This window comes from Stenotrophomonas chelatiphaga (genome assembly GCF_032054965.1).
Lineage (GTDB): Bacteria > Pseudomonadota > Gammaproteobacteria > Xanthomonadales > Xanthomonadaceae > Stenotrophomonas > Stenotrophomonas chelatiphaga.
In genome coordinates this window covers 1-55,771 of the sequence record NZ_DAMBRS010000011.1, presented here as the reverse complement: position 1 = coordinate 55,771, position 55,771 = coordinate 1, and the positions used below count along the sequence as shown (strand labels likewise).

The window sequence follows — 55,771 nt, the reverse complement described above, 5'->3', positions numbered from 1 at the left end:
ATGCCTCCGCCCCGGCCGTGTTCTATGGCCGCGTGGGCGTGTTCACCTGGAACCCGGAGACCGCTGACGCAGATGCAGTGATCGTCAGCAAGATCGATGAGATGACGCGTAAGGACGACTATCCGGTCGAGACGCTGGTTTGGGATGCCAAGGGCAACGCGTTGACCCAGCAGACCGTGCCGGCATTTGAAGCGCGGCCGGGCGCGGCGGTGCTTTACAAGCTGCGTTGAGGTGGGGAGAGTTGGGCGGCCGCCCTGAGTGGCATGGCTCAACGCGTTCAGCTCTATTCAAGGAGGAAGCATGCCGCTCGATTTCTAGTCACGCAGGGGCGCTGCCTACGACGCCGCCAGTGGCATCACCATTCCGGAACCGCGCACCCTTCCCATGACGATGCCCGATGGCAGCCCGGGAACGGAGTACCAGTACGCGTTCTATCAGAACGGTCGACGGATTGGCGGCTTGGGGGTATGGGGCCACAACACGACGATCAACATCGAAGGGCGAGATGTGACCCTGTTCGGTCTTGAGCTTCTAAACAGCCGGATCATCCACTCGATGATGGGCCTGAGAGATTCGATGGAGAATCCGGGGCATCACCTCAGATTCCTCTTTGGCATGGCGCGAGGGCTCGTGAAGGCCCACACCGGAAGGCCAAAACATGCATGCGATCTGCGCTATGTGGCGCTGACAACCGTCGATACTCTGATCCAGTCAGGGTTCGTAATTCCTAATCCCCAGGTACTCTCCCACAATGGCAATCTGGTCTTGGCTGAAGAAACAATTCTCTCCAGTGCCGGCCGAGACGGTTCGTACGGCCAACCTCACGTTCAGTGACTACGCGCGCGCGACGCTGGAAGGCGCGCATAACGTCAGTGATCAGAGCGCTTTGTCGAGCGAGCAGGTTGAGCGGACAATTCAGTACCTGACCTCGCCGGGCTCAGGGCCTGCTCCCGGTGCGAGCTTCGCCACGTACGTTCTGGAAAAGCTGAAGGAACATCCAGCCAAGCTTCCCTATGGCATGCAATGCATCAGCTTTTCCGGCATCGATGGCATGGGCATGAGCAACTATACGAACGCGCTGGCGTACGTGGAAGATGCACCCGAGGCTTACGGCACGATGTGTGACACGCCCTGGGGAATGTTCATCGAAGACCTGCGTATCAATGCAGACCAGCATCCTGATTTCCTGCTGATGGTGCAGGCTCTTGAAGCCTTCATGGGAGAGCAAGGCATCGCGCCCTTCCATGAGAAGTACGCCGGTGCGCTCCATGACATGATGTGGAACGCCGGGTGTGCGGAGTACATCACCAACGCCGTGGCTGCCGGGGGATCACTGCTGGCATTGGTTGAGAACGCGCCGCGTGATGGCAGCTTCAACAGGTTTGAGCTGGTGACGCTGCTGGAATATCCGCAGGGCGTGATCAATGGCTATCCTGTCAGCGCCATTGCGGCCGCCTCTCCTGGCTGATGGAGGCAATGACAGTACTCGCGGGTGAAGCGTCTTGGTGAACGGAGGAGGTTTGAAATTGCCTCAAGGTGCTCGCTAACAATAATGGAAAAAGGAAGCCGACATGCCCATCTTCTTTCAGGCGCTTTCAAACTCTTCATATGATCCAATCAGCAGGATATCAATACCTCGGCCACGCGTACTTCCTGCGGACCTCGAAGACGGTCGTCCGGGTAGGGAATACCAATACTCTCTCATTCGGGATGGAGGGTTTCTTGATGGGCTAGGTTGTTATGGCTCTGAGACGATGCTTGGGGAAGGTGTGAATCGCGAATGGGCATACACCATTGATCTGGGGCATGAGCGCCTGATCAGAACCATCGTCGGATTCAAAAAGCTGTTTGTCGATGCAGATGAGGATGACTACGTCTTCTTGTGTGAATTTGCGTGGGGATTGGTGCTCGCTTACGCCGGCCGAACAGACAACGACGAAGGCATGAAGTACTTCGCAACGACGACTGCGGAAGCGCTGGCAAACGCAGGCGTCCTTATTTCTGATCAAAAGGCGATAGCCGCCGATGGCGTGTTGATTCTTGCGGAAGTGTCCATTCCAGCGCACGTGCCTGAGGAATAAGCGCCATGAGCAGTCCGGGCTTCGACGATTACGTATTCACGACGTTAAGCGGCGCAAGCAACTCCGCGGATGGCAGTCCCCTGTCGCTGCAACAGAAGAGTGACGTGGCCGCTTACTTGAGGTCTCCCGGTTCGGGGCCAGACGCTGTCACCAGCTTCGAGCTCTACTTATCCAAGGCGATGCAAGCCTCGCCTCCTGAACTCCCCGTAGGCACTGAGTACTTGGGCTTTTCAGGCAAGGATAGCTCTGGGCAATCGAACTACCAGAACGCAACGCAGTATCGCGCTGAGGCAGGCGTGCGGACGGGGATTATTGGAGATACGCCATGGGGCGAGTTTATCGTGGACCTGGATGTCAATCCGGCTAGGCACCCAGAGTTCGGCGCCATGGCGGACGGTCTTCAGAGCTTCATGAAGTCACAGGGCATCGAGCCCTTTGATAAGAAGAATTATGCTGGCGCCCTTCATGACATCATGTGGAACGCGGGCAGCTCAAAGTATTTTGAAAACGCCATAGCCACCGGCAAGCCCCTACTGGCCTTCGTAGAAAACGCACCGCCCAACCGCGGATTCAGCAATTTTGAGCTCACCACCGCGCTCAAGCACCCGGACGTACGCATCAACGGTTACCCGGTCAGCGCCTTTGGCCCTGACCCGCTTGCCTTCGTGAGCGCGTCTGCTGCGGAATACCAAGCACTCGAACGGACCATCGCGCAGCAGGCCACCATCAATAGCGGCCACGCCGTCGACGTGGCCCAGATACGTCGGCACCTCACACCGATCCAAGGCTGGGATGCAGTCGACAAGACGCTCTTCAGCCGGCCCGTGGATGAGTTCCATGCCTTGAACCTGGCCGACATGACGCGCGTGCGCGCGGAGTGGGTCGCTGCGCGTCCGCAGTTTGGGTCAGGCCCACGCCTGTATGCCGATGTGCCGGAATTGACGCCCCACGCACCCGGGCAGCCCGGCGCGCCGCGTGGTCCACCGGGTGCCGCCGCGGTAGCTGAGATGGGCGGCGACGCTGCGCACGCTGCACGCGTCAGCCCGGGAATGAAGGCCGCGGGCGTGGCGGGTGTCGCGCTGCTGGCACACGACTTCGCCACGTCCGGCCACAAGTGGGTGGAGTTGAACGCGCAGGGCAATGCGGCAGGCGCCGATTCCACCGCTGCGCACTTCATGGGCCGCAACGTGGGCGGCGCGCTGGGCGGCTTCGTTGCAGGCGCCGGCGTCGGGCTCGCTACGGGCTCATGGACAGGGCCGGGGGCGCTGGCCACGGGCATCGGCGGCGGCGCGGTCGGCGCCTACCTTGGCGAGCGCTGGGCCGACCAGAAGGATATCGAACGCATCTACACCCAGGTCGATCCGATGGGCCGCACGTGGACGCGTGATCCGGCCGACGCCGAGGGCCGCTGGCTGCGCGGCGCGCACCAGCAACAGGTGCAGAGCAGTGATACCGGCAGCGGGATCGAGGTGCGGCCGGTGCAGGACGCGCAGGGGCAGGACGTTACCTTCCGCGCCGCCTACGTGGCATCGGGCACGCTGGGACGCCAGTTGAACTGGCAGGCCGCACGCGCCTCATACGAGCTGGGGCTGGCCAACCCGCCGACGCCACAGGACCCGTACCGGCTCAGTGCCAGCGGCGTGGACCAGCCGCCGCGCGCCCCGTTCGAGAGTGGCCGGGAGTTCGTCCGCGACCCGCAGTCTCGCGAATGGCAGCTTGAGATCAGGGAGACGCTGGATGGCCGCGTACCCGTGATTCGGCACGACGCGGTATCGCCCGAGCGGGCACTGGCGCTGGATGAGCAATCGCGGACGGTGATCGCCCAGAACGCTGCCAATACCCCCGCTGCGATGGCTGCGCGTTACATGGTGGCGCACGCGCAGGAGCGCTGGAGCGACTTCGGCGGACCGGACAACCCGTCCATTCCACAGGCGGTGCAACAGGCGCGGGACAACGCCAATACGCTCAGGGCCAGCGATGGCAATGACTACACGCGCCAGGCGGACGGCAGGTGGATCAGCGAAGGTCTGGTCTTCGACAGCATGGCCAATGGCAACATGGCCGAGCAGTTGGACGTCACTTGGCGTAGCCAGAATGCCGGTGTCGCGGAAATGACCGCGATGGCCGACGGTATCCGGTCAAGCCTGGAGCTGGCACCGGAGGGCATACGCGGGCAGGTGGCGGCGCTGTATCTGAAGCACGGCATTGAGCGCAGTGAGTCCGAGTTGGCCGCCACATCGGCGGCCGTGGAGCAGAGCCTGGCCAGCACCGGCCGGCCGCCCGACGTGGTGCTGGAACTGATGCCGGACCCGCGTACGCACGCGCCGGGTGCAGGCAGCGCGATTGCCGCCTTCAGCGATGCCGGCGGCAATCGGATGGTGCTTACCGCGACCACAACAGTTGAAGATGTTGCCCGGGTGCAGGCCAGCCAGCAGCAGGCATCCATCGCACCCGAGCGGGCGGACGAAGCCGTTCCCACGCTGGGCACGGTGAGCGTGCGCCCGGAGCAACAGGCGCCCGTACCGGACACCCCAGAGCTGCGCATCGAGGCGCTGTCTCCGAAGGAGCAGGACGCGCATCGCCAGGCGCTTCATGAAGCGAACCGCCAGGGTGCTGCGACGACCGATGCACAACAGGCGGCGTCCGTGGCGGCGCTGATGGCCAATGGTGCGCAGCCAGACCCAGTGCGCGCGTCTGCGGTGGAAACGGACGTGCCGCGCGATCGCGAGATGGGCCGCATGGCGGTGCCGCCGGTGCAGCAGCCTTCCATGGCCTCGACGCAGGCTGCGGAGATGGCGGCGGCCAGTGCAGCTGCGGCGTCAGTGCCGCCGGTGGACCCTGCGGCTGTGCCGAGGGAGGCTGAGCGGCCGGCAGAGCTTCAGCGGTCCGCGCCATCTTCAACCGAAGCAGAACGGGCGGAGCGTCAGCGCCAGGATGAGCTGCCTGCCCAGCGGCAGGAGGAGGCGGCCAGCGAGCGCGCGACTACGCAAGCTGTGGACGTGCCCGCCGCGGTTCCCGATACGTCGGCGCGGGCGAATCAGGCTGAGATCGAGCAGGCACGCGTAACGCGAACTGCGGAGGTGCCCGTGGCGGGCCCCCGCGACACCGCGCCGGCCCCTGCAGTGGCGCCGCCGGATGCTACTGCCCGCGTGCCGGTTGCCGCCGTGCAGGAAGGGCAGGGGCCGGAACGCTTGCGGCCGTCTGACGAGACCTTGCAGGTTGCTTCGGCGCCAAAGGAAGAGGTTGCTCAAGCCGCGGACGCCGGCGTGGTGGACAGTCACCGCCCACCGGTGCTCCCTGGTCAGGTGGCGGTTGCGCAGGAGCCTACTGCCTACGAGTCACGGATGGAGCATCACGCGGCGCCGCCTCAATCTCAGGACCCCACGCAGCGGGATCATCCCGACTTCGCGCTTTACCAGCAGGTTCGTCAGGGCGTGGCTACTCTGGACGAGAAGCATGGCCGCAGCTTCGACGAGGTAAGTGAACGCATGAGCGCCAGTCTGCTGGTGCTGGCCAAGGACAATGATCTTTCGCGGGTGGACCACGTGCTGCTGAGCAACGCGACCGAGCGTAACCCCGCCGGCCATATGCTGTATGTAGTCCAGGGCGAGCCGAATGACCCGGCGCACCTGCGCGCCAGCATGCCGACAGAGCAGGCCGCCATGACCGCAGTAGCTGATTCGATGCAGCAGTTCGCCGTGGCCAGCGAGCTCGCCGAACAGCGCGCCGTGGCGCAGCACCAGCAGCAGGCAGAGACCGAAAGGACGCAGCAGGAAACACAGGGCGCCTTGCAGCGCATGGGGTGAGCGAAGGAGCGGAATTCAGTCAGCTGGATTTCCTATCGACCGCCGACCCGCGCACAGCCATGCTGTCGCCGACGCACTTCGGCGATCAGCTTGGCTGCGTCTTCGACGGTAACCAGAAGGTCGAAGTCGCGGCGGGTCGGGATCAGGACACGGTTCCTGCTACCACTTACTGCAGCGAAAACCGGTCTCCCGTAGCGTGTGGTGAAGTGGCCAACGCACAACCCGGGCAGGCCTATTCCATTTTTTCGCCATTTCAGCCGGACCGCATCCCCATCGGCCACCTGGTGAGCTTGGTCTGAAAGCAGTTCGGAATAGGGAAGCGTCACGCGGTAGGGCAGCACGCCAATCCGGATCGTTGAATCAGTCAGTACTACACGGGCGCGGGCCACCGTCGATCCCAGCAGCCCGAGCAGGCCGGCCGACACAGCGCCGGCGAAGACAATTCCGCCCGTTGGAGAGGCTGCCATGAAAGAGGCGCCGAGCAGAATGCAGAGCACTGCAATGGAAGACATGGACTTCCAGTTCAGAAGCCCGATTGAAAAGACCTGCGTCCGAGCATTCATCCGCGCAGCGTCCATATTCAACGGCATCCTGATAACAGGCGATCAAGGTGGCCAGTGTCGCTGCAAGTGTCTTTCAGAAATCGCTCAATACTCCCTGAGTTCACGGGGGCGTCGTATGCGCCTGACCAACCCAATCCCGTGACGGTCATCACTTCCCGCTTATCCGCTTCCCTTATGCTCGGCATAACAAGGAAATCAGACCGCCCGTCAGTCCGTGCGGGTACGCCTCGAACAGGGATGCATCATGCTGAATCCGACATCAGGACGTCTCCGAAATGCCGCGTTGGCTGTGGCATTGGCAGCCCTCGCTGGCTGCAGCGGTCCTGCCCCTGCGCCGCCGGCCGTGGCGCCGCTTGATGCCGCGCAGGCCGCCGCACGCACGCAGGTGCCGCTGACGCGGCCCGTGGCGCTGGACGAACCGGGTGTGATCGCGGATCTGGAATTTGATCTGCCGCCGCCGGGGGAACTGGCGTGGTCGTCGCTGATTATCGGTGTGCGAATCGAGGGAACGGAGGTGAAATCCTTCATCGCCTACTCTGACCTGATCGTCCGCGGCGGTCTGCCGGCTCGGGTCCATCTGCAGCGTATCGAGGGTGAGCAGAGGAATGATGTTCCACTGCTGCGTATTGGGCCTGATCTGCGGGAGCGCATCGCCATTGGCGAAGACGGATTCACGCCCGGTGTCAGGACGGCGGGTCTGGACGGGACGATGCTGTACGAGGCGGGTTTGGAGCGCGAGGGGATGCTATCTGACGTCCTTTCGTTTGCCCGTGCTTCGGCGCCCGCACCCGGCAGGTATCACCTGCGCGTGGAACTTCTGGAGCCGAGACCCCTGTTGCAGGGGAAACCTGCCGAGTTGATCATCGGCTACAACGCAAGAGCGAAGTGAGTAATGGACCAGAGCGATCGCTACACCGTAACCATCTATGCTGCCGCGCCCGGTACGCCGCTGATTAATCCCGAGCGACCGGATGCGCCGCGCGAGACGTCGTTGACGGGCCACATGTACCTTGAGGTGTCCCACGGCGAAGAGGCTCGCAGCATGGGCTGGCAGCCGGGTCTCCGTACGCCGGACGGTTACCTCGGGAAGGTCTCTCCTGACGACGTGCCGAGCTACGCAGATCCCTATTACGCACGCACCATCGAGATCACGCAGGAGCAGTACGAGAAGCTTCAGGAGTTTGGCAGGGCGCCTACCCGCTTCGGCTTCGACCCGAAATACGACGCCTTCTCCAACGGCTGCACCGATTTCACCTGGGGTGCGTTGAACCATGCCGGACTGCACATGCAGGTCGGGCCGATCCCGATCGAGCGGCACGAGGGCGCACTGAAGCCCTTGAACAACATCCCCGCCATCGAAAGCATCAAGGCGCCGTTCCCGGAGAGCGATCTGAACAAGGTCGAGCGCAACCCGATGCCGGAACGCGACTGGAAGCAGTTCCTGCTGTCCGACAACGACCGCGCAATGATGGACCAGGTGAACCGCGGCGTGGCGTCTCTGGATGCTGCCCACGGGCGCACCCCCGACGAAACCAGTGAGCGCATGTGCGGCAGCCTGTTCTGCCTCGCAAAGGAGAATGGCTTGTCCCGCGTGGACCACGTGCTGCTCAGCCAAGCCAATGAGCAGGGCCACGCCGGCACCAATGTGTTCGTGGTTCAGGGCGATCCATCAGACCCTGCCCACCTGCGTGCCAGCATGCCCACCGCGGTCGCCGCGCAGACGCCGGTAACTGAATCGATGGAGCAGGCGCAGCAGATCAGCCAGTCGCAACAGCAGGTGGCCGTGCAGGAACAGAGCCAGGTGCAGGAACAGCAGGCGGTAGTGCAGCGGATGGGGTGAGCGGGCCACGCCTCTTTCAGCCGCCGCTACGCGTTCTAGCGCACCTCATACCGCCCGATCATGGCACGCACCCCATCTTCCATATGCTTCCAATCCTTGAGCCACGACTGCTGGTAGCTCATCTGGATGAACAGCTTGCGGCCTGGAACGATGAAATAGTGGATGCAGTTGGCGAGCTGGGCGCCATCGTTCGCTGCAGGATCGCCAGCGGTCTGTCCGCCGGATACTGGTAGGGCGGTATGCGGTCGGTCGCAGGAGATGAACGTGCCAACCCGACCATTGGCGGCACGCGCGATGTACCAATCGGACTCGAAGGCCGGGGAGCGCGGCAGCGCTTTTCCGTAGCGGGTAAGGTAGTCGCGCGCATAAGCGTCCATCAGCTGTTCATTGATGGTGGACGGTGAAAGCCCCCACTGTTCGGGCTGTTGCACCCGCAGCTCCAGGCGCTCGCGAGGATCACGTCGCTCCAGCGATCCGACCACACTGCGATCGTCATTGACCAGCTTGCGTTCCAGCATCGCATTCACCGTGATGCCCTCGGGTGATTCGATGGTGATGGGCACATCGTGCAGCATCGCCTGCATGCTTGGCCCGCCCCGCGTGCGAATGCCTTCGGAGCGCGGCGTCATCGAGGGTGCCAGCAGGCTCAACTCCACCGGTCCGCGTGGGGGCGGGCCGTCGGGTCCATCAAGCTCGATCAATGGCCAGCGGTAGACGAACCCGCCCAAGGTGACCTCGGCGGTGCCAGCCGGGCTTGCCGCGTAGGCCATGGGGCCCAGTCCGGCCAACAGGATCGGGGCGAGCAGCAGGCAGGAACTGACCGATGGTGTAGCCATGAAGAATCTCCGCTCAGATTGGGCGGTTGGACTATGGTCATCCCTGCATGGACGGGAACCTCACTGATCGCCTGGCGAGCCCGAAGCGGGTGGGGAGCGTCGCAGCCGCCATAGGCGTTGCGCGAGCGGCTGTGCGGATGCCGCGAGCAGGAAGCTGGGTTACCATGTCGTCCTCAGCCAGCCTGCCCACGCCGTCGTCGTGTGGCCGGCCGCTTCGGTGTTTCTGCACTGCATACGCGGCCGCGCGAGCCAAGGATCTCTCCTGACTCACACAAGGACGCTGGAATGAATTCGATCTTCTCCAAGAACCCGGGCATGGCCCGGCGCTGCACCGTCGCTGCGCTGGCCGTGGCGATTGCCATGGGCATGGCCGCACCCGCGGCCTACGCCGCCACGCCGACCGCCAGCAATGCCGCCGCCGTACAGCGCAATGCCGTGGCGCAGGGTCTTTACGAGCTGGCCTACAGCGCCAGGCAGAACGCGGTGTATGTGGCCTCCTCCGGTGGCTTCGGCGATGGCGCCGGCCCGGCCCAGGTGCTGAAGCTGGACCCGGCCACGCTGGCCGTGCAGGCCACCATCCCGCTCGAGCGCAAGGGCTTCGGCGTGGTGCTGGACGATGCCAACGACCGCCTGTATGTGGGCAACACCGTGGACACGTCGGTGACGGTGGTCGACACCGCGCAGGGCAAGGCGATCGGCATCGTGCAGCTGATGGAAAAGAAGGTCGGCAAGGACGGCAAGGCCAGCTACACCCATGACCTGCGCGAGCTCGTGGTGGACGGCGCCAACCATCGCCTGTACGTCACCGGGCACTCCGGCGAGGGCAGCGTGTTGTTCGTGGTGGATACGCAGTCGTTGAAGCTGCTGGATACCATTCCCGGCCTGGGCAATGCAAAGGCCCCGGGCCTGGCGCTGGACGCGGCCAGCAAGCGCGTTTACACCAGCAACCTGCTGGGCGAAGTGGTAGTGGTGGGCACCGATACCGGCAAGGTGGAAAAGCGCTACAAGGTCACCGCCGAGCAGCCGATGAACATCGCACTGGATCCATCCGGCCCGCGCCTTTTCATCACCGACCAGGGATCGGAGATGATCCGCAAGTACCAGGGCAGCAGCATCGAAGGCTTCGCGTCCACGCACCCCGGCAAGCGCGTGCTGGTACTGGACCGCAGCACCGGCAAGGAACTGGCCAGCATCCCGGCCGACGCCGGCACCCTGGGCATCCTGCTGGACGCACCGCGCAAGCGCCTGTACGTGACCAACCGCGAAGCCGGCACCGTGACCGGCTACGACAGCGACAGCTACCAGAAGATCGGCGAGTGGTCGGTGCCCACGCACCCGAACAGCCTGGCACTGGATGCCAGGAACAACGTGCTGTACGTAAGCATCAAGAACGGCGACAAGGAAGAAAAAGGCGCGCAGGAAAGCGTAGCGCGCATCGCCCTGTAACCCGGTATCAACGGCCACAAAGGGTGGGTGACGACCGTTGGTCGTCACTGATCCCTCCGGCGCCCGTTCAGCAGCTTCTACAGCTCACCCTGACCACAGAGGGGCACTCATTGATCCTTGCTGGATCAACTACGTGAGTCGCCGCATCTGATCTCTGAATAATTCGCGTGCAGGTAAGCGGCAACCGGCCAGCACAGGGAAACGAAAGCTGCCGATGAGAATGCGACGACAAGCCAGTCCTTCGCGACCATACCTAGAACTATCGGAACGCCTAAGACGGCAAATGCAATGTGGACGTAAACTATGAGTAAAACGTATCTCCCGTAGTACACCTCCGAAACAATTTTCTCGCCGCAGGCCGAGCAACTCGTGACCTGGGATCGATTGATCGCCGTCAATACGCCGAACCTCTGCTTAGGTGTTCCGCACGACGGGCAGGTGGTTGTGAAAAGCGAACTCATTGGCTGATATCCTCACCGACAACCACTGCAGGAGTAATTGCATCTGGCGGTGGGCTGGTGGCTAACGGTCATGCTGCGTGCACCGCTGGGCGCTGCACCATGGTGGTCTAGCCCCCACGCCTATTGAGAAAGTTAACCAGACACACAACGGAGAGAAGAAGGGAAAAGCAGCCCAGGTAGCCTAGTAAGTAGTGCCGGAAGAACAGTTCCTCTCCTTCCACAACCTTGACGGCCATCACTGCGGCGCATACGGCGAAGATTGCGAAAGTCACCATCGCGTTTATGAGATGAATGCTGTTCTTATTCACTGCTATCACCTTCACGTGCAGGCATACGCGGCGTGATGTTGACGGGGTCGATGCGGCCACCTACGAATAGACCTCTGGAGTCACCCGTCTTGCGCCGACGCTATGCGCGAATTGCGCTTCCAGGCCTATTGCTTCGATCAGCTCCTGGGCAGTCATCACTGGATGCCAAGTGGCAAAGAGATCGAGTAGGTTTCGTCGAGGTGCATCATAGATCATTGGTTGCCACTGCGGTCCTATCGTCAGCAAGTTGATGAGCCCGGTAGTGACGGCCGCTGGCCGTCAAGCTTGCGAGCGCGTGCAGGGATCACTTGGCCAAAAAGGTGCGGTAGATGGTAGTAGCCGCTACGAGCCCAAACAGGGCGACAGCAATGCCCATGGCGTCTTTGGCCACCAGAGGAACGTCGTAAGCCAATTTGTAAGCAAAGCTGAGAGCGACGTTGATGGGAAGTAAGCTCATTCCAACTATTGCCATCCAACATACAATTTTTAGAAAGCGTCTCCTGATCATATGGTAGGCATTGCTCTAAGGCTCCAATTAGATAGCGTTACGGCCGCTGGCAAGGCACGCAATCTCGGCTCCTGCCGATGCCTGAATCAGGATCACCGTCTTGGAATCTGCAAAAGTTGAATTATTTGAGCTGTCGATGTCAAGGAGCTGGCAGGCGCGCTGATACTCAAATGAAGTGCTCTTTTCATGGAAAATGGATGCGTCGAGGATGATGTTCTGTAGAGAGAAGCCGTCCACATACAGGTCGACAATGTTCACCAGCACGAGGTCAGCACCCCGCTGGCCTTCAGCGTCGGTCAGGCTCACTGTCAGCGTGTTACTTGATTCGTTCAAGTGCAGCCCCGTGATGCGGTGATCGTGCAAATCACGCATTGGTGTTCTCCAGTCCGGTCATTCATGTGCACTCCAGGTGCGCGCGTTCCATCGACTCGTAGGCGCGTATGTCGCGCTCCTTGGTCGTGCTTACGATCTCCACCGCCTTCAAGGGTTGGAGCCTGCATCGGTGTCGTAGAGCCTCAATCCTCAAGCCGAGTGATAGTGCAAAACCTGTAGATCATTTCCAAGGGCTTCCTGTCTCTTTCCACTTCTCGCTAAAGAGGTAGAGACATTGAAAGCCGTAGAGATCAACCAGCCTCATCCCTGCTATGAGTGCCGCAGTGGATAGCATCTCAGCGATATCGCCCCTGATGTCCGGAACGAACAAGTAGCCATACGCAAAAGGTAGCGCGCCACATAGAGTTGCGTATATCAATGCGTAGGAAATCAGTGCTCGCCGACTGGTCGTGTTGGCGACTGCGACGGACAGCGGGATAACAAACAGAAATGGAAAAATCATAATTATCAGAAAGTGCATCTTTAGTCGCTCTCGCAGCAAGAGAGGATCGAGGTCTGGCAAGATCGCTTCAGCCCGTTGCAGTCACTTGCCTTGATTCGACGCTATGCGCGAATTGGGCTGCCAGGCCTATCGCTTCGATCAACTCCTGGGCAGGCACCACTGGATGCCCATTGTGCGAAGAGATCGAGTAGGTTTCATCAGGGTGCATCAGAGATCCTTGGCTGCCGCTACGGGTAATGTGGTGACCCCGGCGGTGACGGCCGCCGGCCGCCAAACTTGCGAGTACGTGCAGAGTGATCCGGTTTCATACCTGTGAGCGGCTCGCCATCGGTATGTGCGCCACCCTACTCGAAGATATGCTTGTACCAATATCCCCGCCTGTCGCGAAGGAACTCGAACTGAGATCCATCTGAAAAGACGCTCAGCTGCTTCATATCCACCCCATACCTGTAGAACAGGGCGAGAAGTTCACGCAGGTCATACTCGTTCATGGCCGCCGGACTCATCACAATATCTAGGTATCTGCCGCTCCCACGTACCGAATGAACAAAGGTCATGGCTTTCAGCCAAGTGAAAAACGCTGACTCGTCGCCTGGAGAATAAAATACGGTTTCCTCAGCTGTCAGTGTGATCTTTTCGTCTTTCATCTAGTTCTTTCACCGGAAGGATAGGTGTCTGCGCTTGAGAGGCTCCAGCCCATTCGGGAGTTCCCGACCTGTGCCACCGCTCTTTCCTCAAGGTCCACAGCTTGCCCAGTTCGGTCAGGACTAGCGCCGCGACCATGATCTGGACGGAGCCTGTCGTGGACCCGAGGTAACCGAGGAGCGGCACCGAAGGAATGACCAGTGCAATCCGGAACGGTGCCTGTGCAATGGCCAGGTAGCGCCCTGCAGGTCGGTTGCATACAAGCAGATAGCCTGTTGCCAACAACGAAAGCACGATGACAGCGTGGATGCAGGAGACGACCAGCGGTAGGGAACTTCCGTACCGCTGGAATGTCGCCAGGGCGTCTGCAACGTCATCCCAGAGCGGAAACCTGCCGTTCACCACGCTGGCCATCATGAGCAGCACAACGGCGACGAGATCCAGTGCGCCCCACGCACGTGTCCAGAGTGTTGCTCGGTCACTGCGCTTCGTAGCGTCGATCACGTAAGACATCCTCAGACGCCGCCGCTTGTGAGGAGAACGATGAGCACGAGAAGCATCGACTGTAGCGCACAGGAGAGGATGGCAAGGATTATGGGAACCCGTCTCGGCGCAAAAGCGGATAGCAGGTTCAACCCGACAAAGAGACCCGGCGCTACGACGCGAAACTCAAAATCGGTCAGGTACGGATACGGGAAGCTCTTTGCGGCGTCTGGATAGCTGTGCTCGGGTACGATGAAGAAGCCGATGATTCCCAGGGTCAGCACCGCCAGCCATGCAAGCGTCAGCAGGGAGAATGTGAGCCTTCTACGCCCGCCCGCACTGAGACGAGGGGAATGTACGTCGACGCATTCCTCTTTCCAGTTCCATTTCTTCAACTTCAACAGAAGTCCGGGAGCATCTGCCGAAAGGAGGAGCAGCAGGAACCCAGACATCATCCAGTACAGATCTGCGTCAATGGACCCGGGCAAGGTGGCGCAACTCGATACCACCTCCCCTGATCCGGCCAGTTCGTAGCACTGCCGCGATAGACGATAGTTCGCCGCCGCGGACAGCTTCCCGTGGATGAGCATGCCGACGCCACAGGCAGACAACGTGCGTATCAGGGCCGGCCGCATTGCGTATCCTTGCAGAATGAGTGGCACGAGGCAGATGGTGTGCCCCAGCAGAAGCTACCAAGCTTCGATTGCTCGTTCGCCGCGCCCCTGCAATGCAAGCCGATAAGTTCCATTCGTCTCGTCCCCCGAGTGATACGCCTGACGCGCACTGCCTTCCACGCTACAGAAGGCGTCAATCCAAACCTGCTTCGGCGCGCCTCCAATGGGTGCTCACGGTGGCAGGGGATGCTGCCGTTCAATTAGTCGAGATACAGCAGGTAGGCGCTCGTCCTGCTCGCGCCTTTTGTCGGGCTGTAAGCATGGGTGATTCCAACTCAAGCGCCATCCACGGGTCGGTCGATCGTAGTCTGATGGTGTGGAGAATGATCAACTTCTTGCGAGCCAGGATCTAACGGAGCGAGCGCAAACTTTTAAGTTGACTTGACCTAGAAAAACCAGGAAGAACCCAAACATAATCATTCTAAGTTCGCCGTCTATAGATGCGTCTAATTGCTTGCACACTTCGGCTAATGATTCTCTGCTTGCCTTCTCGACGCATGTTCTCAGGTGCGTGTAGCTTCTTGAGGCGGCGCTGCATGAGCCCAGTGCACAGGCCAGCCCAAGTGCGCGAGCTAGAAATTGAAAATTCTTGGCAAATTTTGTATTCATCATAAAATGCTTATTCGCATTTTTGAATGGAGTCTTCAGCGATGATGTCTCCATCAAAGTCTCTCAATGTGTAATCGACAGAGTGCCCGCCCTGCGATAGGACTTCGCTCCCACAAGGAAAACGTCGCCGCGATTCAGTCGAAATCCGTTCGTTGTCGCTCTTGCGCCGTCGGTATTCCTCCGCCATTTCCGTCAAGCTGTTAGCGCGTTCGAATTCCCTTTGCAGCATCCATATCCGGCGATGCGCCCAAGGCTTGGCATGCCAATGACAACATTGGTCCTGGCACGGCCGCGCGCGCGGACATCCACGCTCTCTTTCCAGACTCCATTCGTCTCGTACCACGAGTGATACGCATGGCGCGTACTGCGCCTTCCTTGCGCTGTTGATTGCCTGAATATTATGTGAACTTCTGGCGAAATCCAACCCCGTGTCAGTTTGTCTAGCTTTGAAGGTCGTGAGCAGCGTCAAAAGCGACACATGGAACGGTCGCGCTTGCGTATGAGTGAAATCTGCCAACACTTCCGCCTCTGATCTAAGGCTTCAGTTGTCCACTTACTACCGGAAGGAGCTATCAGGTTGCGTAGAGCCGACTTCAGGTCGGCTCGGCTGGGAACGTGCGAACCCGCAGCCGCTCCTGTCCCGCATGACGGCCAGCGGCCGTCACTACCGTTCCCGGGTGACGTGCTGCTACGCCATCACCCGCGGCTTGTGCTCGCACCGCGGATACCCCGAGCACGAATGGAAGTCACCGTACTTTCCGGTCTTCTTCACGATGACGCCCGTCCCGCACGCCGGGCACCGGCGCTCTTTTACCGGCTGTCCATCCAGCGTGGTGACCTGCACCGCGCCGTCCCGCTCCAGCTCATCCAGGAACGCCGAGCGCTTTCCGGAAACAGTGAACATCGCCACCGACCGCCGGGCACGGGTGAGTGCCACATAGAACAGTCGGCGCTCTTCTCCCAGCGGATAGGTATCGCCATCGGGCATCGCCAGCGACAGCACGTCATCGTCCGCGCGCAGGTTGGGGAAGGCGCGGTCCAGCAGCGCCGGCATGATCACCACGTCCGCTTCCATGCCCTTGCTGCGGTGGGCGGTAAGGAAGCTGACCTCCAGCGTCGCGCCGAAGCGTGCGCGCCAGTTGCCGGGCAGGTAGGCGCGGTCGGCGTTGTAGCGGCCCAGCACGAATACGCTCAGCTTGCCGTTCCGGCCCGCCGGCATCGCGCCGCACAGGCTCGCTTCGTGCAGCTGCTGCAGGTACTGGCTTACGGCATCGGTGAGCTGATCACGCGCGGCGACCTGGAACGCCTGCAGCACCGGCCCATGGCTCGGGGTGCTGGACCATACGCGCTTGCGGATCTGCGCCGGGTTGGCGCTGATGAAGCGGCTGGAGACGTCGCACAGGGCCTGCGGGCAGCGGAAGGTCTGCTCCAGTCGCAGCACCTGTCCATGTCCAAACCATTCGTTGAAGCGGGTCATCACCGAGACGTCGGCACCGGCGAAGCGATTGATCGACTGCCAGTCGTCACCCACCGCGAAGAAGTACGTGCCCGGCTGCTGCACCAGCGCACGGCACAGTCGTGCCCGTGCCCGTGAAGCGTCCTGGAACTCATCCGCCATCACCAGCGTGTAAGGCGCTGCATGGCGGCCTTGTTCCAGATGCTCGGCGGCCTGGTTGAGCATGTCCTCGAAGTCGATGGCGTGCTCGGCATCCAGTGCATCGTCCCAGGCCTGCAGCACCGGTCCGGCGATCTCCAGGAAGCGACGGTAGCGCTCCTTGAACTGATCCTCGGGCAGCTCGCGCAGCCGCGTGGCCATGTCATCCAAGCCCAGGCAGTTGCTCTTGGCATGGCTGATGAAGGTGCGCATCAGGCTGATCAGCTCGGCGTCGGGCATCGGCTTCTGGCCGTCGTCCGGGATGTCGCGGTCCGGATTGGGATCCACCGCCACTCCACCGGCGGCGAGCGCCTGCTCGAGGTCGTCGAACGCCCAGCCCATGCGCAGGTCGTGCGAGCTGGTGTCCAGATGGCGGCCGTCCCTGCCCGGCAGCGGATCGGTGTCCGCACCGCCATGCCGATGATGCAGTCCGGCATCGGGGTAATGGAACTGCGTGGACTGTGCGTGGAAGGCGTCCTCGCCGGCGTCGAATGTCTGGCTGCGGTCGTACGCATAGCGCACGCCGTTGTAGAACAGCCAGTCGGCCAGGATGCAGTCTTCCACGCTGCGCACGCGCTCGCCCTGCAGGGTGCGCACGTAGCCGCTGCCATCCTTGTCCCAGCCGTCGGCATCCATCGCGCCGCCCTGCGCCGGCAGGTCGCGGCCGAACACCAGCCGGAACATGTCCCAGCGCGTACGGAAGGCGTACGAGCGGTCCTTCAGCTGGTCGATGAGGTCGGCCAGCCGATGCAGGCCGAGCGTGGCATCCACCGCCCAGTCGGGCACTTGCGGACGGCGTCCGGTGACGCTGGCGATGATCGCCAGGCCCAGCGCGTGGAAGGTGCGCGCCTGCACCACGCCCTCGCCCATGCCGAGGCGGGCGAACGCGCGATCGGTGCGCTGCTGCAGTTCGCCGGCCGCTTCCTTGTTGAAGGCCAGCATGACGATCTGGCGGGGCTCAGCGTAACCGCGCTGGATGGCATAGGCGGCCTTGGCCACCATCGTGGAGGTCTTGCCGGAGCCGGCGGCGGCCACGACCTGCACGCGGTTGTCGAAGCAGATCACCGCGTGCGCCTGTTCGTCGGTGAGCGGGCGGCTTTCCACGCGGTCCAGCAGGGCGCGCGATGCGCTGCGTTCGGCCGTGAGTATCTGCGCGTTGACGGCGTCGCAGGCGGCGCTCCAGTCCTGTTCCCACAGCTCCAGTTCGATCAGCGCCGATTCGCGTTCGTCTTCATCCAGCGGCAGGCCGGTGTCATGGAACAGGGCGTGCAGCGCAGTGGACGCCATGTCCAGCGCGGGGCGCGCATCCAGCAGCGCCTGCAGCTCGTCGTGGCTGATCCAGCGCCGTTGCGCGCGGCGTTCAGTCAGCAGTTCCTCGGCATCGCCATTCCATTGGCGCATCAGGTCAAGGACATGCAGGAAGGCGGGGCCGCGCTCGCGCTGGTCCTGCGCCTGTTCGGCCGTGTGCAGGGCCTTGGCGAGGGTGCTGGCGTCGGCGTGGGACAGGCCGTCCAAGGTGATGGTCGGGCCTTCGCGGCGCTGTACCACCACGCTGGCCCACAGCAGGCCGCGCTTCACGGTCAATCGCGCATCGAAGCCGAGGGTGAGCCGGTGGATGGCGTCGCCGAGGTGGATCACCATGTCCTCGCCGTCCAGGTGCAGTTCCCATGCGGCAGAGCGGGGCAGGGCGAGGGCCAGGCGCGAAGGTGTCCAGTGCTGCGTCATGCGTACTGCGGTCCTGCGGGATCGGTGTTTCAACGGTGTCGTCATGATAGGGCAGCATGGGGGCATGCGCGCGGTGCGGGCGATCAGGTGCGCCGGTCCGCGCCGTGCAGGCCATGTCACGACGGCGCCGCTATCTTTCACGACGGACCAAGCCCCGGCCGCTTAGCGTTGACCCTCCTTCCCTTCCATGGAGTTGCCATGACTGCGTCCCGCGTCCGTCTGCACGTTGAAGATTCCGGTGGCACTGGCCGCCCGGTTGTCCTGATCCACGGCTGGCCGTTGTCGGCTGAATCCTGGCAGGCCCAGGTGCCGGTGCTGCGTGATGCCGGCTACCGGGTGATCGCCTATGACCGTCGCGGCTTCGGCCGTTCGGACAAGCCGGCGGACGGCTACGAGTACGACACGTTGGCCGCTGACCTGGCCGGTGTCATCGAAGACCTGGACCTGAAGGATGTCTCGCTGGTCGGCTTTTCGATGGGCGGTGGCGAGGTGGCGCGTTACATCGCCAACCACGGTGAAGAGCGCCTGCACAGTGTGGTGTTCGCCGTTGCAGTGCCGCCGTACCTGCTGAAAACCAGTGACAATCCCGACGGCCCGCTGACCCAGGAAGCCGCCGATGAGATGGCCGGCGCCTTGGCCAAGGACCGTGAAGCCTTCTTCGATGACTTCACCAGGAAGTTCTTCAGTGCCAACGGCAAGCTGAAGGTCACCGAGGCACAGCGGCTGGAAGCGGTGGCGCTGGCCCACCAGTCCGACCAGACCGCCGCACTGGGCTGCCAGAAGGCCTTCGGTACCACCGACTTCCGCGAGGACCTGAAGAAGGTCACCGTGCCGACCCTGGTGCTGCACGGTGACAGCGATGGCACGGTGCCGTTCGAAGGCTCCGGCAAGCGCACCCACGAGGCGATCGCGGGCAGCGAAGTAGTGGTGCTGAAGGATGCGCCGCACGGCTGCAATGTCAGCCATGCCGATGATTTCAACCTGGCCCTGTTGAAATTCCTCAAGAAGTAAGCTGCGCCAGTTGCCTGCAACGACGCCCGGCTGCCCTGCCGGGCGTTGTTGCGTCCACGCTACGGGACTCTTTCATGCGCAAGTCGACCACGCCGCCCTGGAAAAAGCCCAATCCGAAGGTGCAGGCATCGCGCCCGCTGACCGACGCGCAGAAGGCAGCCGCGCGGCAGCGGGCGGAGGAGAACGGGCGACCGTATCCGAACCTGGTGGACAACATGTGGGCGGCCAAACAGCGGTAGAGTCACGGGCTGCTCGACTACCCGTGCGCCGTGGCCCCGATGACCTTGATGACCTCACGTTTCTTTGCGTTGCTGTTGCTTGCCATCACCGGTGTCGGCCATGCGGCCGGGATCGACCGCCGTATCGCGGTCACCATCGATGACCTGCCATGGGCGCGACTGGACGAGATCCAGCCGGCGGACCTGCAGGCGCGCCATCAGGCGTTGCTGGGCCAGTTGAAGCAGGCGAACGTGCCGGTGGTCGGCTTCGTCAACGAGAACAAGCTGGAAGTGGACGGCGTGGTGCAGCCGCAGCGGGTGCAGATGCTGCGCGACTGGCTGGATGCGGGCTATGCGCTGGGCAACCACACATGGTCACACATGGATCTGAATGCCGAGGGCGTGGAGGCGTTCCAGCAGGATTTCCTGCGCGGTGAGCGGGTGCTGCGCCCGCTGCTGGCCGAGCGCGGGCAGGTGCCGACGTGGATGCGCCACCCGTACCTGCGCGCCGGCCGCACGGCGGAAGATCGTGCGCGCATGGACGTATTCTTCGCCGAACATGGCTACCGCATCGCGCCGGTCACGGTGGACAACGGAGAGTGGGTATGGGCCTTCGCCTATGCCAACGTGCTCAACGAGCAGGCCGACACGCCGGCGCGCGAGGCCGTGCTGCGGCAGCTGCGCCGCGGCTACGTACCGTACATGTTGAACAAGCTGGATTACTACGAGGCGCAGTCGGTGGCGCTGCTGGGCTATGCACTGCCGCAGGTGTGGCTGATGCATGCCAACGAGCTCAACGCGGCGACCTTCGCCGAGCTGGTGGCGGCGACGCAGCGGCGTGGTTATCGCTTCGTCAGCCTGGACGAGGCGATGCAGGATGCTGCGTACGTACGCGGTACCACCGGGTATGACGGTCGCTATGGGCCGAGCTGGCTGCACCGCTGGGCGATGGCCGAGAAGCAGCCGAAGACCTTCTATGCGGGTGAGCCGGAAGTGCCAGCATGGGTGAAGACGTTGGCGAAGGTAGATTACGAATAACTGCCGCGTCGGCCAGCGTGGCATGGGTAGCGCCGTGCCATGCTCGGCGAGCGCGCAGCGCGGCATGTGTCAGGCATCGCGTTGACGGCACGAAGAGCCGCCGCGCATGGCGCGGCGCTACCGGGATGCAGCATCAGGACGCCGCCACGCTGTCCTTCGCCGCGCTCAGCGCCTTGTCCGCGCGCAGGAACACCGCCGACGTAGGCTCGCCGCTGTCGGTACCCGCGCTGCCCATCAGCAGCGATGCGCCCAGCGTATGGCGCAGGTCCTGGGCCACCTTCTGCAGCGCTGCCAGCGTATCGGCGTCCTGCTCCACGCCCAGCACCGCGATGAACTCGCCACTGCCGGTGACCCGGTTGATGCTGTCACCGCGTGCGGGCTGCAGGCACTGCTCCAGCTGCTGGTCCAACTGCTGCAGCTGGCGTTCCAGTGCGCGTTCGCCCAGCCGCGCCGACAGCGCATCCAGGTCCTGCAGCTCCAGGATCACCACCGAATACCGGCCCGCCGCTTCCGGTGCCGAGCCCGCTTCGATCTCCAGGCCCTGGTTGAGGATTTCCGCCACTGCCTGTTCGCGTTCGCGGCTGCGCGCTTCCATCAGCGCCATCGTCAGCCGCGCCAGCGCCTTCAACGCCTCGCGCTGGGTTTCGTTGAGCTCGCGCGGGTTCAGGTCGACCACGCACACGCTGCCCACCGCGGCGCCGTCGTCGGTGACCAGCGGCATGCCCGCGTAGAACCGTGCTCCCATCTCCTTGAGCACGGGGTTGTCGGCGAAGCGCGCGTCCTGCTGCAGGTCGCCGATTTCCATCAGGTGTTCGGGCTGGCGGATGGCATGGTCGCAGACGGCGACGTTGCGCTCGGTCTGGTGGCCCTCTACGCCGGTGCGCGCCTTGAACCACTGGCGGTCGCGATCGATCAGGGTAACCAGCGCCATCGGCGTGCCGCACACCGCCGCCGCGACCTTGACGATGTCTTCGTAGGCCGGTTCGGGCAGGCTGCCGACGATGTGCAGCGCGTCCAGCGCGCGCTGGCGTTCGGCTTCATCGGCGGGCTGGGCATGGACGTCGGTCATGGCGTGCTCTGTAGCGATGGTGTCCTGCCAAGATTACGGCAGGATCCGACAGCGAGGTTAACGCGGCCCAAGCGGGATGCGGCGCAAGCGCGTTCGTGATCGGCCACAGGGACCGCGGAAGCCTTGATGGACAGCGACGCCGGCTGACGCGGGTGGCACGCGCTGATCGGTTTTCGGCGTGCAGGCGCACCGCGATCCTAGAGTAGGCGGCTGTAGGCGCACGACGGTGGAGTCGGGATGCTGTACCGGACGCTGTGGCGATCCATCGTGAAGGGCGACTGGGTGCTGCTGGCGCTGGCCTGGCCGGTGCTGGCCGGCGCGGCGGATCCATCCGCCTGCAGCGGACTTTCCACGAACCGCATGTTGCCGGATGCGCGGCTGTGCCGCAGCCGCCTGTTGCCTGCTGCCAGCGGCGCGCCAGCGGAGGGCGTGGCGGCATTGCTGGCAAGCGCCGGCGAGGCGATGCAGGGCGCGCGCGATGCGGATGCAGAGCGGCTGCTGGACTGTGCCGACGCGGTCGTAGACGACGCCGGGAGCGGCGCGGAGGTCTTGCGTGCAGCGGTGTCCCGCCAGCGCGGTGTGCTGGACTATCGTCGCGAGCGGTTGCCCCAGGCGATGCGTCGGTTCGAATGTGCCGCCGCGTGGTCGCGTGCGGCCAATGATGCGGAAGGAACGGCCCGCGCACTCAACAACCTGGGCTCGGCGCAGCGTCGCATCGGTGACTTCCGTGGGGCGCTGGGCAGCCTGACCGAAAGCCTTGCCCTGCGGCGTGCGCAGGGGGGCGCGACCAGCGCGGTGCTCAACAACATCGCCGATGTGTACCGGGCGCTGGGTGAAAGCGAGACCGCGCTGGGCTACTACCAGCAGGCGTTGCAGGCAAGCCGCGCGACCGGCGACGGCGTCGAAGCAGCGCACGTGCTGGAATCGATGGCGGAGGTGACGCTGGACGCCGGGCATCCCGTGCAGGCCGCGGCCTGGCTGCGCCAAGCGCTGCAGGAGTACCAGCAGGCGGGCAACCGGGTGTATGCACTGCGCGTGCACGATGGGCTGATCCGGGTGGCCCTGGCGCAGGGGGATGTAGGTGCCGCCCGCGGTTGGCAGGAAGCGGCGCTGGCGCTGGCCCATTCCTGGTCGCTGCCACTGCCGGCGACCCTGCAGTTGCAGGTGGCCCGCGTGCAGCGGGCAGACGGTCGGCTTGCGCAGGCCAGGATGCAGCTGGAATCGGCATTGGCGGCGCTGGCTGACCGCGACCCGGTGGAAGTGGATCTGCTCAGGGAGCTGGCTGCGGTGCAGGGCGCCAGCGGCGAGGTAACGGCGGCGAACGCGACGTTGGAGCGTGCCAACGAACGTGCGCTGGCGCAGGCGCGTGCCCAGCACGACCAACGACTGGACTGGATGCGCGTGCGCTTCGAAGCGGAAGAGGAGCGTCGGCTGCAGGCAGGTGCGCCGCCCTCGCAAGGGCGCGCGGTTGGACCCGTTGCTGCGCTGCTGGCGATGATGCTGGCGGTGATGGTTGCGTTCGCGCTGCGGCGTCGCCGGCGTGCGTCAACGTGTCCGACGCCGGTGGAACCGCCGCTGCCAGCTGCGCCGCGGCCGGCGGCCGCACCGCCGCCACCACCCGAAGCGCCTGTGGGCGTGCCAAGGCAGGCCGATCCGCAGGCGTTCCGCAGTGAGCTGGTGGCGTTGATGCTGGCATCGGTGGAGGCCTGGGAGCGTTGTACCGGCAGCAGCCGGCTGGAGCTGGCAGAGCGCAGCCGGCTGTGGCGGGTGAACGTGGATGACGGGCGCCTGCGCGCGCGCGCGCTGGAACGCTACCTGTCCGTGGCGCGGCTGCCGCGGCAGCCGCGATGGCGCAGCGTGGTGCGCACGGCCTACTACGTGCTGGCGCAGTGTCCGGCCCTGGACGCGGCCAGCCGGCAGCAGCTGCAGGCTGGCGTGGACGGGGTGCTGGCCCATGCGCACAGTACGGCGCTGCAGGCGGAAGCCGATGCGTGATCAGCGCGACGGGCGCACGCAGACCGCGCAGATGCCCATGATGCCGTCGTCGATGCGGTAGCGCGCATGGTGGTCCTTGTCGATGAAGCTGGACGGCCCTGAAATAAAGGGCATGGCGTCCTGGCGCGGCGCCACGATCCTGCACCATTCGCCCATAGCGTTGGCGACGGTGTGGAAGTGGTCCTCGCCTTCGAGGATGCCGCACTTGGCCATGACATCGCGGATCTGGCCGCCATCGAACTTGAACGAGGCGACGCGTTCGGGCTTTGCGTTTTCATCCACGCACCAGTCCGCGGGGACGATGTCGTGGGCGACGGCAGTGCGGGCGCAGGCGGTGAGGGCAAGGCACAGCAGGAAGCAGCGGATGGGTGACATGGCAGGAACCTGCGGGGATGGGATGGACGTCCATGCTGACGCTGGTGGCCGCAGCAGGACAGGACGCGGCCGGGAACAAACCGGGAACGAATCGCGCCAACCCGTTGATTCTTCGAAGCTGGCCCGTGCCAGGCTGAGTCCGTTGCAGCGCCGGGCGCTGCGCCGCAGGAGCCTGCAGGCAACGCCTGCGAAAGCGCCCCGGCGTGGCCCGGTTCGATCCTTGAGCGGCGGCAGGGCGCTGCCTAGCGTGGAAACGGTGCAGCGGACATGGCGTGGCAGCCAAGGCCCGCCGTGGTTCCTGCACCTTCCAACCACTGACTGAAGGATCCACCATGCGTTACAAGACCCTGATCGCTTCCGCCCTGCTGCTGGCCGCTGGCTGCGGCGGCAGTGCATTCGCCGCCGGCAACCCGCAGGACCGCGTCGGCGTGCAGCACAACATGTACCTGGACTGCCTGCGCAGCAACCGCGTACCGATCGAAGACATGCTGGACTACCTGGTCGGCCAGTGCGGCTACAAGCCGGAGATGTCGATGGAGCAGTTCCGCAAGACCTTCGAATGGACCTACGACCTGGATCCGACGCTGCCGCTGGCCAAGCACATGGACCCGTACCGCACGCAGTTCAGCGAACGCGAGTACCGCTTCTTCCAGCGCATCGACGAAGTGAACGCCAAGGCCGGCAGCCTGGAGAACGCGGCGGCGCTGTACGAGCGGCTGGAGCAGGAAGCGGTGGCCACCCTCGACCCGCGTTCGAGGGGCGCGGCCAACGTGCTGGCCAGCCTGAGCGTGGGCCGCCATTCGCTGGCCTATTGGACCAAGGCGGAAGGCGAGAGTCGCGCTGCCGGCAATGGCCTGGTGACCACCGCACGCTGGGGCTGGGGCAAGGTGCTGGCGGTGGTGGGGGCCGATATCGCCGGCGCGGCGATCACCACCGGGATGGGGCTGGCACCGGCAGCCGGTGCGGTGGCGGCCGGCGCATCCAATGCGGTGTCGCACGCGATGTAAGGCCATGCGGCCAGGTGTCGGCCAAGCGCCGGCACCTGTGCCGTGGCATCAACCGGCTCAGCCGCGATAGGTCGCCAGCACGCCGTCCAGGGCGAGTTCGGCCTTGAACCCGGCTTTTTCCAGCCGCTTGGCGACTTCGCGCGGCACATCGCGGCCGCTGGTCAGCTTGTTCGGCGCGCCGGTGTAATGGAACAGCTTGCCGCCGCTGCGGATCACCCGTGCAAGCTGGTCGTAGAACACCTGCGAATACAGTTCGCCGGCGATGCCGAAGCGCGGCGGGTCGTGCAGGATGGCGTCCACGCTGTTGCCCGGCAGCGCAGCGATTTCTTCGGACACGTCGCCCTGCGCCAACTGCAGCCGGCCACCGGCACTGGCCGCATCCGGATCCGGTGACCACGGGTTGAGCGTGCGCAGCCACAGCACGTCCGGGTTCTTTTCGAACGAGCGGATCTGTGCCACGCCGGCGTCCAGGCAGCAGGCAGCGAAGTAGCCCAGTCCGCCGCAGGTATCGAGCACGGTCTTGCCCGCCGGGGCGATCAGGTCCACCTTGCGGCGCGCATCGTCGAACGGCGACAGCTTGGCGCTGGGCAGCATCTTGATGCCGTCGATTTCGAAGGTCGGCGCGCCCCATTCGGTGGGCACCAGCTTGATCAGTGATGCGCTGAAGCGCGAGATCGGCAGGAACTCCTCGCCATCCCAGTAGTACAACGTGCGGTCCTTGACCTTGCCCGGCCACGGGTAGGACTGGCCGCGGAAGACGAAGCCATCCGTAGACAGGCCGACGGCTTCTTCGCTGCGTCCCAGGTCCAGCGAACCGGTCCAGCTGGATGCGCCGGCAGCTGCCGCGCGCTGCAGGGCAGTGGCGGATTCGCGGGTCAACAGGGGGCCGGAATAATGGGGCACGGGTGCGGTCGCGTGGCAATCAGGGGCCGCTAGTGTAGGACGCAGCGGCGGAACGCGTTACCGGTGCGCGGCTCAGTGCAGGATCATCGACACCAGGAACAGCGCCAGCGGCACTGCGGAAAAGGCTGCACCGGCCAGTGCCAGCCATGGCCAGCGCTCATCGCGCACGCGCGAGGCCAGCACCGCGCAGAATCCACACATGGCCGCGGCCAGCACGCCAACGGCGGTTGCGCTGTTGCCGCTGGCACCCAGCGCGCGGGCCGCCTGTTCGACCACCACGCCGACCACCATGCCCAGCCAGCTGCACAGCCCGAACCAGGGCACCACGCCGCGTTTGATCGCACGTCCTCTTGCTGACATTGCCTGCGCTCCGTTGCCTGCACGGCCAGACGGCCGTCGCCTACAGTAACCGCTTGCTCAGCACTGGCGGTGACGACGGCGCGCGTTCCACAGGTGGGTGGCCGCCAGCAGCAGGCTGCCGACCACCGTGACCACCGTTTCGCTGTCGTGGCTGGGGAACTCCAGCGCGCCCGCCAGCAGCAGCGCCAATCCGGCTGCAGCGGCCAGCCAGGCCCGCGCCGGCAGCGGGTGCTGGCGGTGGGCGCGCCACAGCGCGAAGCCGGTGATCGGCAGGGCGATGGCCACGAATACGGCGTGCACCCACTCCGCTTCGGCCCAGGCGCCGAACAGCGGAAGCGCAGCGGCCAGCAGCGGCAGGGCCAGGCAATGCAGCAGGCACAGGCTGGACAGGGCGACGGCGCTGGCGTCGAGCAGGGCGGCTTGGCTGGATTTCATCGGATGCGGATCAGGAACGGGGTGTTACATAGTAACACTTCGCAGGTGGGCGTCCTTTCACCACGCCCGCAGCGTCCAGTCGGTTTCGTTCATCAGCAGCACGTGGGTGGGCTGCATGGCCTGCAGCAGTGCCGGATCATGGCTGGCCATGACCAGCGTGCCGGTGAACTGGCCGAGCAGGGTTTCCAGTGCATGCAGCGCGTCCAGGTCCAGCGCGTTGCCGGGTTCGTCCAGCAGCAGCAGGCCCGGGGCGGGGTCGGCATACAGGGTGCACGCCAGCGTTGCCTTCAGTCGTTCGCCGGCGCTCAACGTGGCGCTGGGCCGTTCGATGCGCGCGGCATCCAGGCCCAGCAGGGCCAGCCGGGTGCGCAGGTCGGCCACCGGCGTGGCCGGGCAGGCCGCCTGCAGCGTCGCCAGCGCGCTGCTGCCCGCGTGCAGCGTGGCCAGCGCCTGGTCCAGCAGGGCGGCCGGTACGCCGATGTCACAGCTGCCGGCACGCGGCGCCAGCTGACCGGCCAGCACCCGCAGCAGGGTCGATTTGCCGCTGCCGTTGTCGCCCACCACGGCCAGCCGCTGGCCGCGCTGCAGGATGAGGTCCAGTGGTGCACGGCAGCCGTGCGGCAGCCGCAGGCCCTGCAGCCGCACGACCCGCTGGCTGGCGTGCGGGCTGGGTGGTGCGAAGGCCACCAGCTGGGCGCTGGCGGCGACGCCGGCGCTGGCATCGCGCAGGCGGCCCGCACTGTCGGCAAGGCGCTGCGCCTGCAGCTGCGCAGTGCGACCGGCGCTGGCTTGTGCGCGCTGCTTCTGCAGTCCCAGCAGGATCGGTGCCTGGTTGGCATCGCGTGCGCTGCGGGCACCGCGCGACTGCCGTTGCTGGGCGCGTTCGTGCAGTTCGCGTGCGTGTCGTTGCTGCTGCCGGTGCTGCTGCCGCGCATGGTCCAGCTGCGCCTGCGCGGCGGCTTCGTGCACCGCCTTGGCGTGGACGTACTCCGTGTAGCCGCCGCCGAAGCGCTGCAGCCCCTGCGCGTCCAGTTCCACGATACAGGCCATCTGGCCCAGCAGCTCGCGGTCATGGCTGATCACCAGCAGCCCGCCGCGCCAGCGCTGCAGTGCGTCGCGCAGCTGGGCACGCCGTCGTGCGTCCAGGTGGTTGCTCGGTTCGTCCAGGATCAGCCAGTCCGCGCCACTGGCCCACGCGCCGGACAACGCCACCTGCATCGCCTGCCCGCCACTCAGGCGCGCGGCCGGATCTTCCGGTTGCAGGTCGGCGGGCAGTCCGCTGCGCTGCCACTGCAGGCGCAACTGTTCGCGCAGGTCCCAGCGCTCCCCGACGCAGTTGAAATCCTCGCCGTGGACCTGCCCTGCGGCAATCCGGTCCAGCGCATCCAGCACCTCGCCGACGCCGGCCAGGTCGGCCACGCGGCCCCGTGGCAGGCCACTCAACGCGGGCAGCAGGAACACCCGTCCGCCGCCGTGGCAGCGCCCGGACGTGGGCGGCAGCGTGCCGGCCAGCAGCCGCGCGAGCACGCTCTTGCCGATCCCGTTGGCGCCCACCAGTCCGGTGGCGATGGGGTCGAAGGTGAAGGACAGATCGGAAAACAGCGCGCGCCCATCGGGCAGGCGGAAGGTCACGCGTTCAAGCGTGAGCGGATGCGTGGTCATGCAGACCTCCAACAGATGCCATCGACTCCCCCTGCGTGCAGGGGCGGGAGAAGAATCAGGCCGTCGACGAAGACGGCGGCATCAGTGGCGCATTGGCGTAAGCCTCCAGGTGGATGCGCCCAGTATAAGCGGGCCGCATGAACCGCACGACGACGATCAATGGCCCGCCTGCCGCCGCGTATTCTGCATGTCTTCGCGCGCTGCGCCGTACAGTTCCTGGCGGCGCCGATGGAAGGCGATGAATTCTTCGCGTGGCAGCGCCTTGGCGAACAGCCAGCCCTGGCCGAACTCCACGTGGCGGCTGTGCAGGTAAGCCAGCTGGTCTTCGGTTTCCACGCCTTCGGCCACCACGAACAGCCCCAGGGTCTTGGCCATGTCGATGATGTGGCCGGTAACCGGGCTGGTGGCGCTGTCGGTGCCGATCGCATCGATGAACGACTTGTCGATCTTCAGCGCATCCAGCGGCAGCTGCTGCAGGTACTGCAGGTTGGAATACCCCACGCCGAAATCATCGATGGCCACCGCGTGCCCGGAATGCCGCGCGGCCGAGATCACGGCGCGGGCCTTTTCGATGTCCATGAAGCCGCGTTCGGTGGCTTCCAGCCAGATCTGCTGGTTGGCGATGCCGGTGCCGGCCAGCTTGGCGGCGATCACCTTCAGCGCGCGGCCGCTGATCATGTCTTCCGGTGCAAGGTTGATGGCGATATGCGCGCTGCGGTCGCCGACCAGCAGGTCGCGCATGTCCACGATCACCCGTTCGATCACTTCATCGGTGATCGCCCCGATCAGTCCGCTGGCTTCGGCCAGGGGGATGAACAGGTCCGGCCGCACCTCGCTGCCATCGGCGCGACGCCAGCGCACCAGCGCTTCGGCACCCACGCAGATCCCGGTTTCCAGTTCGATGATCGGCTGGTAGACCACGTACAGTTCGTTGCGGCGGATCGCATGGCTCAGTTCGCCCTTCAGCGAATAACGCCGCCGCGACAGCGCCAGGGTGCCGGCCATCGCGGCCGCGCCCAGCAGCAGGCTGACCGGCACCAGCACCCAGGCCTGCTGCAGGAATATCCCGCTGATGCTGGTGCGTGGCGTGGTCACCACCGCAAGCCACGCTTCGCTGCGTGCGCTGGCGAACAGCAGCGTGCCGTCATCACCGGTGCGGGGGTCGCGCAGCAGCGATTGCAGCAGCGCCTGGTCGGGCAGTGACTGCTGGGCGATCAGCCGGCCATCCGGGGTCGCGATGGCGATGCGGATGTCACGCGCGCCGATCAGGTCGACGAAGTGGTACGGGTCCATCAACGCTTCGTAATCGTCCAGCCGCAGGGACAACATGCATCGCCCGTACGGTGCGCGCGGTGCGAGGTCCAGCTGCAGGATGGCGCCATCGGCGGTGGTGTGGTCGGGCTGGCTGGGCGCGGGCACGTCGACCGGACGGCCCCACGAGGTGCAGCGCACGCGGCCCTGCTGGAAGTAGCTGATCTGGTCGACCGACGAGGTGGTGACCACCCGGGTCTGCATCAGCTGGATGTGCTCGGGGCTGCAGGGCGCCAGCAGGCTGTGCTGCATGGCCTGTAGGGCGGACAACGCCTGCTGGTAGGAGCGGTCGGCGCGCTCCAGGGCGCGTTCTGCGGTCTCGCGCAGCTGGGCCTGGGCGGTGTTGGCGGCGTGGTGCCAGCTGAGCCAGGTCATCATCGCCAACGGCAACGCAGCGGCGAGCAGGCCCACCAGGGCCATCAGCAGCTGCATGCGGATGCGATTCATCGACGGCTCCGTGTCCGGGGGCAAGGCGTTCGGCCGCGCGCTGCCTGCCGGCGTGCCTTGCCCAACAGCGTAGCTGAACGCTGTGCTGGATGGGGACGCAGCCGGCGCGGGCGCCCCACGCGTGGACTGCATGCTACGCAGGGCAGCGGCCCAGGCGGCCAGAAACGTCAGCTGGCGTCTTCACCGGGGATTCCGCGCCCGCGGCACACCATGCCGCCGACCCCCTGCCGATGCTCCTGCCGATGCGCGTGCCCGCCTGCTTCTGTGTGCTGTTGCTGGCCGTGGCCTGGGGGTCGGCGCAGGCGCGTACGGTGTACCGCTGCGTGCAGGGCAACACGGTCAGCATGGCGACCGCGCCGGAGCCGGGATCGCGCTGCACGGCAAAGGAAATCGATGACAGCGCGGTGCAGGCGCCCAACCTGTGGGGGAACATGGGGGTGTTCAGCGGCACCCTGTACGAACGCGAGCAGGACGGCAGGCTGGTCTATTCCACCCGCAACCTGCCCGGATCGCGGGTGTACCTGAAGTTCACCGTGGCCACCCCGCCGGGGGAGCCGGCGCATGCCGGGCTGGGCCGCGTCGGCGCCGCGCAGCTGGCACCGCATGCGAAACAGTTCAAGGCGGCGGCCAAGGCCACCGGGGTGGAAGATGCCTGGCTGCGCGCGATCGCCCATGCAGAGAGCGGCTTCGATGCGGCCGCGGTGTCGCCGAAGGGCGCGCAGGGGGTGATGCAGCTGATGCCCGATACCGCCAGCGACTACGGCGTGCAGGACCCGCTGTCGGCCGCGCAGTCCATCGACGGCGGCGCCCGCCACATGCGCGCCCTGCTGCGGCGCTACAAGGGCGACCACGTGCTGGCGGCAGCCGCCTACAACGCGGGCATCGGCGCGGTGAGCCGCTACAACGGCGTGCCGCCGTATGCCGAAACGCTGGCTTACGTGGAGAAAGTGATGGCGTTGTACGCGCGTTACCGCGAGGCAATGGGCATCCGCAGCGAAGTGCCCGCGCGCTGAGCCTGCCGCGTCGGCCTGCCTTGGCGCGCGTTGCGGCAACGGCTATCGTCCTCGCTGCGAAAAGAACGAAGGGATGCAGATGGTGCGTGTGCGATGGATCATCGGGGTGGCCGTGGCAACGGCGTTGGCGGTGGCAGCGACCTTCCTGCCACGAACGGTCACCGAGGCCGTACCTGCAGGACCGGCACCGACCACGCTGGGTTGGACCGCGCAGCTGCAGCCGCTGGCCGGCGATGGCGTGCCGGGCCTGCGTGATGGTGCCGCAGCGCAGGCGCGTTTTTCCGATCCGTACGCCCTGCTTGCGCTGGACGATGGCAGCCTGCTGGTGGCCGACGCCGGGGACAACAACCGCATCCGCCGCGTGGCCGCCGATGGCAGTGTTTCCACGCTGGCCGGCAGCGCTGAAGGACTGGCCGATGGGCCGGCGCTGCAGGCCCGCTTCCATACGCCTTCCGGGTTGGCGCGCGATGCGGCCGGGGTGGTGTACGTGGCCGACACCGGCAACCATGCGATCCGCCGCATAGGGTTGGACGGCCAGGTCACCACGCTGGCTGGCGGCACCCGCGGCTTCGCCGATGGACCTGCCGCGCAGGCGCGCTTCGACGGACCGATGGGCGTGGCGGTGGATGCGCAGGGCCGTGTCTACGTGGCCGATACCTGGAACGACCGGATCCGGGTGATCAGCCCGGATGGCACGGTGCGCACCTTGGCCGGCGGCGGCGAGCCGGCGCACATCGATGGTTTCGCCGGCGTGGCCCGCTTCGATACCCCGGTGGCGCTGGCGTGGGACGGCGATGGCGCATTGCTGGTGGCGGACTTCCATAACAATGCGATCCGCCGGGTGGGCATGGACGGGCAGGTGGATACGCCGGTGCCGTCTTCCAACGTGATCAACGGTCCGCTGTCGCTGGCGGGCAGCCATGACGGCGTGCTGTACGTGGGCGACCGCAGCGGGCGCATCGTGCAGGTGTCCGCGCAGGGCCACCAGATCGCCCTGGTTGGCACCGGGCAGGTACCGCGGCTTGCCCGCCCCAGCGCCGTGGCGGTGGCCGCTGATGGCAGCCTGCGCGTGGCCGATGCCGCGGCGTGGCGCCTGCACCGGGTGGTTGCGCTGGATCCGGGCCAGGCACCGGCACCGGCGCTGGTGGGACCGGCCGTGGATGCGCCGTTGCCGCGCACGGAAGGCCGCTGGCCGCTGGCGCCGCAGTTGGGCTGGCACGAGGTGGTGGGCACGCTGGGCGAGGTGCGCGGCAACTTCAAGGGCGAGAGTCGGCACCACCTGCACGATGGGTTCGACGTGCGCGGCGATGTCGGCCAGACCGTGCTGGCGATCGCCGATGGCAAGATCGACAGCCCGTTGTCCAGTTGGACCGTGGGCGGACAGGCCGAAGGGCTGGAGGTCGGGCCGCTGCGTTACCTGCACATGCGGGTGGGCCGCGATGCGCGCGGGGTGGCCTTCGACGAACGCTGGCAACAGCTCTTCGATGCGGATGGCAAGCTGGAGCGCATCCGCCTGCGCCGCGGAACGCGGATCCAGGCCGGCGACCGGCTGGGCAGCATCAACAGCCAGGCGCACGTGCACCTGAGCGTGGGCAGCAGCGGCTTCCAGCGCAACGCCGCGCTGCTTGGGTTCAACGGTTTCGTGGATACCGTGGCTCCGCGCATCACCGATGTGGCGCTGCTGGATGATGCCGACCAGCCACTGCGCGCCGATGCCCAGGGGCGCGTGCCGGTATCACGCAGTGGCCGCGGCGTGCAGATCGTGGTGGAGGCCTGGGACCAGGTGGACGGCAACCTGCCGCGGCGCCGGCTGGGGCTGTACCAGGTGGGTTACCAGATACAGGATGCGGCCGGGCAGCCGCTGGCCGGCTACGAGCAGCCGCGCTGGAACATCGTGTTCAACCGCATGCCTCCACAGCAGCAGGCGGTGCGCGTGGCGTATGCGCCGGACAGTGGCATCACCGTGCACGGCAGCGCGGTCACCCGCTTCCGTTACCTGGCGACCAACACCGTGCGCGATGGACTGATGGCGGTGGGGCGCTGGCAGCCCGCCGCCTTGCCCCCGGGGGAGTACGTGATCCGTGCGCACGCGCGCGACCACAGTGGCAATGAAGCCTTGGGCGTGCGCGACCTGCGCGTGCTGCTGGTCGACTGAGCCGCTGCAGGCGGCAGGTGCGTGGTGCCGGTTCAGGCGCCGACGCGCAGGCGCTCGGCATCCAGGTCTTCCAGGGGCCGCACTTCGATGCTGCCGAAGCGTGCCCAGGGGAAGCCGCGGGCGATGCGCAGGGCGCTGTCATGGTCGGGTGCCTGGATCAGGTTGAACCCGGCCAGCAGTTCGCGGGTTTCAGCAAAGGGACCGTCCAATACGCGCTCCTGGCCACTGCGTACCCGCAAGGTGCGGGCCTGTTCGATCGGCTGCAGTTTCTGCGATGCCAGCAGGGTGCCTTCGGCCTGCAGGGCATCGGCATGCTGCAGGCACGCGCGCATCAGCGCATCGAACTCCGCGCCGGGCAGCGCGCCGAGCAGGGCGGGGTCGATATAGATCAGCAGGGCGTACTGCGGCATGGGAGTGTCCGTTGGCGGCAGGTGCCCATGATGGCGCAGCGCGGCGCTGGGGCGTGCTGCGGCGCCGCATCAGGCGGTCCTGCGCGGTGCCTGCCAGTGACCGGATGGCCGGTGATTCCCCGTTTGCACACGATGTCGATTTCCCTGCCCGTGGTTCGTCGACATCATGAAGGCCGGGCAGGACCGGCCGCTTTGGGAGCGCAGACATGAAGGTGATGGTTTTCGTCAAATCCAACGCAAGGATCGAGGCGGGCACCCTGCCCAGCACCGATGACATCATCGCGATGGGCAACTTCAACGAAGCACTGGTGCGGGCCGGGATCCTGCTGGCGGGCGAGGGGCTGCATGCCAGTGCCCGCGGCAAACGCGTGCACTTCGGCGAGGCCACGCCGCCGCAGGTCGAAGCCGGTCCGTTTGCCGATCCCGGATCGCTGGTGGCCGGTTTCTGGCTGTGGCAGGTGCGCTCGCTGGACGAGGCGCTGGAGTGGGCGCAGCGCGCCCCGTTCGCACCGGGCGATGTGCTGGAACTGCGCCCGCTGATGGCCGAAGAAGATTTCGGCGAGGCCTTCACCGCCGAACTGCGCGAGAAGGAACAGCGCCTGCGCGAGCAGACCGCCGCGCGCTGATGGGGTCAGAGTCCGGGGTCAGAGTCCGGGGTCAGAGTCCTGACTCTGACCCCGGACTCTGACCCCGGACTCTGACCCCTCCTTGCTGGTCGTTCGTAACCACCTCTGCACGGGAGTACCGAAGATGAAACTGATTCCATTCCTTGGCTTCAAGGGCCAGGCACACGACGCGATGGCGTTCTACGCCCAGGCGCTGGGCGGCAAGGTGACTGCGGAAATGCGGTACCGCGACATGCCGCCGCCCGACGGCTCGCCCGGCTGCAACGAGATGCCGCCGGAGACCCTGGACCACGTGGCGCATTCGCAGCTGGAAGTGGGCACGGCGGTGCTGATGGCCGCCGATGGCCCGGGCGAGGACGGCGGGGGCAGCACCACCATCAACGTGGACGTGGACACGCCGGAGGAAGCCGAACGGGTGTTCGCCGCACTGGCCGAAGGCGGCGTGGTGCACATGCCGATCGGCGAGACCTTCTGGGCGCATCGCTGGGGCATGCTGCAGGACCGCTATGGCAAGCCGTGGATGGTCAACTGCATGAAGTCGCCCTGAGCATGCAGGAGCGGCTGCATGCATTGTGGCGGATGGAGTCGCCGGGATTGATCGCGCGCCTGGCACGGATGCTGGGCGGTGATGTCGGCCGTGCCGAGGAGCTGGTGCAGGACTGCTGGGTGGCCGCGCTGGAGCGCTGGCCGCTGGAGGGCATGCCGGACAATCCAGGAGCCTGGCTGATGACCGCTGCGCGCAACCGTGCCATCGATGTGCTGCGCCAGCGCCAGCGCGTTGCCGGGCAGCATGCGCAATGGGGCGAGGCGCTGCATCCGGCCGTGCCTGCGCCGCCGGACGACAGCGAGGCACTGGGCGATGACATCGGCGATGACCTGCTGCGGTTGGTGTTCGTGGCCTGCCATCCGGTGCTGCCGGCCGATGCGCGGGTAGCGTTGACCCTGCGCCTGCTGGGCGGGCTGACCACGCAGGAAATCGCCCGTGCGTTCCTGCAGCCCGAGCCGACCATCGCCCAGCGCATCGTGCGTGCCAAACGCACCTTGGAGCGCAGCAACGTGGCGTTCGAGGTGCCGCGCAGCGCCGAGCTGCCGGCGCGGCTGCAGTCGGTGCTGGAAGTGGTTTACCTGGTGTTCAACGAAGGCTACGCGGCCAGCCATGGCGAAGACTGGATGCGCCCGGCGCTGTGCGAAGAAGCGTTGCGGCTGGGGCGGATACTGGCGGTGCGGTTGCCCGCGCATGCCGCCGTGCACGGGCTGCTGGCCTTGATGGAACTGCAGGCGTCGCGCGGTGCGGCGCGCACCGGGACAGGCGGGCGTGCGGTTCTGCTGGAGCAGCAGGATCGCGCGCGCTGGGACTGGCTGCAGATAGAGCGCGGACTGGCCGCACTGCAGCGTGCGAAGGAACTGCGCGGCGACGACGACCGTTATGTGCTGCAGGCCGGTATCGCCGCCTGCCATGCTCGAGCGCGCGTTGCTACGGACACCGACTGGGCCGCGATCGCGGCGCTGTACGATCGCCTGCTGCGGGTGCAGCCGGGTCCGGTGGTGGCCTTGAACCGGGTGGTGGCGGTGCTGCGCGCGGAAGGCGCGCTGGTGGCGTGGGGACAGCTGCAACCGCTGTTGATTGAACCGCGGCTGCAGGCGCACGCGCCGCTGTGGGTGGTGAAGGGGGAGGTGCTGGCGCGGCTGGGGCGCACAGCGGATGCGCGCGCTGCTTTCGTGCACGCCGCTGGGTTGAGTGGAAACGCGCGCGAACGCGAGGCGTTGCTGGCGCGGGCGGATGCGTTGCGGTGACGCGATGATTGACGGCCAGCGGCCGTCACTACCGGGGCATGCAGCGGCTACACTCGACGTCTTGTCGCAGTCCCTGCTGGAGAGAGCAATGAAGCGAGTGGTAATGAGCGTGCTGGCCCTGTCGGTGTCCACCGCGGTGATGGCGGCAACGCCGAAGTTCGATGGCGCGCGGATCTCCGCCGACGTCAAGGAACTGGCCTCCGATGCCTACGAAGGCCGTTCCCCGGCCACCGCCGGCGAAGCAAAGACCATCGCCTTCCTGAGCCAGCAGTTCGCTGCCGCCGGCCTGCAGCCCGGGGGTGATGTGCAGGATGGCAAGCGCCTGTGGACCCAGGCCGTGCCGCTGCTGAAGGGCGACATCGTCGGCATCCCGCAGTTGGCGCTGCAGCAGGGCGGCACGTCGCTGCCGCTGGAACAGGGCAAGCAGATCGCGGTGCGCGCGGCGATGAACGGCGCCGACCATGTCGACATCAGCAAGGCACCGCTGGTGTTCCTCGGCTACGGAGTGAAGGCACCGGAAAAGAACTGGGACGACTTCAAGGGCGTGGACCTGAAGGGCAAGATCGCCGTGGTGCTGATCAACGACCCGGACTTCGAAACCGGCCAGGGCGACTTCGATGGCAAGGGCATGACCTACTACGGGCGCTGGACCTACAAGTACGAAGAAGGCGCACGCCAGGGGGCGCTCGGTGTGCTGATCGTGCACGAGACGGCACCGGCGTCGTATGGCTGGGCCACCGTGGCCGGGTCCAATACCAACACCATGTTCGACGTGGTGCGTGACAGGCCGGCCGACAGCCACCCGTTGCTGGAAGGCTGGATCCAGCGCGACCTGGCGGTGGACCTGTTCCGCTCGGCGGGCCTGGATTTCGAGGCGCTGAAGCGCCAGGCGCAGCAGCGCGATTTCAAGCCGGTGCCGCTGACCGGCGCCAGCCTGGATGCGAAGTACGCGGTGAAGACCGAGGTGATCACCTCGCACAACGTGGCCGCGCGCCTGGAAGGCAGCACGCACGCTGATGAGACGGTGGTGTACAGCGCGCACTGGGACCACATCGGCGTGGGTGAGCCGGATGCGCGCGGTGACCGCATCTTCAACGGGGCGCTGGACAACGCCAGCGGCACGGCGTCGCTGGTGGAACTGGCGCGTGGCTTCGCCAAGGCGCCGAAGCCGCAGCGCTCGCTGCTGTTCCTGGCCGTGACTGCCGAAGAGAAGGGCCTGCTGGGTTCGGAGTACTACGCTACCCACCCGCTGTATCCGCTGGAAAAGACCGTGGCGGTGATCAACATGGATGGCATGGCGCCGTTCAGTCCGTCGCGCGATTTCGGCATCTACGGCACTGCACGCTTCGAGCTGCTGGACCAGCTGAAGGCCGTGGCGCAGCGTTGGGACATCCGCTACACGCCGGATCCGAAGCCGGAGGCGGGCCTGTTCTTCCGCTCCGACCACTTCCCGTTTGCCAAGCGCGGCGTGCCGGCGTTGTCCTGGTCGGCCGGGCAGGATTGGGTGGACGGTGGCATCGCGGCGGGCAAGAAGGCATCGGACGATTACACCGCCAAGCGCTATCACCAGCAGGGCGACGAGTGGCAGCCGGACTGGAAGTTCGCCGGCGCCGCGCGTGACCTGGAGGTGCTGTACACCTTGGGCAGCGAGCTGGCGAACTCCCGTGCGTGGCCGAACTGGAACGCGGAAGAAGCGTTTCGTGCGGTGCGCGACCAGAGCGCTGCGGAGCGTCGCTGAGGCGGGGGCGTGACGACCAACGGTCGTCACCCACCGGGGCTGGGCTGACGGCCAGCGGCCGTCACTACCGGGGCTGGGTTGACGGGCGGCGGTCGTCACTGCCGGGGCGGGGTTGGTCGGCGGATTCAGGGCTTTCGTCGCCCGGTGCTTGCGGTGGTGGGCTGGCGCACTATGCTCGGCCCATCCTTTCGTGAAGGCGGTTCCCGTGTTTCCCAGCGTCTCCCTGATCTTCCGACACCTGTTGGCCTGGACGGCGGCGCTGATCGTGGCCGGCATGGTCTGGAGCGGGCTCTTCAGCGGCATGAACGATGGCCCGGGCTGGGTGTTCGGGCTGCTGGCGATGTTCCTGATGCTGTCGGCGCTGGGCAGTGCGATCACCCATGTGCGGCGGGTGTGGCTGGTGGCCGGCAAGCTGGACGGCAGCACGCTGTCCAGCCGCCAGCGGCGGCAGATCGAGCTGCCGATGGACGCCGGCCCGGCGTTCGCGCTGCTGGAATCGGCAATCGCCGAACTGCCGCGGGTGGAGGATATCGAGAGCGCATCGGGCAGCCTGCAGGTGCGTGCCTACGTGCGCCGGGTGGATCCCTGGAATGGCCGCCAGCCTTCGCGCTGGAACCTGCCGGCGCGGCTGGCGATCAAGCGCAACAGCATCCTGGCCACGATCACCCCGGGGCAGGGCACCAGCACGGTGACCCTGTTGTTCGAACCCGATGCCGGCTGGTGGGCCGACCTGCTGGCGCTGGACGAGGGCAGCAACTACGAGAATGCCGAGGCGGTGACCCGTGCCGTCAGCCGCCGCGTGGCCGACCAGCGTCGCGACGAACAGGCCGCCGCCGAACAGACCCACGTGGAAAAGGAGCTGTCGGTCGCGCGCTTGAACCTGCTGCACGCGCAGGTCGAACCGCACTTCCTGTACAACACGCTGGCCAATGCGCAGGTGCTGACGCGCACCGATCCCGCGCGTGCCGACGTGATGCTGGGCCACCTGATCCAGTACCTGCGCAGCTCGCTGCCGAGCATGGACGAGTCGGTGTCCACGCTGGGCGTGGAGCTGGAGCGCACCCGTGCCTACCTGGAAATCCTGCGCATCCGCATGGGTGCCCGGCTGGGCGTGGAAGTGCAGGTGCCCGATGCACTCCATGGCGTGCGGCTGCCTTCGATGGCGCTGCAGACGCTGGTGGAAAACGCGGTCAAGCATGGCCTGGAACCCAAGCCCGGTGGCGGCACGATCTGGATCATCGCGCGGGCCTTCGATGACCACGTCACGGTGACCGTGGCCGATGACGGCTTGGGCTTCGGCCACGGCACCAGCGGCACCGGCATCGGCCTGAAGAACCTGCGGGAACGTCTGCGCCTGACCTGCGGTGAGCAGGCCGGCGTGGCGATCGTGGCCAATTTCCCCAGCGGCGTGGCCGCCACCATGACCCTGCCGCAGGCCGCCAAGGAGCCCCGACATGCCGCTTGATGCCTTGATCGCCGAAGACGAAGAGCTGCTGCGCAGCGCGTTGGTGGAGCAGCTGCGCCGGCTGTGGCCGGAGCTGCGCATCGTGGCCGAGTGCGAGGACGGCGCCAGCGCGCTGGAGCAGCTGGCCGAGAAACAACCGGACATCGCCTTCCTGGACATCCGCATGCCCGGCATCAGCGGCATCCAGGTGGCACGCGCGCTGGGCGAGCTGAGCCCACGCACGCAGGTGGTGTTCGTCACTGCCTACGACCAGTACGCCATCGATGCCTTCGAACAGGGTGCCATGGACTACCTGCTGAAGCCGGTCAGCGACGAGCGCCTGCTGGCCACGCGCGAGCGCCTGCTGGCGCGCCTGCCGGCGGCGCGCAACGACGATGCGGTGCTGGAGCGCCTGCTGCAGCGGCTGGGCACCGGGCAACCGCGTGCCGACACCCCGCCACTGGCCTGGATCACCGCAAGCAATGGACGCGATACCGTGCTGATCATGCTCGAAGACGTGGTGTATTTCCGCGCGGACAACAAGTACACCACGGTGGTGACGGCGGCCGGCGAAAGCCTGTTGCGCACGCCGTTGCGCGAGCTGCTGGAGGCGCTGGATGCGCGCCAGTTCCGGCAGGTGCATCGCTCCACCATCGTCAACATGAAGGCCGTGGCGGCGGTCAGCCGCGATGACACCGGACGCGGCGTACTGCGCCTGCGCGACCGGCCTGAAACGCTCTCCGTCAGTCAACCGTTCATGAGCCTGTTCCGCGGCATGTAACACCGCGCCGGGCCAACCAGGAAGGACCGTGCCATGCGTTATCTCACCACCGTGCTGAGCTGCCTGCTGTCGTTGTTCGGTTGCCAGGACAAGGTCACCAGCACCTCGATCACCCGTATCAGTGAACAGGGCATCGACCAGCTGTTCAGCCGCACCTCGGTGCGTGCGGAAAGCGCGTCGTTCGAATGCGTGCGCAGTGCCAGCGGGCGCTGCTATTACCAGGTCTTCAAGGAGACCTGCGACGGCCAGCACCACTGCGAACGCGGCATGCTGCAGGCGTTCGACATCCGCGCCGGCCACAGCCAGAAACGCGCAGGCCTGCCCACCGGCTTCAAGACCTGCGTCAGCAACAGCACCACCGCGCCCTGCCAGTAACCGTGAGGAAGGGACGGAGGGGATCCGTCCCGTTCCTGATCAGAAGGCGGGCTGCAGGGTGAGGTCGCGGTGACTGCTGGTTTCGCCGACATGGTTGAGGCGACCGACCAGTTCGCTGTGCTGCCGCATGCGCCCGATCTCGGTCATGATGCGGATGTCTTCGTGGCGCAGTTCGCGCTTTTCGGTGACGGCCTGCTTGTAATCCAGCACTTCCGGATAGTGTTCGGCCATGCCCAGCGCATCGGCCACGCATTCCACGCTGTCGGCGCTGGAGGTGATGCGCGCGCGGCTGTTGAAGGCTTTCATCCAGCGTTCGAAGCCGGCCTGCTGGTCGAACATGTTGGCCATGAACCAGATCACGAACAGGATCGAAACCCACGAGCCGATGATGATCACCACGCGGGTAAAGGTGATATGGAAGTCGTCGCGCCAGAGGTAGTTGGCGATCAGCCCCAGGATCAGCAGCGAGGCGGCCTGCCAGCCGACGATGGACGCCATCAGCCATTGGCACTTCGCCTGCGCCAGTACAGCCACCTCGTCGCGGATCTGCTGCTCGCTCATGCCGCGCCAATGGGCCACCTGTTTTTCGAACGGGCTGTGGTACAGCTCGTTGTCGCGCAACAACAATCCTAGACCTTTGAACAAAGCAATCATGGCGGGCTCCCTGTTGGAACGTGCGGCGATGCGTTGGACCGGTGAGGCGGATTCAGTTCTAGCACTTCCAGCGGGCGGCGCAATAAGGGCGGTGCGAAGACCGCGTGTGCGCCCGGGCTGAATACGCCGGGGGTGGAATGGTGTGATGCGACGCAGCATCAGCTGGACGCCCTGCGACAAGATGTCGCAGTGTGAATCGTGCTGCGGCCGCACATCCGCGATCGCGGTGAAGCACGTGAGGTGCCCGGTCATCGCCGATGACCCACAATGGGCCGGAAACGCGCAATCTGCGCCAATCAGGAATCCAGGTCCGCCGCATGTCTTCACCGTTGAATCCACTGACCGCCCCGATCCGGCGCTGGGTGCTGGACGCCTTTCCGCGCGGCCAGAGTGGCATCGACTATGACCACCCGGCCGGCGACCCCGGCTGGTTCGGACCGGACAGCATGACCTGGCGGGTGCATGCGGAACTGCCATCGATGCTGGCCGGCGGGCTGTGTGCGTTGATGCTGCAGCTGCTGCATCCGCGTGCGCTGGCCGGGGTGTATGACCATTCCAACTTCCGCGAGGACCTGGTCGGCCGGCTGCGCCGCACCACCGCCTTCGTGGCCGGCACCACCTATGCGCCCACGGCCGAGGTGGAAAAGCTGGTGGCGCGGGTGCGGCGCATCCATGCCAGCGTGCGCGGCAGCGTGGATGGGGTGGCCTATGCGGCGGATGATCCGGAGCTGCTGACGTGGGTGCACGTGACCGAGGCCTACGGGTTCCTGCAGGGTTTCCGCCGTTACGGGCGTGCGGTGCCCGGGCCGCTGGCCGACCGTTACTACGATGAATACCGGCGCGTGGCCGAGGCGCTGGGCGCGACCGGCGTGCCACGCAGCGAGGCGGAAGTGGATGCGTGGTTTGCCCGGCAGCAGCCACAGCTGCGCCTGGACGGGCGGGCCCGCGAGGTGCTGCAGGTCCTGCAGTCGGTGCGGCTGCCGGTACCGGTGCCGGGCGTGTCGCGCGACGTGTTCCTGGGCGCGGCGGCGGCACTGCTGCCGCCGTGGGCAGGGGAGATGCTGGAGCAGGGCACGCGGCAACGGCTGCAGGCACGCGCGTCGATGCGGCTGCTGCAGGGTGCAGCGCCGCTGTTCCGGCGTGCGCTGCCGGATGGCCTGGCCAGCCGCGCGTGTGCGCGGATGGGGGTTGGGGTGGGGGTGTTGAAAGCGTGGCCGAAGGGCAGTGACGACTGACAGTCGTCATCGACCTGGGCCCGCTTGTTACCAGACCTTGACGCGCTTTTCCGGTGCCAGGTACAGCTTCTGGCCTTCCTTGACATCGAAGGCCGGGTACCACGCATCGAGGTTGCGCACGGTCAGCGCACGGAACTGGCCGGGTGCGTGCACGTCGGTCAGCAGCGAATTACGCAGCGCCTGCTCGCGGCTCTTGCTGCGCCACGCCTGCGCGAAGCCGAGGAAGAAGCGCTGGTCCGGCGTGAAGCCTTCCAGCGTCTGGCCGGGCTTGCCCTGCAGCGACAGCTGGTAGGCATCGTAGGCGGTGCCGAGGCCGGCCACGTCGGCGATGTTCTCGCCCAGCGACAGGCGTCCATTGACGTGCACGCCGGGGAACGGCTCGTAGCTGCTGAACTGCGCCGCCAGCGCGTCACCGGCCGCGTTGAACTTCTCCAGGTCCTGCGGCGTCCACCAGTTGTGCAGGCGGCCGGTGTCATCGAACAGGGCGCCGGCGTTGTCGAAGCCATGGCTGATTTCATGGCCGATCACCGCGCCGATGGCACCGTAGTTCACCGCATCGTCGGCCGCACCGTCGAAGAACGGCGGCTGCAGGATGGCGGCCGGGAACACCAGGCGGTTTTCCAGCGGCACGTTCATCGCATTGATGGTCTGCGGCAGCATCGCCCACTCACCATGGTCCGGCGCCTTGCCCAGCTTGGCCAGGTTGCGCTGGTACTCGAACTGTTCGGCGCGTTGTGCATTGCCCAGCGGGTCGTCGCGCTTGATCTCCAGGCCGCTGTAGTCGCGCCAGCTGTCCGGGTAACCCATGCCGACCTTCAGTCCGGCGACCTTGGCCTTGGCGCTGGCCTTGGTCTGCGGCGACATCCAGTCCAGCGCATCGATGCGCTTGCCGAACGCGGCGATGATGTTCTTCGCCATCTCGTCGGCGCGCTCCTTCGTCCTGGCGTCGAAGTGCTTTTCCACGTAACGCTTGCCGATGGCCTCGCCGATGGCATGGTTGGCATCGTCCACCGCGCGCTTCCAGCGATCACTCTGCTGCGGGGTGCCGCTCAGCGTGGTGCCGTGGAAGGCGAAGCGCGCATCGGCGAACTTCTTCGGCAGGTAGGGCGCGGCGCGGTCGAGGGCGTGGAAGGTCAGGTAGTCCTTCCAGACGTCCAGCGGCTCGGTGGCGACCAGCCGCGACAGGCCGGCGACGGCCTTGGGCTGCCAGACGATGAAGTCCTGCTGCTGCGACAGTCCCGAGGCCTCCAGGAAGGCCGCCCAGTCCATGCCCGGTGCCTTGGCGCTGAAGTCGTCGCGCGTCCACGGGTTGGCCCCCTTGGCCACGTCGTTGGTTTCTTCCTGGGTGGCGTGCGCCTTGGCGATCTTGGTTTCCAGCGCGACGATGCGCTGCGCCTTGGCGCCGGCATCGGCAACGCCGGCCAGCGTCAGCACTTGGCCGATGTACTCCTGGTACTGCCTGCGCAGCTCGGCCATGCGGCCATCGCCCAGGTAGAAGTCACGGTCGGGCAGGCCCAGTCCACCCTGCACCAGGTAGGGCGCGGTGCGTGCCGGCTGCAGCAGGTCCACCGATACCCACAGGCCGAACAGGCGGTCGGTATAGAAGTTGGTGGCGTTGAGCAGGTCCACGTCGGCGCGTACGTCGGCGCCCAGCGCGCGGGCCAGGGCAGCCTTGTCGGCCAGTGCATCGATCGCCTGCAGCTGCGGCTGCACCGGTGCCAGCCCACGCTGTTCAATCCCGGCTTCGTCCATGAAGGCGGCGTAGTAATCGCCGATCAGCTTGTCTTCGCCGCTGGCCTGCGCGTTGTTGGCCGCCCCTTCCAGGATGGCGCGGGTGTCGGCCTGGGTCTTTTCGGCGATCACGTTGAAGCTGCCGAAGCGCGAACGGTCGGCCGGGATTTCGGTGTTCTTGACCCAGCTGCCGTTGGCGAAATCAAAGAAGTTGTCACCGGCGGCGATGCTGCGGTCCATGCCGTCGGCGTCGAAACCGAAGCTGCCCAGCTGCGGCTTGGGCGCCTGCGCGGCTTCTGCCTGCGGGGGAGCCTCGGGGGTGGCCGGGGGATCATCGCCGCCACAGGCCGCCAGGGAAAGGGACAGGCTGGCGGTGATCGCCAGCAGCAGGGGAGCGCGACGCAACGTAGGCATGGAGTACTCGGGCGACGGGAAACGGCCAGTCTAATCCCTGCCGGCGGGGCTGGTTGCAATGGCAACCGTACCGAAAGCGGGGGTCGCCTGTGCCGGATGTGGCTGAACAGGGGCGGACACTCTTCCTGTCGTCATCGACGTGATGCATGCTGCACGAGGGGGCCGGGAGGAAGCGCGTTCGACGCGGAACCGCCGGCGAGAAGACAGCACGGTCAAGAAAGTCGATCCGCGGCCGCTTAGGTGTGGATCACAGGAAAACGTTCGCGCATGAGAGCACCTGGCCACTACCGCCGACGTTGCCATCGATGGCCGCACTGAGCCGCATGCTGGTTCGGCCGCAGCGGGCCCTGTTATGGGGTGGAATGCTGCTGGGCCTGCTGTTCGCCGCCGGGCTGGCGACGATGCTGGCCAGTGACTTCCAGCGCCGCCTTGATGTTGCCCAGCGCCAGAGCCGCACGTTGGCGGTGGGCAGCCAGCGCCTGCTGTGGCTGGAAATGCGCAACCTGGAACGGGCGATGCAGGGCGTCGGCGCGGACGCTGCACAACTGTTCCGCAGCGTGCCCGCACAGGCACCGGACCTGCTGGACCAGAACATCGCCGGCGTGCTGCACCGGCATGCCGAACTGGACAGCATCGTGGTGGTGGACCAGCACGGCCGCGCGCTGACCAGCGGCGTCGGCGACCTGCAGCTGCCGCTGTGGGTGGACGGGCAACGGCGTGGCCGCGGCAGTGACCTGTACCTGGGGCCGCCGCAGCGACGCGATGGCCTGAACTGGGTGCTGCCGCTGGCCCTGCAGCTGGAACAGGATCGCTGGCTGCTGGTGCGCCTGCATACCAGCGAGCTGCAGCGGATCATCGGCGGGCTGGACATCGGCACGCGTGGGGTGGTGTCGATCAGCGATGTGGAAGGCCACGTGCTGGCGCGATCCCCGATGGACGGCAACGTGGTGGGGCAGCAGTTTCCGTTGGCCCACCGACAGGCGCTGGGCAGTGACGCGGTGCGTTCGCTGGGCGTGGAAACGAGCCCGATCGACGGGGTCGCGCGCATATCGGCGATGAGCACGCTGCATCAGTATCCGCTTGCGGTGTATGCCGGGCTGGGCCATCGCGAAGTGCTGGCCGCATGGTGGCCCTACGTATACGCCTCGGTGGCGATGTTCCTGCTGTACTGCGGGCTGCTGGCCGGCCTGGTGTGGGGCATCGGCCGCGCGGCGCGGCGGCAGCATGTGCTGGCCGAAGAACTGCGCACCGGCCACGCCGAACTGTTGCTGGCCCACCAGGTAGGCCATGTCTGCACCTGGCACGTGGACGAAGACGCCTGCCAGTTGCACTGGTCGCCGCTGGCACGCGAGATTTTCGGCGTTGACGTCGATGCGCTGCCCTTGTCCGAGTTCTTCCACCGTGTGCACCGCGAGGACGGCGTGCGCATGCAGGCGGCCTTCGACCGGGCCTTCGCCGGCGATGCCGTGCTGGATGAAGTGTTCCGCATCGTGCTGCCGGGCGGCGATGTCCGCTGGGTGTCCGCGCGCGGTCGGCGCGTGGTGATCGGTGATCGCCAGCGGCGGATGATCGGCGCCCTGACCGACATCAGCGAGCGCTACCTGGCGCGCGAGCGCGCCGACCAGGCCGAGCGCCAGTTCCGCCTGCTGTTCGACCGCAATCCAGCGCCGTTCTGGGTGTTCGATCCCGATACGCTGCGCTTCCTGGAGGTCAACCAGGCTGCGATCAGCCAGTACGGCTATACCCGCGAAGAATTCCTGGCGATGAGCATTCTCGACATCCGCCCACGCGAAGGCTGGGACGAGATCCGCGGTGCCATCGCCGAGGCCCGCGTTGGGGAAGCCGCGGACGCGAAGATCCGGCTGCACCAGCGCAAGGATGGATCGGTGTTCGAGGTGCGTGCGCATCTGTCGCGGCTGGATTTCGACGGCCACCCGGCCTGCCTGGTGCTGGCCGAGGATGTCAGCGAGCGCCTGGCCTACGAGCGCGAACTGGCCTACCACGCCAGCCACCACCCGCAGACCGGCCTGCTCAATACGCGTGCGTTGGCCGAGGCGCTGGACGAATGCGCCGGCAGCTACACGGTGGCGTTCATCCAGCTGCGGGGCCTGCGGCTGATCTCCGATGCGCTGGGCAGCGACATCGGCGACGCCGTGCTGCAGGCGATGGCCACGCGCCTGGGGGGACTGGGCGCGCGGTTCGGCTGGCTGGCGTTCCAGCCGGCGGAAGATTTCGTGTTCGCCTTCAGCGATGCGCACGATGCGAAGAACGCGTTGGATGCACTGGTGCAGATCGTGTCCGAGCCGGTGCGCGGGCAGGATTCGCTGCACCAGTTCGAGCCGAGCATCGGCGTGGCCGTGCACGCGCCCGGCGACGGGCTGCTGGCCGCGCAGGTGATCGGCATGGCGGCGCAGGCCGCGCACAGTGCGCGTGCCGAAGGCGATGTACTGGCGCGCTTCGACCCCAGCGTCAATGCACGGCTGGCCGAGCGGTTGCGGCTGGCCGGCCGTATCCACAACGCCATCGATGCCGAATTCGAGCTGTATTTCCAGCCGATCTGCCATGCCAGCGATGGCACGCCGGCCGCGCTCGAGGCGCTGCTGCGCTGGCCGCAGGCCGATGGCAGCTTCATCCCGCCGGGCGATTTCATCCAGCTGTGCGAAGACACCGGCCTGATCCTGGCGTTGGGGCGCTGGGTGATCCGCGCGGCCGCGCAGGCCCAGCGGCAACTGGTGGATGCCGGCTGGGCCGACCTGCCGATCGCGGTGAACGTGTCTGCAGTGCAGTTCTTCAACAGCGACCTGGTCGGCGAGTTCGGCCGCGCGATGGAGGAGTTCGGGCTGGCACGCGGTGCGTTGCAGGTCGAGCTTACCGAAAGCAGCCTGATGCGCAAGCCGGCCCAGGCGATGCAGACCATGCAGCGCCTGCACGAACAGGGCATCTGCGTGTCGCTGGACGACTTCGGCACGGGGTTCTCCAGCATGTCCTACCTGCAGCATCTGCCGCTGGACATCCTGAAGATCGACCGCAGCTTCGTGGCCGATGTGGAGATCAACCCGCGCAACGCGTCGATCTGCCGGGCGCTGCTGTCGCTGGGTCACAGCATGGGCCTGACCATCATCGCCGAAGGCGTGGAGACGCCGGGGCAACTGCAGTGGCTGGCCGCGCATGGCTGCGACCAGGTGCAGGGCTACCTGCTGGGCCGGCCGGCCCCGTTGAAGACGGTGATCGAGCAGTTGGACGCGGTGGAAGTGGTGCTGTAGCGCCGAGCCGTGCTCGGCGAGCGCCCCGCGCGGTGCAGGACTCCCGCCGAGCATGGCCTCGGCGCTGCCGGGCAGCAGGCCGCGCCGGCAGTGGGGCCATTGTTCCTGTTCCTGCAACAAACCGACTCGATGCGCCGTATTTTTCGCGCGGGCTGCTGGCCATAAGCTGCGATGAGTCCTTCGAGGAGTCCGCCATGAGCCGCCTGCCCAGCCTGTACATCTCGCATGGTTCGCCGATGACCGCGCTGCAGCCCGGGCTGGTTGGCCAGCGGCTGGCCGAGCTGGCGGCCGACCTGCCACGCCCGCGCGCCATCGTCATGGCCAGCGCGCACTGGCTGAGTGCGCAACCGCTGGTGGGGGCGCATCCGCTGCCACCGACGATCCATGATTTCGGCGGCTTCCCGGATGCGCTGTACCAGCTGCAGTACCCGGCGCCGGGTGCGCCGGCGCTGGCGGCCCAGGTGCAGCAACTGCTGGTCGATGCCGGCCTGCCGGCGCGGCTGGATGCCGGCCGCGGACTGGACCACGGCGCCTGGGTGCCGCTGCGCTTCCTGTTCCCGGACGCCTCGATCCCGGTGGTGCCGCTGTCACTGCAGCCGCAGCTGGGCCCCGCCCACCAGTTCGCGCTGGGCAGGGCGCTGGCGCCGCTGCGCGAACAGGGCGTGCTGCTGGTGGGATCGGGCAGCATCACCCACAACCTGCACGATTTCCGTCGTTACCAGGACGGCAAGGAAGCGCCCTATGTCCGGCCGTTCATCGGCTGGGTGGAGCAGCGCCTGGCCGACGACGACGTAGGGGCACTGCTCGACTACCGGGCCCGGGCGCCGGGGGCCGTGCAGGCGCATCCCAGCGACGAGCATCTGCAGCCGCTGCACTTCGCCATGGGCGCGGCAGGCGAGGGCGGACTGGGCGCACGACGCATCGACGCGGGCATCGATGCCGGCATGCTGGCGATGGATCTGTACCGCTTCGACGGCGCCGGCGGTTTGCTGTCGCCCCGCTGAGCCCATGCGATGCAGGCGTGGGCCTGATCGCCGGGGTGTGCTAGTTTTTTCCGGTTACTGGCGCCTTGGCCGCATGGCCATCCCTCCCCTCGTTGGCGCCGTCATCTGGATGATGCATGCACACCATTGAAGTGGTCCTGGCGATGCTGGTCGCCGTCGTGGCCAGCGGTTACCTGGTCCGCGTCCTGCCGTTTTCGCTGCCGTTGCCGCTGGTGCAGATCGCGCTGGGCGCGGTGATTGCCGGTGTATTCAACCGCGGGCACGAGCTCGACCCGGACATGTTCTTCCTGCTGTTCCTGCCGCCGCTGCTGTTCCTGGACGGTTGGCGCATCCCCAAGCAGGGCCTGTTCCGCGACAAGGGCGCGATCCTGGAACTGGCCTTCGGGCTGGTGGTGTTCACGGTGATCGGTGCGGGCCTGCTGATCCACTGGATGATCCCGGTGATGCCGCTGGCGGTGTGCTTCGCGCTGGCGGCGATCATTTCGCCGACCGATCCGGTCGCGGTTGGCGCGATTGCCTCCAAGGCGCCGATTCCGAAGCGGCTGATGCACATCCTGGAAGGCGAATCCCTGCTCAACGATGCCTCCGGCCTGGTCTGCTTCCGCTTCGCGGTTGCGGCGGTGATGACCGGTTCGTTCTCGCTGGCCACCGCTTCGATGACCTTCCTGTGGGTGGCCGCGGCCGGCCTGGCGGTCGGCGTGGCGGTGACGCTGGGCGTGTCCACCTTCCAGCGCTGGCTGTGGCGCCGCTTCGGCGAAGAGCCCGGCGCGGCGATGCTGGTCAACCTGCTGATTCCGTTCGCCGCCTACCTGCTGGCCGAAGAAATCAACGCATCGGGCATCCTTGCGGCGGTGGCGGCGGGCATCACGATGAGCTACGTGGAGCTGACCGGCCGCGTGTCCGGCAGCATGCGCGTGCAGCGTTCGGCGGTGTGGAACATGCTGCAGTTCAGCTTCAACGGCATCATGTTCGTGCTGCTGGGTGAACAGCTGCCGGGCATCGTGGAGCGCGCCGTGGCCACGATGAGCGAGAGCGGCCACCAGAGTCCGTGGTGGCTGGCGGTGTACGTGATCGTGATCAACCTGGCGCTGATCCTGCTGCGCCTGCTGTGGGTATGGCTGTCACTGCGCTGGAACCTGCTGCGGGCACGCCGTCGCGGCGACGAGCAGCGCCAGGCACCGAACTGGCGCATCGTGGTGGCGACCTCGGTGGCCGGCGTACGCGGGGCGATCACCCTGGCCGGCGTGCTGACCCTGCCGTTGTTCCTGCCCAGCGGCGATCCGTTCCCGGCGCGTGACCTGGTGATCTTCCTGGCCGCGGCGGTGATCCTGTTCTCGCTGGTGGGCGCCAGCGTGGCCCTGCCGCAGCTGCTGAAAGGCCTGCAGTTGCCGGCCGATTCGGGCGAGCGCAAGGAAGAGGACGTGGCGCGCAAGCTGGCGTCCAAGGCGGCGCTGGCCGGGGTGGAGCGGATGCGCCAGCAGCTGGTGCTGAACCAGACCACCGACAACGTGCAGCTGTACAACGATGCGGCGTCACGGGTGAGCCTGCTGTACCAGCGCAACCTGGAAAAAGAGCATGGTCCGGATGCCGATCCGGAGAAGGTGCGGCGGATGGAGCGCGGCTACCGCCAGCTGCGCGGCGCCGGGCTGACCGCCGAGCGCGAGGAGCTGTTCCGGCTGACCCGCCGCGGGGTGATCTCCGATGAGATATCACGCAAGCTGATCCGCAACCTGGACCTGCTGGAATCGCGGCAGCGCGAGTAGCGCCGCGCCTGCGACGGCCCGCAGGATGCCGGTCAGGACGACCGGCATCGTCATGCTCGGCGGATCTTGATCAGGCCTGCGGCTTCAGGTCGAGGTAGCGGACTTCGACGCTGCCCTTGATCTTCAAGGTCATCGGGTTGCCGCGACGGTCGCGGGCCTTGCCGGCCTGCACGCGGATCCAGCCTTCGCTGACCGAGTATTCTTCGACATCGGTGCGTTCGACATCGTTGAAGCGCACGCCGACGCCGCGCTCCAGCGCCTGCGCATCGTGGTGGGGGCTGGCCGGGTTGATGGCCAGGTGGTCGGGAGGGGTATCGCTCATTTCAGCTTCACTGTGACGGCCACCAAGGCCGGCTTCATGGAGTGAAGGATACCTGTACGCGGCGCGCGACCCAACGCCGATGCTTCCGGCGGCGTCCGCCAGGCCTCAGAATGCGTGTCACAGCACCATGACCGCAGGATCCCGAACATGCCCGACAACAGCGATTATTTCGACTTCGAAGAAGACGCCCACGACTACGACGAGGACGATTTCGAGGCGCGTGCGTGGAACCTGCTGGTGCTGATCAATCCCGGCGACGAAGAGCTGGCGCTGGCCCAGTTCAACCGCTGGCGCGAGCTGCTGGCTGACCAGGGCGAGCCGTTGGAGCCGGACAGCGACTGGATTCCGCCACTGTTCACCGCGATCGGCTGGCAGAGCGGCTTCGAGGTGGAGCGCGATGACCTGGAATCGCTGATGTCGGCGGTCAACGAGCTGTCTGCGCGCTTCAACCTGCAGGTGGACTGGGGCGGCGACCTGGACGACGAAGACTTCAGCGTCGGGCTGGACGGCGTGCAGCTGATGTCCACCGCCTTCGACCGCCTGCGCGAAAACAATTACACGCTGTGGAGCGTGGACGCCGGCAGCGATGGCTTCACCGGCTGGATGGCGCTGACCCGCGACGACGATGCGATGCTGGCGCTGTGTTCGCTGCTGAACGTGGAAGTGCGGCTGGGCAGCGATCCGTTCTGAGCGCACCGGAGCCGGCGCCCGTTACCCGGGCTGGTACTGCGCGCGGGCATTGGCGATCACCGCCTTGAGCCGTTCGCGGTCGGTATGCCGGGAAATCGGCTGCGCGCCGAGCACGATCGCCTGCGCGCGCAAGGCCACGGTGACATCGTAGTGCGCGCCGCTGGATTTGTTCTGGAACGCTCGGCGCGGGATGCCGAGCTGCGCCGCCATCGCGTGCAGCTCGGCCAGGGTGTCGGCCATCAGGTGGGCCCAGCGCTGTCCGCGCCAGGCCTGTACTGCGTCGTCGACGTAGACCGTCACCGGGGTCCCGAAGCCCTTCAGGCCTTCGGCTTGTCGTCGGCGTCGGCGTCGGCGTCGGCATCGGCCGGTGCCTCGGTGGCCGCCTCGGCGTCGCCGCCTGCAGCCGTCTCGCCAGCGTCGGTGCCGGCATCGGCATCGGCATCGGCATCGGCATCGGCATCGCCCTGCGCGGCCTCGCCTTCAGCGGCGTCTTCGGCATCGATGTTGTCGAACTCGGCGGCCAGCTGGTCCAGGTAGGCGTCGGCGTCCAGTTCCTTTTCGGCGGCCATGATCTTGATCAGCTCGCCCAGGCCTTCGGAGTACTGCAGCTCGACCTTGCGGCCTTCCTTGCCCTGCACGTTGGCCAGGTGCTTGAGCATGGCCAGCATCGGCATCGGATCATCGGCGTTGCCCATGGTCTGGCCGCCGATCGACAGCAGCCACTGGCGGCCCTGCAGGCCGATCGCCGCGACCACCTGGCCTTCTTCGTTGGTCAGCACGGCGTGGTTCTGTACCTGCTGCTGGTCGCTCAGGCGGGCGAAGGCGCGCTTGGGCTGCTGCTTCTTGCGCTTGTCGCGCTTGGCTTTGGAAAGCTTGGACATGGTGGGAGCCTGAAAAAAGGGAAGGCCGCCATTGTAATGGCCCAGCGCAGGGCGCGCTTGGCGCTACGGCGCGGCGTCGCCCACCACGGCCGGCACCTGCGCGGCCTGCACGTCCGGATCGGCCACGGCGGCGGACAACGCGACCGGCGAGCCGGCGCCTGCCAGCGCGGAGGCTTCGGCATCGCGGGTCATCACCACGATGCTGATGCGGCGGTTGATCGGGTTGGCCGGGTTGGTCTTGTCGAACAGCACCGAAGAGGCCAGCCCCACCACGCGGGTGACCTTTGCCTCATCCAGCCCGCCATCCACCAGCGCGCGGCGGGCCGCATTGGCGCGGTCGGCGCTGAGTTCCCAGTTGCCGTAGCCGTGCTGGGTGCTGTACGCGGCGGTGTCGGTGTGGCCGGTCAGGCTGATCCGGTTCGGCACATGGTTCAGGTAATTGGCCAGTTCGCGCAGGATGGTCTGCGTGTACGGCTTCAGTGCCGACCCGCCGAGGTCGAACATCGGCCGGTTCTGTTTGTCCACGATCTGCACGCGCAGCCCTTCCGGGGTCAGGTCGAGCAGCAGCTGGTCCTTGAACGGTTCCAGCGCCTGGCTCTTGCTGATCGCTTCGGTGAGTTCCTGCATCAGCGCTTCCAGCTGCTTCTTCTCCTGCTGGCGCGTATCGGGGTCGACCGCCTTGGGAATGCTTTCCTGCTGGTTCTGGAAGGGATCATTGCTGGTGCCACGGCTGACATCGGCCGCCCCGCCCAGCTTGATCATCGAGGTGCTGGCGCCGCCCGGCCCGGCCATGCCCGGTGCCGGGGTACTGCTGGTGCCGGACAACGGGCTGGGATTGCGGAAGTATTCTGAAATCGCGCCGCGCTCGGGCTTGCTGGTGGACGCCACCAGCCACAGCACCAGGAAGAAGGCCATCATCGCGGTGACGAAGTCGGCGTAGGCCACCTTCCACGAGCCGCCGTGGTGGGCGGCGTGGCCCTTCTTCTTGACCCGGCGGACGATGACGGTGGGCTTGGTCTCGCTCATGGCTTACTTGACCGTCTTCAGGTGCTGCTCGAATTCGGAGAACGCCGGGCGCACGTCGGACGGCAGCGTCTTGCGGGCGAATTCCAGCGCGATCTTCGGGTTGTAGCCGCGCAGGCAGGCCAGCAGGGCGGTCTTCACCGATTCGTAGATGCGGCTGTCCTGCTCGGCGCGTGCTTCCATCGCCGCGGCCATCGGGCCGACGAAGCCGTAACCCAGCAGGATGCCGAGGAAGGTGCCGACCAGCGCGCCGGCCACGTGCGCGCCGACTTCCTCGATCGGGCCGCCGATCGAGCCCATGGTGATCACGATGCCCAGCACCGCCGCCACGATGCCGAAGCCGGGCAGGCCGTCGGCCACCTTGGTGATGACCTGCGAGGGCGCCAGCGCTTCTACATGGTGCTTGTCCAGCTCCAGCTCCAGCAGCGGTTCCAGTTCGTGCGGTTCGATGTTGCTGCCGATCATCAGGCGCAGGCAGTCGGTGATGAAGTCGACCAGGTGGTGGTCGGCCTGGACCTTGGGGTAGTTGGCGAAAATGGGACTTTCGCCGGGCTTCTCGACGTGGTCTTCCAGTGACATGAAGCCTTCGCGGCGCGCCTTGTTGAGCAGCTCGTAGACCAGGCTGAGGACGTCGATGTAGTCCTGCTGCTTGTAACGCGGGCCCTTGAACACGGCCACGCTGGCTTTCAGGGTCTGCTTGACGGTCTTTGCCGGGGTGCCGACCAGGAACGCGCCGACGGCGGCGCCCCCGATGATCACCAGCTCATACGGCTGCCAGAGCGCGCCCAGTCGTCCGTGGGCGCCGAGATACCCACCGAGCACGCTGGCGATGACGACGAGGAAGCCGATGAGGATGAGCATGGACGCGACGCAGGGAGAGGGGGTAACTCCCTAACGGCGCGTTCACGCGATTTCTGAAGAGGCAATGTGTGAAATCCGTCGGCGGGCGTGCCGCCGCGGATCAACCCGCTGGTTCGGCTTCGGCGCCGCCCCGCTGCAGTGGATCGTCATACGACGCGCCGTTTTCGGTGAACGAAAGTGAGACGGAGTTCAGGCAGTGGCGCTCGAAGGTGGGCGGCGGGCCGTCCGGGAACACATGGCCCAAGTGGCTGCCGCAGCGGGCGCAGGTGATTTCGGTGCGGATCATTCCATGGCTGATGTCGCGGATCTCGCGCACGTGTTCCGGGGCGAACGGGGCGAAGAAGCTGGGCCAGCCGGTGCCCGAATCGAACTTGGTGCTGGAGCGGAACAGCGGCAGGGCACACAGCCGGCAGCAGTAGACGCCATCGCGCTTGTTGTCGAGGAACACGCCGCAGAAGGGCGCTTCGGTACCGTGCTGGAGCAGCACGCGGGCCTCGTCGGGGCTGAGCGAGGATTCCAGTGCCTGGCGCTGTGCGTCGGTCGGGGGCGTGAGGTCGAAGGCGCTCATGCGGTATCTCCTGGGGGATGCCTGCGGAGATGGGGACGCCGCGCCGGGCATGCAAGCGCGGGCGTTGTTCATGGGAGGCACACGGGGGACGGCGCACGCTGCGCTGAACTACTGCCGGGGCCTGCCATGAAGCGTTCATTGTTCCTGCTGTCTGCGTTGCTGCTGCCGGCGCTGGCGTCGGCGCAGCTGGCGTCGCCGTCCAGCCCGACGGCGACCCGCAGTGCGACCACGGTCAGTCCGCCGCCACCGCCGCCGGCGCCCCAGCCGCCGCGCGCGGTGCAGCCTGCGCCGCCGTCACCGGTGCAGGCTCCGCGGCCGATAGCGAGCCCGCCGCCGGCGGCCGGGCCGATCCGCAGCACGGGGCCGGCGCAGGTCGTGGCGCCCCCGGCGAGCACGGCACCGGCGAAGGTGTATGACCGCGATGGGCGGATCATTCCGGGGGTGAAGCCGGCCGGTCCGAACCGGGTGTTCGATTCGCGCACGGGGCGGTATCACGACAGCGTTCCGCAGGGTGTCGATTCCCGGGTCAAGCCGTAGGGGTGGGTTGGGTTGGTTGCCGGGCTGCGCCCGGCACCTGCTTGCTTACAAGCTACCGCCACGGCAACGGCAAACGCTGTGGGGCTGTTGGGTTGGCGGGGCGGGGTGGGTTGGCGGGGGACGGCAAGGGCCGCATCCATGCGGGCCTCGTTTCGCGCCATCCATGGCGCTCAACGCCCCCGCC

At 66.3% G+C, this 55,771-nt stretch carries 52 protein-coding genes (1 of these 52 cut by a window edge); 28 read left to right on the top strand and 24 right to left on the bottom strand.

From position 1 onward, the window contains the following. The 5 genes from RTX79_RS13625 to RTX79_RS13605 form a co-directional block, all read left to right on the top strand. Nucleotides 1-230, top strand: partial view of a hypothetical protein gene (locus RTX79_RS13625; protein WP_312684420.1) — the 3' portion only. Its footprint begins 202 nt before the window's first position; the window shows 230 of its 432 coding nt (coding positions 203-432); its start codon lies off the left edge, out of view; the stop codon is at nt 228-230. Between the two features lie 154 nt (nt 231-384). Continuing rightward, nucleotides 385-834, top strand: coding sequence for a hypothetical protein (locus tag RTX79_RS13620; protein ID WP_312684335.1), 450 nt, complete (start codon nt 385-387; stop codon nt 832-834). Then, nucleotides 752-1,468, top strand: a complete 717-nt coding sequence (locus RTX79_RS13615) for a hypothetical protein (RefSeq protein ID WP_312684333.1) — start codon at nt 752-754, stop codon at nt 1,466-1,468. Before RTX79_RS13620 ends, RTX79_RS13615 begins: the two co-directional genes overlap by 83 nt. 103 nt (nt 1,469-1,571) lie before the next feature. Continuing rightward, the gene (locus tag RTX79_RS13610; RefSeq protein ID WP_312684332.1) at nt 1,572-2,081 is read left to right on the top strand and encodes a hypothetical protein; all 510 of its coding nucleotides are present in this window, start codon (nt 1,572-1,574) and stop codon (nt 2,079-2,081) included. A 5-nt stretch (nt 2,082-2,086) separates the two neighbouring features. Then, a complete protein-coding gene (locus tag RTX79_RS13605) occupies nt 2,087-5,887 on the top strand; it encodes an XVIPCD domain-containing protein (RefSeq protein ID WP_312684331.1) in 3,801 nt (1,266 codons plus the stop codon). Between the two features lie 32 nt (nt 5,888-5,919). On the opposite strand, the gene RTX79_RS13600 is transcribed toward RTX79_RS13605, so the two are convergent. Further along, entirely contained in the window at nt 5,920-6,471 is a 552-nt protein-coding gene (locus RTX79_RS13600; protein WP_312684330.1) for a hypothetical protein, read from the bottom strand. Nucleotides 6,472-6,694: 223 nt separating this feature from the next. Between RTX79_RS13600 and RTX79_RS13595 the strand changes: the two genes are divergently transcribed. Together RTX79_RS13595 and RTX79_RS13590 are read left to right on the top strand one after the other, a co-directional pair. Continuing rightward, nucleotides 6,695-7,339, top strand: coding sequence for a hypothetical protein (locus RTX79_RS13595; RefSeq protein WP_312684329.1), 645 nt, complete (start codon nt 6,695-6,697; stop codon nt 7,337-7,339). Between the two features lie 3 nt (nt 7,340-7,342). Beyond that, nucleotides 7,343-8,290 (top strand): XVIPCD domain-containing protein, encoded by a 948-nt coding sequence (locus tag RTX79_RS13590; protein ID WP_312684328.1) that lies wholly within the window; start codon nt 7,343-7,345, stop codon nt 8,288-8,290. Between the two features lie 35 nt (nt 8,291-8,325). Here the strand turns inward: RTX79_RS13590 and RTX79_RS13585 are convergent, their stop codons facing one another. Next, nucleotides 8,326-9,126: a hypothetical protein gene (locus RTX79_RS13585; RefSeq protein WP_312684327.1), complete on the bottom strand. Its 801-nt coding sequence runs from the start codon at nt 9,124-9,126 to the stop codon at nt 8,326-8,328. A gap of 285 nt (nt 9,127-9,411) precedes the next feature. Here RTX79_RS13585 and RTX79_RS13580 point away from each other — a divergent pair, with 285 nt between their 5' ends. Continuing rightward, on the top strand, nt 9,412-10,572 hold the full coding sequence (locus RTX79_RS13580) for a YncE family protein (RefSeq protein WP_312684325.1): 1,161 nt from the start codon (nt 9,412-9,414) through the stop codon (nt 10,570-10,572). Between the two features lie 1,073 nt (nt 10,573-11,645). Here RTX79_RS13580 and RTX79_RS13575 read toward each other — a convergent pair. From RTX79_RS13575 to RTX79_RS13550, 6 genes are all read right to left on the bottom strand, one after another. After that, complete coding sequence (locus tag RTX79_RS13575) at nt 11,646-11,798, bottom strand: hypothetical protein (protein WP_312684324.1); 153 nt, start codon at nt 11,796-11,798, stop codon at nt 11,646-11,648. A gap of 78 nt (nt 11,799-11,876) precedes the next feature. After that, nucleotides 11,877-12,221: a hypothetical protein gene (locus RTX79_RS13570; protein ID WP_312684322.1), complete on the bottom strand. Its 345-nt coding sequence runs from the start codon at nt 12,219-12,221 to the stop codon at nt 11,877-11,879. A gap of 807 nt (nt 12,222-13,028) precedes the next feature. After that, nucleotides 13,029-13,331: a hypothetical protein gene (locus tag RTX79_RS13565; protein ID WP_312684319.1), complete on the bottom strand. Its 303-nt coding sequence runs from the start codon at nt 13,329-13,331 to the stop codon at nt 13,029-13,031. Continuing rightward, nucleotides 13,300-13,833 (bottom strand): hypothetical protein, encoded by a 534-nt coding sequence (locus RTX79_RS13560; RefSeq protein WP_312684316.1) that lies wholly within the window; start codon nt 13,831-13,833, stop codon nt 13,300-13,302. Before RTX79_RS13560 ends, RTX79_RS13565 begins: the two co-directional genes overlap by 32 nt. Nucleotides 13,834-13,844: 11 nt before the next feature. Next, nucleotides 13,845-14,447 (bottom strand): hypothetical protein, encoded by a 603-nt coding sequence (locus tag RTX79_RS13555; RefSeq protein WP_312684313.1) that lies wholly within the window; start codon nt 14,445-14,447, stop codon nt 13,845-13,847. A gap of 1,336 nt (nt 14,448-15,783) precedes the next feature. After that, nucleotides 15,784-18,474, bottom strand: a complete 2,691-nt coding sequence (locus tag RTX79_RS13550; RefSeq protein ID WP_312684311.1) for a UvrD-helicase domain-containing protein — start codon at nt 18,472-18,474, stop codon at nt 15,784-15,786. Between the two features lie 198 nt (nt 18,475-18,672). On the opposite strand from RTX79_RS13550, the gene RTX79_RS13545 reads away from it, so the two are divergent. The 3 genes from RTX79_RS13545 (at nt 18,673) to RTX79_RS13535 (ending at nt 20,741) form a co-directional block, all read left to right on the top strand. Then, nucleotides 18,673-19,485, top strand: a complete 813-nt coding sequence (locus tag RTX79_RS13545) for an alpha/beta fold hydrolase (protein WP_312684308.1) — start codon at nt 18,673-18,675, stop codon at nt 19,483-19,485. A gap of 74 nt (nt 19,486-19,559) precedes the next feature. Then, on the top strand, nt 19,560-19,724 hold the full coding sequence (locus tag RTX79_RS13540; protein WP_312684306.1) for a hypothetical protein: 165 nt from the start codon (nt 19,560-19,562) through the stop codon (nt 19,722-19,724). Nucleotides 19,725-19,772: 48 nt separating this feature from the next. Continuing rightward, nucleotides 19,773-20,741: a polysaccharide deacetylase family protein gene (locus RTX79_RS13535; RefSeq protein ID WP_312684304.1), complete on the top strand. Its 969-nt coding sequence runs from the start codon at nt 19,773-19,775 to the stop codon at nt 20,739-20,741. Between the two features lie 133 nt (nt 20,742-20,874). Here the strand turns inward: RTX79_RS13535 and RTX79_RS13530 are convergent, their stop codons facing one another. Continuing rightward, the gene (locus RTX79_RS13530; protein ID WP_312684302.1) at nt 20,875-21,810 is read right to left on the bottom strand and encodes a GAF domain-containing protein; all 936 of its coding nucleotides are present in this window, start codon (nt 21,808-21,810) and stop codon (nt 20,875-20,877) included. 237 nt (nt 21,811-22,047) lie between these two features. Here RTX79_RS13530 and RTX79_RS13525 point away from each other — a divergent pair, with 237 nt between their 5' ends. Continuing rightward, nucleotides 22,048-23,805, top strand: a complete 1,758-nt coding sequence (locus tag RTX79_RS13525) for a tetratricopeptide repeat protein (RefSeq protein ID WP_312684301.1) — start codon at nt 22,048-22,050, stop codon at nt 23,803-23,805. Here RTX79_RS13525 and RTX79_RS13520 read toward each other — a convergent pair whose 3' ends face one another. After that, nucleotides 23,806-24,180 carry a hypothetical protein gene (locus tag RTX79_RS13520; RefSeq protein ID WP_312684300.1) on the bottom strand — a complete coding sequence of 125 codons (375 nt, stop codon included), beginning with the start codon at nt 24,178-24,180 and terminating at the stop codon, nt 23,806-23,808. Between the two features lie 332 nt (nt 24,181-24,512). On the opposite strand from RTX79_RS13520, the gene RTX79_RS13515 reads away from it, so the two are divergent. Then, the gene (locus tag RTX79_RS13515) at nt 24,513-25,187 is read left to right on the top strand and encodes a hypothetical protein (protein ID WP_312684298.1); all 675 of its coding nucleotides are present in this window, start codon (nt 24,513-24,515) and stop codon (nt 25,185-25,187) included. Between the two features lie 57 nt (nt 25,188-25,244). Here RTX79_RS13515 and RTX79_RS13510 read toward each other — a convergent pair whose 3' ends face one another. The 5 genes from RTX79_RS13510 to RTX79_RS13490 all read right to left on the bottom strand — a co-directional run bounded on the left by RTX79_RS13510 (nt 25,245) and on the right by RTX79_RS13490 (nt 30,305). Then, a complete protein-coding gene (locus tag RTX79_RS13510; RefSeq protein ID WP_312684295.1) occupies nt 25,245-26,090 on the bottom strand; it encodes a class I SAM-dependent methyltransferase in 846 nt (281 codons plus the stop codon). 72 nt (nt 26,091-26,162) lie between these two features. Further along, a complete protein-coding gene (locus tag RTX79_RS13505) occupies nt 26,163-26,450 on the bottom strand; it encodes a hypothetical protein (RefSeq protein ID WP_312684292.1) in 288 nt (95 codons plus the stop codon). Between the two features lie 57 nt (nt 26,451-26,507). Next, nucleotides 26,508-26,885 carry a MerC domain-containing protein gene (locus RTX79_RS13500; protein WP_312684289.1) on the bottom strand — a complete coding sequence of 126 codons (378 nt, stop codon included), beginning with the start codon at nt 26,883-26,885 and terminating at the stop codon, nt 26,508-26,510. Between the two features lie 57 nt (nt 26,886-26,942). Beyond that, a complete protein-coding gene (locus tag RTX79_RS13495) occupies nt 26,943-28,547 on the bottom strand; it encodes an ATP-binding cassette domain-containing protein (protein ID WP_312684287.1) in 1,605 nt (534 codons plus the stop codon). Between the two features lie 156 nt (nt 28,548-28,703). Continuing rightward, the gene (locus RTX79_RS13490) at nt 28,704-30,305 is read right to left on the bottom strand and encodes an EAL domain-containing protein (protein WP_312684285.1); all 1,602 of its coding nucleotides are present in this window, start codon (nt 30,303-30,305) and stop codon (nt 28,704-28,706) included. Nucleotides 30,306-30,535: 230 nt separating this feature from the next. Between RTX79_RS13490 and RTX79_RS13485 the strand changes: the two genes are divergently transcribed. Continuing rightward, complete coding sequence (locus RTX79_RS13485) at nt 30,536-31,318, top strand: lytic transglycosylase domain-containing protein (protein WP_428696010.1); 783 nt, start codon at nt 30,536-30,538, stop codon at nt 31,316-31,318. Nucleotides 31,319-31,397: 79 nt separating this feature from the next. Beyond that, complete coding sequence (locus tag RTX79_RS13480) at nt 31,398-33,473, top strand: SMP-30/gluconolactonase/LRE family protein (protein ID WP_312684419.1); 2,076 nt, start codon at nt 31,398-31,400, stop codon at nt 33,471-33,473. A 32-nt stretch (nt 33,474-33,505) separates the two neighbouring features. Here RTX79_RS13480 and RTX79_RS13475 read toward each other — a convergent pair whose 3' ends face one another. Beyond that, the gene (locus RTX79_RS13475) at nt 33,506-33,883 is read right to left on the bottom strand and encodes a YciI family protein (protein ID WP_057507367.1); all 378 of its coding nucleotides are present in this window, start codon (nt 33,881-33,883) and stop codon (nt 33,506-33,508) included. 206 nt (nt 33,884-34,089) lie between these two features. On the opposite strand from RTX79_RS13475, the gene RTX79_RS13470 reads away from it, so the two are divergent. The 7 genes from RTX79_RS13470 (at nt 34,090) to RTX79_RS13440 (ending at nt 40,641) form a co-directional block, all read left to right on the top strand. Next, nucleotides 34,090-34,509 carry a YciI family protein gene (locus RTX79_RS13470; RefSeq protein WP_312684283.1) on the top strand — a complete coding sequence of 140 codons (420 nt, stop codon included), beginning with the start codon at nt 34,090-34,092 and terminating at the stop codon, nt 34,507-34,509. A gap of 124 nt (nt 34,510-34,633) precedes the next feature. Then, nucleotides 34,634-35,056 carry a VOC family protein gene (locus RTX79_RS13465; RefSeq protein ID WP_312684281.1) on the top strand — a complete coding sequence of 141 codons (423 nt, stop codon included), beginning with the start codon at nt 34,634-34,636 and terminating at the stop codon, nt 35,054-35,056. 2 nt (nt 35,057-35,058) lie between these two features. Further along, nucleotides 35,059-36,303: an RNA polymerase sigma factor gene (locus tag RTX79_RS13460; protein WP_428696011.1), complete on the top strand. Its 1,245-nt coding sequence runs from the start codon at nt 35,059-35,061 to the stop codon at nt 36,301-36,303. Between the two features lie 88 nt (nt 36,304-36,391). After that, nucleotides 36,392-38,041 carry a M28 family metallopeptidase gene (locus RTX79_RS13455; protein WP_312684280.1) on the top strand — a complete coding sequence of 550 codons (1,650 nt, stop codon included), beginning with the start codon at nt 36,392-36,394 and terminating at the stop codon, nt 38,039-38,041. 205 nt (nt 38,042-38,246) lie between these two features. After that, complete coding sequence (locus tag RTX79_RS13450; RefSeq protein ID WP_057507363.1) at nt 38,247-39,506, top strand: sensor histidine kinase; 1,260 nt, start codon at nt 38,247-38,249, stop codon at nt 39,504-39,506. Continuing rightward, the gene (locus RTX79_RS13445) at nt 39,496-40,266 is read left to right on the top strand and encodes a LytR/AlgR family response regulator transcription factor (RefSeq protein ID WP_057507362.1); all 771 of its coding nucleotides are present in this window, start codon (nt 39,496-39,498) and stop codon (nt 40,264-40,266) included. The genes RTX79_RS13450 and RTX79_RS13445 overlap by 11 nt, the downstream gene beginning before the upstream one ends. A 33-nt stretch (nt 40,267-40,299) precedes the next feature. Then, entirely contained in the window at nt 40,300-40,641 is a 342-nt protein-coding gene (locus RTX79_RS13440; protein WP_312684276.1) for a hypothetical protein, read from the top strand. Nucleotides 40,642-40,680: 39 nt separating this feature from the next. Here RTX79_RS13440 and RTX79_RS13435 read toward each other — a convergent pair whose 3' ends face one another. Beyond that, nucleotides 40,681-41,295 carry a hypothetical protein gene (locus RTX79_RS13435; RefSeq protein WP_057507360.1) on the bottom strand — a complete coding sequence of 205 codons (615 nt, stop codon included), beginning with the start codon at nt 41,293-41,295 and terminating at the stop codon, nt 40,681-40,683. A gap of 317 nt (nt 41,296-41,612) precedes the next feature. Here RTX79_RS13435 and RTX79_RS13430 point away from each other — a divergent pair, with 317 nt between their 5' ends. Next, on the top strand, nt 41,613-42,530 hold the full coding sequence (locus tag RTX79_RS13430) for an oxygenase MpaB family protein (protein WP_312684272.1): 918 nt from the start codon (nt 41,613-41,615) through the stop codon (nt 42,528-42,530). A gap of 27 nt (nt 42,531-42,557) precedes the next feature. Here the strand turns inward: RTX79_RS13430 and RTX79_RS13425 are convergent, their stop codons facing one another. Further along, the gene (locus RTX79_RS13425; protein WP_312684270.1) at nt 42,558-44,675 is read right to left on the bottom strand and encodes a M13 family metallopeptidase; all 2,118 of its coding nucleotides are present in this window, start codon (nt 44,673-44,675) and stop codon (nt 42,558-42,560) included. A gap of 305 nt (nt 44,676-44,980) precedes the next feature. Here RTX79_RS13425 and RTX79_RS13420 point away from each other — a divergent pair, with 305 nt between their 5' ends. The 3 genes from RTX79_RS13420 (at nt 44,981) to RTX79_RS13410 (ending at nt 50,705) form a co-directional block, all read left to right on the top strand. Beyond that, nucleotides 44,981-47,938 (top strand): bifunctional diguanylate cyclase/phosphodiesterase, encoded by a 2,958-nt coding sequence (locus tag RTX79_RS13420; protein WP_312684266.1) that lies wholly within the window; start codon nt 44,981-44,983, stop codon nt 47,936-47,938. 194 nt (nt 47,939-48,132) lie between these two features. Continuing rightward, a complete protein-coding gene (locus RTX79_RS13415) occupies nt 48,133-48,942 on the top strand; it encodes a DODA-type extradiol aromatic ring-opening family dioxygenase (RefSeq protein ID WP_312684263.1) in 810 nt (269 codons plus the stop codon). 116 nt (nt 48,943-49,058) lie between these two features. After that, nucleotides 49,059-50,705 carry a Na+/H+ antiporter gene (locus RTX79_RS13410; protein WP_123700312.1) on the top strand — a complete coding sequence of 549 codons (1,647 nt, stop codon included), beginning with the start codon at nt 49,059-49,061 and terminating at the stop codon, nt 50,703-50,705. Between the two features lie 70 nt (nt 50,706-50,775). On the opposite strand, the gene RTX79_RS13405 is transcribed toward RTX79_RS13410, so the two are convergent. Next, a complete protein-coding gene (locus tag RTX79_RS13405) occupies nt 50,776-51,027 on the bottom strand; it encodes a DUF3297 family protein (RefSeq protein ID WP_042612769.1) in 252 nt (83 codons plus the stop codon). Between the two features lie 147 nt (nt 51,028-51,174). On the opposite strand from RTX79_RS13405, the gene RTX79_RS13400 reads away from it, so the two are divergent. Then, nucleotides 51,175-51,717 carry a DUF6630 family protein gene (locus RTX79_RS13400; protein ID WP_312684251.1) on the top strand — a complete coding sequence of 181 codons (543 nt, stop codon included), beginning with the start codon at nt 51,175-51,177 and terminating at the stop codon, nt 51,715-51,717. Nucleotides 51,718-51,738: 21 nt separating this feature from the next. Here the strand turns inward: RTX79_RS13400 and RTX79_RS13395 are convergent, their stop codons facing one another. The 5 genes from RTX79_RS13395 to msrB form a co-directional block, all read right to left on the bottom strand. After that, complete coding sequence (locus tag RTX79_RS13395) at nt 51,739-52,017, bottom strand: DUF4031 domain-containing protein (protein ID WP_123700313.1); 279 nt, start codon at nt 52,015-52,017, stop codon at nt 51,739-51,741. 17 nt (nt 52,018-52,034) lie between these two features. Further along, nucleotides 52,035-52,598, bottom strand: coding sequence for a hypothetical protein (locus tag RTX79_RS13390; protein WP_312684247.1), 564 nt, complete (start codon nt 52,596-52,598; stop codon nt 52,035-52,037). A 63-nt stretch (nt 52,599-52,661) separates the two neighbouring features. Beyond that, nucleotides 52,662-53,624 carry a flagellar motor protein MotB gene (motB, locus tag RTX79_RS13385; RefSeq protein WP_312684244.1) on the bottom strand — a complete coding sequence of 321 codons (963 nt, stop codon included), beginning with the start codon at nt 53,622-53,624 and terminating at the stop codon, nt 52,662-52,664. Between the two features lie 3 nt (nt 53,625-53,627). Then, nucleotides 53,628-54,482, bottom strand: a complete 855-nt coding sequence (gene motA, locus RTX79_RS13380; protein WP_312684242.1) for a flagellar motor stator protein MotA — start codon at nt 54,480-54,482, stop codon at nt 53,628-53,630. Between the two features lie 100 nt (nt 54,483-54,582). Further along, nucleotides 54,583-55,050, bottom strand: a complete 468-nt coding sequence (gene msrB, locus RTX79_RS13375) for a peptide-methionine (R)-S-oxide reductase MsrB (RefSeq protein ID WP_042612775.1) — start codon at nt 55,048-55,050, stop codon at nt 54,583-54,585. 126 nt (nt 55,051-55,176) lie between these two features. Between msrB and RTX79_RS13370 the strand changes: the two genes are divergently transcribed. Then, nucleotides 55,177-55,587: a classical arabinogalactan protein 4 gene (locus tag RTX79_RS13370; RefSeq protein ID WP_123700316.1), complete on the top strand. Its 411-nt coding sequence runs from the start codon at nt 55,177-55,179 to the stop codon at nt 55,585-55,587. The last annotated feature ends 184 nt before the right edge of the window (nt 55,588-55,771 follow it).

What these genes read in the sequence shown, in the direction of transcription:
- RTX79_RS13620 (WP_312684335.1), top strand. Translation starts at nt 385, where the DNA reads ATGACGATGCCCGATGGCAGCCCGGGAACGGAGTACCAGTACGCGTTC.
- RTX79_RS13615 (WP_312684333.1), top strand. Translation starts at nt 752, where the DNA reads ATGGCAATCTGGTCTTGGCTGAAGAAACAATTCTCTCCAGTGCCGGCC.
- RTX79_RS13610 (WP_312684332.1), top strand. Translation starts at nt 1,572, where the DNA reads ATGCCCATCTTCTTTCAGGCGCTTTCAAACTCTTCATATGATCCAATC.
- RTX79_RS13605 (WP_312684331.1), top strand. Translation starts at nt 2,087, where the DNA reads ATGAGCAGTCCGGGCTTCGACGATTACGTATTCACGACGTTAAGCGGC.
- RTX79_RS13595 (WP_312684329.1), top strand. Translation starts at nt 6,695, where the DNA reads ATGCTGAATCCGACATCAGGACGTCTCCGAAATGCCGCGTTGGCTGTG.
- RTX79_RS13590 (WP_312684328.1), top strand. Translation starts at nt 7,343, where the DNA reads ATGGACCAGAGCGATCGCTACACCGTAACCATCTATGCTGCCGCGCCC.
- RTX79_RS13585 (WP_312684327.1), bottom strand. Translation starts at nt 9,126, where the DNA reads ATGGCTACACCATCGGTCAGTTCCTGCCTGCTGCTCGCCCCGATCCTG.
- RTX79_RS13580 (WP_312684325.1), top strand. Translation starts at nt 9,412, where the DNA reads ATGAATTCGATCTTCTCCAAGAACCCGGGCATGGCCCGGCGCTGCACC.
- RTX79_RS13575 (WP_312684324.1), bottom strand. Translation starts at nt 11,798, where the DNA reads ATGAGCTTACTTCCCATCAACGTCGCTCTCAGCTTTGCTTACAAATTG.
- RTX79_RS13570 (WP_312684322.1), bottom strand. Translation starts at nt 12,221, where the DNA reads ATGCGTGATTTGCACGATCACCGCATCACGGGGCTGCACTTGAACGAA.
- RTX79_RS13565 (WP_312684319.1), bottom strand. Translation starts at nt 13,331, where the DNA reads ATGAAAGACGAAAAGATCACACTGACAGCTGAGGAAACCGTATTTTAT.
- RTX79_RS13555 (WP_312684313.1), bottom strand. Translation starts at nt 14,447, where the DNA reads ATGCGGCCGGCCCTGATACGCACGTTGTCTGCCTGTGGCGTCGGCATG.
- RTX79_RS13550 (WP_312684311.1), bottom strand. Translation starts at nt 18,474, where the DNA reads ATGACGCAGCACTGGACACCTTCGCGCCTGGCCCTCGCCCTGCCCCGC.
- RTX79_RS13545 (WP_312684308.1), top strand. Translation starts at nt 18,673, where the DNA reads ATGACTGCGTCCCGCGTCCGTCTGCACGTTGAAGATTCCGGTGGCACT.
- RTX79_RS13540 (WP_312684306.1), top strand. Translation starts at nt 19,560, where the DNA reads ATGCGCAAGTCGACCACGCCGCCCTGGAAAAAGCCCAATCCGAAGGTG.
- RTX79_RS13535 (WP_312684304.1), top strand. Translation starts at nt 19,773, where the DNA reads ATGACCTCACGTTTCTTTGCGTTGCTGTTGCTTGCCATCACCGGTGTC.
- RTX79_RS13530 (WP_312684302.1), bottom strand. Translation starts at nt 21,810, where the DNA reads ATGACCGACGTCCATGCCCAGCCCGCCGATGAAGCCGAACGCCAGCGC.
- RTX79_RS13525 (WP_312684301.1), top strand. Translation starts at nt 22,048, where the DNA reads ATGCTGTACCGGACGCTGTGGCGATCCATCGTGAAGGGCGACTGGGTG.
- RTX79_RS13520 (WP_312684300.1), bottom strand. Translation starts at nt 24,180, where the DNA reads ATGTCACCCATCCGCTGCTTCCTGCTGTGCCTTGCCCTCACCGCCTGC.
- RTX79_RS13515 (WP_312684298.1), top strand. Translation starts at nt 24,513, where the DNA reads ATGCGTTACAAGACCCTGATCGCTTCCGCCCTGCTGCTGGCCGCTGGC.
- RTX79_RS13505 (WP_312684292.1), bottom strand. Translation starts at nt 26,450, where the DNA reads ATGTCAGCAAGAGGACGTGCGATCAAACGCGGCGTGGTGCCCTGGTTC.
- RTX79_RS13500 (WP_312684289.1), bottom strand. Translation starts at nt 26,885, where the DNA reads ATGAAATCCAGCCAAGCCGCCCTGCTCGACGCCAGCGCCGTCGCCCTG.
- RTX79_RS13495 (WP_312684287.1), bottom strand. Translation starts at nt 28,547, where the DNA reads ATGACCACGCATCCGCTCACGCTTGAACGCGTGACCTTCCGCCTGCCC.
- RTX79_RS13490 (WP_312684285.1), bottom strand. Translation starts at nt 30,305, where the DNA reads ATGAATCGCATCCGCATGCAGCTGCTGATGGCCCTGGTGGGCCTGCTC.
- RTX79_RS13485 (WP_428696010.1), top strand. Translation starts at nt 30,536, where the DNA reads ATGCTCCTGCCGATGCGCGTGCCCGCCTGCTTCTGTGTGCTGTTGCTG.
- RTX79_RS13480 (WP_312684419.1), top strand. Translation starts at nt 31,398, where the DNA reads ATGGTGCGTGTGCGATGGATCATCGGGGTGGCCGTGGCAACGGCGTTG.
- RTX79_RS13475 (WP_057507367.1), bottom strand. Translation starts at nt 33,883, where the DNA reads ATGCCGCAGTACGCCCTGCTGATCTATATCGACCCCGCCCTGCTCGGC.
- RTX79_RS13470 (WP_312684283.1), top strand. Translation starts at nt 34,090, where the DNA reads ATGAAGGTGATGGTTTTCGTCAAATCCAACGCAAGGATCGAGGCGGGC.
- RTX79_RS13465 (WP_312684281.1), top strand. Translation starts at nt 34,634, where the DNA reads ATGAAACTGATTCCATTCCTTGGCTTCAAGGGCCAGGCACACGACGCG.
- RTX79_RS13460 (WP_428696011.1), top strand. Translation starts at nt 35,059, where the DNA reads ATGCAGGAGCGGCTGCATGCATTGTGGCGGATGGAGTCGCCGGGATTG.
- RTX79_RS13455 (WP_312684280.1), top strand. Translation starts at nt 36,392, where the DNA reads ATGAAGCGAGTGGTAATGAGCGTGCTGGCCCTGTCGGTGTCCACCGCG.
- RTX79_RS13445 (WP_057507362.1), top strand. Translation starts at nt 39,496, where the DNA reads ATGCCGCTTGATGCCTTGATCGCCGAAGACGAAGAGCTGCTGCGCAGC.
- RTX79_RS13440 (WP_312684276.1), top strand. Translation starts at nt 40,300, where the DNA reads ATGCGTTATCTCACCACCGTGCTGAGCTGCCTGCTGTCGTTGTTCGGT.
- RTX79_RS13435 (WP_057507360.1), bottom strand. Translation starts at nt 41,295, where the DNA reads ATGATTGCTTTGTTCAAAGGTCTAGGATTGTTGTTGCGCGACAACGAG.
- RTX79_RS13430 (WP_312684272.1), top strand. Translation starts at nt 41,613, where the DNA reads ATGTCTTCACCGTTGAATCCACTGACCGCCCCGATCCGGCGCTGGGTG.
- RTX79_RS13425 (WP_312684270.1), bottom strand. Translation starts at nt 44,675, where the DNA reads ATGCCTACGTTGCGTCGCGCTCCCCTGCTGCTGGCGATCACCGCCAGC.
- RTX79_RS13420 (WP_312684266.1), top strand. Translation starts at nt 44,981, where the DNA reads ATGGCCGCACTGAGCCGCATGCTGGTTCGGCCGCAGCGGGCCCTGTTA.
- RTX79_RS13415 (WP_312684263.1), top strand. Translation starts at nt 48,133, where the DNA reads ATGAGCCGCCTGCCCAGCCTGTACATCTCGCATGGTTCGCCGATGACC.
- RTX79_RS13410 (WP_123700312.1), top strand. Translation starts at nt 49,059, where the DNA reads ATGCACACCATTGAAGTGGTCCTGGCGATGCTGGTCGCCGTCGTGGCC.
- RTX79_RS13405 (WP_042612769.1), bottom strand. Translation starts at nt 51,027, where the DNA reads ATGAGCGATACCCCTCCCGACCACCTGGCCATCAACCCGGCCAGCCCC.
- RTX79_RS13400 (WP_312684251.1), top strand. Translation starts at nt 51,175, where the DNA reads ATGCCCGACAACAGCGATTATTTCGACTTCGAAGAAGACGCCCACGAC.
- RTX79_RS13390 (WP_312684247.1), bottom strand. Translation starts at nt 52,598, where the DNA reads ATGTCCAAGCTTTCCAAAGCCAAGCGCGACAAGCGCAAGAAGCAGCAG.
- motB (WP_312684244.1), bottom strand. Translation starts at nt 53,624, where the DNA reads ATGAGCGAGACCAAGCCCACCGTCATCGTCCGCCGGGTCAAGAAGAAG.
- motA (WP_312684242.1), bottom strand. Translation starts at nt 54,482, where the DNA reads ATGCTCATCCTCATCGGCTTCCTCGTCGTCATCGCCAGCGTGCTCGGT.
- msrB (WP_042612775.1), bottom strand. Translation starts at nt 55,050, where the DNA reads ATGAGCGCCTTCGACCTCACGCCCCCGACCGACGCACAGCGCCAGGCA.
- RTX79_RS13370 (WP_123700316.1), top strand. Translation starts at nt 55,177, where the DNA reads ATGAAGCGTTCATTGTTCCTGCTGTCTGCGTTGCTGCTGCCGGCGCTG.